We start from the raw sequence: 57671 nt of genomic DNA, 5'->3' as shown, positions 1-57671 counted from the left end.
CGTAAACGGGGTGGTTCCAGCGCAGCAGGGCTTCGGCGCCGACGATGCATCCGCTGCGGGCATCCACCTGCGGCTGGAAGCGTACCTCGAACTGCTGGCGCTGCAGGGCCTGGCGCAGGTCGTTCTCGATGCGCAGTCGTTCGCTCACCTGTTCCTGCATGCGGCTGCGGAACAGGTGCAGGCGGTTGCGTCCCGAGTCCTTGGCGCGGTACAGGGCGATGTCGGCGCGCTTGAGCAGGTCGTCGGGACTGGTGCCGTGATCGGGGATCAGCGCCACGCCGATGCTGCTGGTGACCTGCAGGGGATGGCCTTCGACGTCCATGGGTTCGGCGAGGTGCGTGCGCAGTTGCTCGGCCACCTGGCGCACTTGGCGGATCACCTGGGCACGCTTGCCCTCCAGGCCGGACAGCAGCACCACGAACTCGTCGCCGCCCAGACGTGCCACCGTGTCTTCCAGGCGGACGTTGGCTTCCAGTCGTGCGGTCAGCATCTTGAGCACCGCGTCGCCGACCGGGTGGCCCAGCGAGTCGTTGATGTGCTTGAAATGATCGAGGTCGATGAACAGCACCGCGCCGCGCAGGTTGTGGCGGTTGAGCAGGGCGATCTGCTGGGTCAGGCGATCCAGCAGCAGGGCGCGGTTGGGCAGGTTGGTCAGTGGATCGTGGTAGGCCAGGTGCTGGATTTGCGCCTGGGCGGCCTTGAGCTGGCTGATGTCGCGGGCGGTGACCAACAGGCATTCGCCACCATCCAGGCGCAGGGTCTCGACCGAGACCTCGGCGAACTTCTCGCGGCCGTCGCGATCCAGCAGATGAACCTCGGTGCGGGGCAGGCGGCCGGTACTGGCAATGCTGTCGAGGATTTCCTGACGTTGCTGCGGATCGATCCGCAGCCGCAGATCAGCCACGCTGCGACCGGTGACTTCTTCCGGGGTGTAGCCGGTCAGTCGGCGAAAGCCTTCGTTCACCTCAAGGAAACGCTGCCCGTCCCGCTCCAGCAGGCAAATGGCGTCGGGGCTGGAGTGGAACGCCTTGGCGAACTTCTCCTCGCTGGCCTGCAGGGCGCGAGTAGCCTGCTGCAGACGGGTGATGTCGTGGAACGAGATGGCGACGTAGCAGTCGCCGTGCATCTCCAGGTAGCGGCAGGAGATCAGACAGGTGATGCTGCGACCGTCCTTGCTGCGGAAGCGGGCCAGGGCGCCGTCCAGGACGCGCTTCCTGTTCAGTTCGCCGATCACTTCGCTGCGTCGTTGTGAGTCCTCCCAGAAGCCTATCGTGCGGGAGGACTGGCCGATGATCTCGGCCGGCTGCCAGCCGAAGACCTCGCTGAAGCTGGGGTTGATGTCCACGAACCGACCGCTTTCCAGCTCGGACACCGAGATAGGCACCGGGCTGCTCTGGAACAGGGTCGAGAATTTCTCTTCCGAGGCGCGCAGCCGCTGTTCGTACAGCACCCTGCTGGTCATGTCGTTGAGGATGCCGGTCATGCGCAAGGGCGTACCCTGGGCATCGCGGTACAGCCGCGCGGTGCTTTCCAGGTGGCGTATCTCGCCGCTGGGCGTGCGCGCGCGGTAGCTCAGCCGACATTCGCTTTCGCTGCCCGTCAGCAGCCCGCGGTAGGCGCGGCGCAGGTTCTCCCGGTCTTCCTCGTGCACGGTTCGGAAAAAGGTGCGGAAGTCACAGCCCGCCTCGGGGACTGCGAGGCCGTGCATGGCAAAGGCGCGAGGCGTTCCCTGCAGGTTGTCGGTGGGTATATGCCACTCCCAGGTGCCCAGGTTGGCCGACTCCAGCGCCAGGGCCAGGCGCTCGCGGCTGTCGCGTAGGGCCAGCTCCTGAGCGCGCAGTTGCGAAACGTCGCGCACCGTGGTGACCAGGCAGGGCGCCCCGTGCAATTCGATCGGAGCGCCATAGAAGCAGAAGTTGCCGATGCTGCCGTCGCGCCGGCGCAGGCGCGCCTCGAAGTCATGCAGGCTGCCATGTCGGGCCAGCTGCTCGACCATCCGCTCGCGTTCCCGGGCATCGACCCACAGGTTCAGCTCCTCCGAGGTACGGCCGATCGCCTGCTCCCGGCTCCAACCGAAGGTGCTGATGAACCCCTTGTTGATCTCGACGAGTCGTCCCGAACGCAGTTCGCTGATGGCGATGGGGTCCGGCGATTGGCGAAACGCCTTGGTGAAAATGTCGTCGTGCGGGGTGCGTTCCGCGTGCAGCGTGATGTCGCGGGCCACCCCTGTGAGCTGCAGGCGGCCGTCGGGCAAGGCATGGATCCGTGCGCCGATTTCCAGCCAGTGATGGCCGCCACCGGGCCAGTGTATGTGCTGGGTCATCGGCGGCAGGATCTCGCCGCGTAGGATGCGGCGGAAATAGCGCAAGGCGCGGATCCGTTCGCGGGAAGGAATCAGGCGCAGGTACTGGCGCGCGGAGGAGGGCGGTGCCTGGCGCAGGCCAAAAGGGTGGTGGGTGCCGTGGGCCCAGCTGACCTGGCCGGAGGTCGGATCCCACAGCCAGATCCCAAGTCGCGCGCAGTCCAGTGCCGCTTCCAGCACCCCGTTGTCGTGGGGTGGTGCGTCCGCTCCGGCATTCTGGGTCAGCATGGTGCGCTCACTTATCGTCAACCACATAAACGCCCACCCATATTCTCCGTTTCCTGACCTCCCTGCCCGGAACGGCTGTGCATTTTTTGCCCCGGGTAGATCCGTTCAGACGGACTGCGGTTCGTTCCCTTGTCCGTGCTGGGCATCCAGCAGCGCCATGAAGGCGCGGGCGGCATTCGACAGGGTGCGCTCCGTGTGCAGCACATAACCCAGTCGTCGACTCAGTTGCGGCCCGGGCAGCGTCAGCCGCACGACCTGATCGTCCAGCATGGTGCGTGGCAGCAGGCTCCAGGCCAGGCCGATGGATACCATCATCTTGATGGTTTCCAGGTAGTTGGTGCTCATGGCGACCTGAGGTGTCAGGCCGGCTACCTCGAACAGTCTATGCACGATTCGGTGGGTGAAGGTGTGCGCCCCGGGAAAAACCGCCGGATGGGCGGCCACGTCCGCCAATGTCAGAGCGCCGTTGCGCGCCAGCGGGTGGTCCGGGGCGGCGACGAAGTCCAGCGGGTCTTCCCAGATGGGAACGGCGCGCAGCGGGGCGCGGGTATCCGGCGTCCGGGCTGCCGGCGTGCGGGCTTCAGGCGCCAGGGTAATCACCGCCAGCTCGGCGCGGCCCTGCAAGACGTCCTCGTAGGCCACTTCGGAATCCAGAAAGCGGATGTCCAGGCTGACCGCCGGATAGCGGCGGGTGAATTCGCGCAGCACCGGGGGCAGGCGATGCAGGCCGATGTGGTGGCTGGTGGCCAGGGTCAGGCGCCCGCTCACCTCGCCATTGAGGTTGGCCAGGGCGCGGCGGGTGTCGTCCAGTTCGCCCAGGATGCGGTAGGCGCGCGGCAGCAGCGCGCGCCCGGCCTCGGTGAGCCCGACCTCTCGTCCGAGACGGTCGAACAGGCGCACCTCCAGTTGCTGCTCCAGGGCAAAGATGCGCTTGCTGACCGCGGGCTGCGTCAGGTGCAGGCGCTCGCCGGCGAGGGAGAAGCTGCCGCTCTCCGCGACGGCGATGAAGGCGTTGAGGGTGGCGAGGTCCATCGTGGGTATCCGGTAGGAAAAGGGGGGGCTGGTATTCCGTTGGGGAATTCAGTGAATGAAAAATATGAATTTGAGTAATTCATGACAAGCCCCTAGCATCGCCCCCATACGTGCAAGGGGCATAGCACCCCGCATGAGCAACCGATGAGGAAGAGTCCGATGGCTGGCAAAACCCTTTATGACAAGCTCTGGGAGATGCATGAGGTCAAGCGCCGCGACGATGGTTCGTCGCTGATCTACATCGACCGTCATATCCTCCACGAAGTGACCTCGCCCCAGGCCTTCGAAGGCCTGCGCCTGGCCGGTCGCAAGCCGTGGCGCATCGACGCCAACATCGCCACCCCGGACCACAACGTGCCGACCACCCGAGCCGAGCGCCAGGGCGGACTGGAAGCCATCGCCGACGAGGTGTCGCGCATCCAGGTTCAGACCCTCGACGAGAACTGCGACGATTTCGGCATCCTCGAATTCAAGATGAATGATGTCCGCCAGGGCATCGTCCACGTAATCGGCCCGGAGCAGGGCGCCACCCTGCCGGGCATGACCGTGGTCTGCGGCGACTCGCACACTTCCACCCACGGCGCCTTCGGCGCGCTGGCCCACGGCATCGGCACCTCGGAGGTCGAGCATGTGCTGGCCACCCAGTGCCTGGTCGCCAAGAAGATGAAGAACATGCAAGTGCGCGTCGAAGGCAAGCTGCCGTTCGGTGTCACCGCCAAGGACGTCGTGCTGGCCATCATCGGCAAGATCGGCACCGCCGGCGGCAATGGCCACGCCCTGGAGTTCGCCGGCAGCGCCATCCGCGACCTGTCCATGGAAGGCCGCATGACCCTGTGCAACATGGCCATCGAGGCCGGTGCCCGGGTCGGCATGGTGGCGGTGGACGAGAAGACGATCGCCTATGTCGAAGGCCGTCCCTACGCGCCGAAGGGCGCCGACTGGGAGGCTGCCGTGGCGCTGTGGAAGGGCCTGGTGTCCGACGCCAATGCGCAGTTCGACACCGTGGTCGAGCTGCAGGCCGAAGACATCAAGCCGCAGGTCAGCTGGGGCACCTCGCCGGAAATGGTCCTGGCGGTCGATCAGCGCGTGCCGGACCCGGCGGCCGAGGCCGATCCGGTCAAGCGCGACTCCATCGTGCGCGCCCTCAAGTACATGGGCCTGGCCGCCAACCAGCCGATCACCGAGATCAAGCTGGACCGCGTGTTCATCGGCTCCTGCACCAACTCGCGCATCGAGGACCTGCGTGCCGCCGCCGAAGTGGCCAAGGGTCGCAAGGTTGCCGCCAACGTCAAGCAGGCGCTGGTGGTGCCGGGTTCCGGCCTGGTCAAGCAGCAGGCCGAGAAAGAAGGGCTGGACAAGATCTTCATCGAAGCCGGCTTCGAGTGGCGCGAGCCGGGCTGCTCCATGTGCCTGGCCATGAACCCGGACAAGCTGGGCAGCGGCGAGCATTGCGCCTCCACCTCCAACCGCAACTTCGAAGGGCGCCAGGGCGCCGGCGGCCGTACCCACCTGGTGAGCCCGGCGATGGCCGCCGCCGCCGCGGTGACCGGCCACTTCATCGACGTTCGCGAACTGCTCCAGGCCTGAGGACATAGACATGAAAGCCTTTACCCAACATACCGGCCTGGTCTGCCCGCTGGATCGCGCCAACGTCGACACCGACCAGATCATTCCCAAGCAATTCCTCAAGTCGATCAAGCGTACCGGCTTTGGCCCCAACCTGTTCGACGAGTGGCGCTACCTGGACGTCGGCCAGCCGAACCAGGACTGCTCGAAGCGTCCGGTAAACCCGGACTTCGTGCTCAACTTCCCGCGCTACCAGGGCGCCAGCGTGCTGCTGGCCCGCGAGAACTTCGGCTGCGGTTCGTCCCGCGAGCACGCGCCCTGGGCGCTGGACGAGTACGGCTTCCGCACCATCATCGCGCCGAGCTTCGCCGACATCTTCTTCAACAACAGCTTCAAGAACGGCCTGCTGCCGATCGTGCTGAAGGAAGAAGAGGTCGATGCGCTGTTCCAGCAGGCGGAAGCCACCGAGGGCTACCAGCTCACCGTCGACCTGCAGGCCCAGACCGTGACTCGCCCGGATGGCGTGCAGTACCGCTTCGAGATCGACGCCTTCCGCAAGCACTGCCTGCTCAACGGGCTGGACGACATCGGCCTGACCCTGCAGGACGCCGACGCGATCAAGGCGTTCGAGAGTAAACACCGGCAGGCTCAGCCCTGGCTGTTCGGCGCGATCAAGTAAGCGAGCGTGCAGGTAGGTTGGAAAATCGCGCAGCGTTTTCCACCAGAGGATTCCGGTGGATAAGGCCGATGGCCGTTATCCACCCTACAAAAAATAGAGGAATGCAATGAGCAAGCAGATTCTGGTTCTCCCGGGCGACGGCATCGGCCCGGAAATCATGGCCGAGGCCGTCAAGGTCCTGCAGCTGGCCAACGAGAAGTACAACCTGGCGTTCGAACTGAACTATGACGAGCTGGGCGGTGCGGCCATCGACAAGTACGGCGTGCCGCTGGCCGACGAGACCCTGGAGCGCGCCCGCCAGGCCGACGCCATCCTGCTCGGCGCCGTGGGCGGTCCGAAGTGGGACACCATCGATCCGGCCATCCGTCCCGAGCGTGGCCTGCTGAAGATCCGTTCGCAGCTGGGCCTGTTCGGCAACCTGCGCCCGGCGCTGCTCTATCCGCAACTGGCCGCCGCCTCGACCCTGAAGCCCGAAGTGGTCGCAGGCCTGGACATCCTCATCGTTCGCGAGCTGACCGGCGGTATCTACTTTGGCGCCCCGCGCGGCACCGAGACCCTGGCCAACGGCGAGCGCAAGGCCTACGACACCCTGCCGTACAGCGAAAGCGAGATCCGTCGCATCGCCAAGGTCGGCTTCGACATGGCCATGGTGCGCAACAAGAAGCTCTGCTCGGTGGACAAGGCCAACGTCCTGGCTTCCAGCCAGCTGTGGCGCGCAGTGGTCGAGGAAGTGGCCAAGGATTACCCGCAGGTCGAGCTGTCGCACATGTACGTCGACAATGCCGCCATGCAACTGGTGCGCGCCCCCAAGCAGTTCGACGTGATCGTCACCGACAACATGTTCGGCGACATCCTGTCGGACGAGGCTTCCATGCTCACCGGTTCCATCGGCATGCTGCCGTCGGCGTCGCTGGACGCCAACAACAAGGGCATGTACGAGCCCTGCCACGGCTCCGCGCCGGATATCGCCGGCAAGGGCATTGCCAACCCGCTGGCCACCATCCTCTCGGTGTCCATGATGCTGCGCTACAGCTTCGCCGAAACGGCTGCCGCCGATGCCATCGAGCAAGCGGTCAGCCTGGTGCTGGACCAGGGGCTGCGCACGGGTGACATCTGGTCGGAAGGCTGCACCAAGGTCGGTACCCGCGAAATGGGTGACGCAGTAGTCGCGGCGCTGCGGAACCTGTAATCTCACCGGCCTGCCGCCTGCGGGCGGCGGCCCACTTTCCTATTTCGAGGGTGTAGTTACAAAGATGAAACGTGTAGGTCTGATCGGCTGGCGTGGCATGGTGGGTTCCGTGCTCATGCAGCGCATGCGTGAAGAGCGGGACTTCGACCTGATCGAGCCGGTGTTCTTCACTACCTCCAATGTCGGCGGCCAGGGCCCCGAGATCGGCAAGGACATCGCGCCGCTGAAGGACGCCTACAGCCTCGATGAACTCAAGACCCTCGATGTGATCCTCACCTGCCAGGGTGGCGACTACACCAGCGAGGTGTATCCCAAGCTGCGCGAAGCCGGCTGGCAGGGCTACTGGATCGACGCCGCCTCGACGTTGCGCATGGCCGATGACGCGGTCATCGTCCTGGATCCGGTCAACCGCCGGGTCATCGACCAGCAGCTGGACGCCGGCGTCAAGAACTACATCGGCGGCAACTGCACCGTCAGCCTGATGCTGATGGCCCTCGGTGGCCTTTACGAAGCTGGGCTGGTGGAGTGGATGAGCGCCATGACCTACCAGGCTGCCTCCGGCGCCGGCGCGCAGAACATGCGCGAGCTGATCAAGCAGATGGGCACCATCCACGGCGCAGTCGCCGAGGAGCTGGCCAATCCGGCCAGCGCCATCCTCGATATCGACCGCAAGGTGGCCGAGGCCATGCGCGGCGAAGCCTTCCCGGTGGACAACTTCGGCGTGCCGCTGGCCGGTAGCCTGATCCCCTGGATCGACAAGGAGCTGCCCAATGGCCAGAGCCGCGAAGAGTGGAAGGGCCAGGCCGAGACCAACAAGATCCTCGGTCGCAACAAGAACCCGATCCCGGTGGATGGCCTGTGCGTGCGCATCGGTGCCATGCGCTGCCACAGTCAGGCGCTGACCATCAAGCTCAACAAGGATGTGCCGCTGTCGGACATCGAAGGGCTGATCAGCCAGCACAATCCGTGGGTGCGGCTGGTACCCAACCACCGCGAGCAGTCCATGCGCGAGCTGAGCCCGACCGCGGTCACCGGCACGCTGAACGTTCCGGTGGGTCGTCTGCGCAAGCTGAACATGGGCTCCCAATACCTGGGCGCCTTCACGGTGGGCGACCAGCTGCTGTGGGGCGCGGCCGAACCGCTGCGTCGCATGCTGCGTATCCTGCTGGAGCGCTGATTCGCCAACCATGTTTGCAGAACGCCACGGCTTGCCCGTGGCGTTCTGCTTTAAACCTGTGTGTTTATTCGGGTCATACGGGCGGAGTTCGACTGCGGTAGGAATGGCTGGTGAGGCCGCGCGCGTCGATTTGTGGATTGCGTCCGATAACGTCCGGAAAGGTTCCGCAATGAACGAGGTGTCCTAGGCTGGGTTGTTGATAAAACGATACCCGTCAAAGATACTTACCGAAATTTTCAAGGGCTTAACCCACTTGACGCTAGGTCGAGACAGGAAGCCGGCCTCGCTCGGGTGATAGAGGCGTATGCGCCTCCTTGCCGCCAGAGGGAAAGTACAAGGAAACCAATATGGCTCGGATTCGCAAACTGGTGCTGGCAATTGCAGCTGCTTCGGCCTTTTCTTCCGGAGTCGCGAATGCGCTGGGGTTGGGGGAAATCTCTCTGCAATCGGCCCTGAATCAGCCTTTGGTTGCGGAAATCGAACTGCTGGATGTTCGTGGTCTGTCCCCGGCGGAAGTGATGCCGGCGTTGGCCTCGGCGGATGAGTTCCACAGGGCAGGGGTCGATCGCCCGTTCTTCCTGAACGATCTGCAGTTTTCCCCGGTCATCAATGCCCAGGGCAAGAGCATCATTCGCATCAGTTCCAGCAAGCCGGTGCGCGAGCCTTACCTGAACTTCCTCGTCGAGGTGAACTGGCCGAGCGGTCGCGCGCTTCGCGAGTACACCGTTCTGCTGGATCCGCCGCTCTACAACCCGCAGAACACGGCGGATGTCGCGCCGCAGCTGGCGCTTGCCGCACCGGCTCCCCAGTCGCAGAGCCAGAGCCAACCGGCGCCCAGGGTTCAGCCTGCCCGTACCGCCCCGTCCACTGTGCGGCCGGTGGTCGCCCAGGCTGAGCCGCAGAGCGAATACCGCACGGTCGCCCAGGATACGCTCTGGGAAATTGCCAGTCGCCACCAGCGTGGCAGCGCCACCGTGCAGCAGACCATGCTGGCCATTCAGGATCTGAACCCGGGCGCCTTCATCAATGACAACATCAACCTGCTCAAGACCGGCCAGGTGTTGCGCCTGCCCGACGAGCAGCAGATAGCGGCTCGTACCCGCCGCGAAGCAATTGCCCTGGTGGCCGAGCAGAATGCAGCCTGGCAGGCCTGGCGGCAGGCGCGCAGCCTGGCTGGCGGCGCGCGTCAGCTGGATGCCACCCGTCGCACCGTTGCGGGCCCTGCACCGGAGCGCGTGGAGCTCGGGGACAGCCTGCGACTGGTCGCCGGTACCGAGGGTAAATCTGCCGAAGGTCAGGATGCCGGCAGCGCTCTGGCCGACAAACTCGCAGTGGCTCAGGAAAATCTGGATACCTCCCGGCGCGCCAGCGCGGAGCTTGAAGGGCGCATGGGGGATCTGCAGAGCCAGCTGGACAAGCTGCAGCGCCTTATCGAACTGAAGGACAGCCAGCTGGCGCGTCTCCAGGCTCGTCTGGCGGAAGAGGAGCAGGCCGCTCAGCAGGCGCCCGAGGTGACTGCGACTCCTGCGGCCGAGCAGTCGCCCGAGCTGCAGCAGCAGAATTCGGCGCCGCAGCAGTCGTCCCCGCAGCCATCGGACGGGGCGCAGACCACTGATGCTGCTCCAGGCGCCTTCGAGGCGCCGCTGCAAAGTGCCAATGAACAGCCGGCCCCTGCGCCGGCTGAAGTGCTTCAGAGCGTCGTGCCGGCCGCTAGTGCAGAGCCGTCCACGGCAAGCGACGCCGGCCTGCAAGGCTATGTCGATCGCCTGCTTGCCGATCCGCTGTTGTTGGGCGCCATTGGTGGCGGCAGCCTGCTGGCGCTGCTGCTGGCCCTGATGGCCCTGTCGCGTCGCAACGCCATGAAGGAAGCCGAACTGCAGGAAGGCCTGGGCCTGAGCGACGACGATCAGGCGTTCAGCGAGGAACTGGCGCTGCCCAGCAGCAGCTTCGATGATCTCGGTGGCGTTTCCCGTAACGGTCAGTCTGCCAGCAAGGCTGGTGATGCCACCGATGTGCTGGGGGAGGCCAACATCTACATTGCCTATGGCCGCTTCAACCAGGCTGCCGAGCTGTTGCTCAATGCGCTGGACGAGGAGCCGGAGCGTCGCGACCTGCGCCTCAAGCTGATGGAAGTATTCGCCGAACAGGGTGATCGCGCCGGCTTCCAGCGCCAGGAAGCCGAGTTGCGCGAAGTCGGCGGTGCCGAAAGCGAGATCCGCAAGTTGAAGAGCCGTTACCCGGATATCGCCCAGGCGCCGGTGTCTCCGGCGACAGCGGGTGCGATGGCCGTTGCCGCCACTGCCGGAGCGACGACCCTGGCGGGCTGGCAGGATGCGGAAGAGGCGATCCCCAGCCTCGACGAGTTGAGCTTCGACGATGAGCTGCAGGTTTCCCCGGCGCTGGCTACTCCGAATGTCGCGGAAGACCTCGACAAGCCGTTGCCGGCCTATGACGACCTCGACTTCGACCTTCAGCTGGATAGCGAGCCCGCCCTGAACGTGACCGAACCGGTTGTTCCGACAGCTGTGGCGCCGATCGCCGAGCCGGCCGCTGAGGAAACGCTGGCCGATCTGGAGTTCACCCTGGACGATCCGTTCGAGTCGCTGGTCGGCGAAGACGAAGTCGAGAATGAAGATGATCTTCCCGAGTTCGAGCTGCCGACCCTGGATGCCATTGAGCCGCCGGCGCGCGATAACGAACTGTCGACCCTGCCGGAGGACTTCGACCTGTCCCTGGCGGAGGCCGAGCAGCTGCTGTCCGGTGACGAGCCGGAGCCGTCCGCGGTGGATGATTTCGAAGCCGAGCTGGAGCGTGTGAATGCTCAGCTCGATACGCTTACCGATGAGCTGGAGATGCCTGCCGTCGAGCCGCCGCCTTTCGACATCACGGACCTGGGGCCGCTGGAAGATGACGAGGACTTCGATTTCCTCTCCGGTACCAATGAAACCGCCACCAAGCTCGACCTGGCGCGAGCCTACATCGACATGGGTGACAGCGAGGGCGCTCGCGACATCCTTGATGAGGTGCTGGGTGAGGGTGACGACAGTCAGAAGAACGAAGCGCGGGAGCTGATGGCCCGCCTGAGCTGATCGATGAAACAAGCAGTAGCAGTACCGCCAGCGGCAGCCGAAACGGCTGCCGCTGGCGTTTACAGGATTGCCCTTGGTGTGGAGTACAAAGGTTCGCGTTATCGCGGCTGGCAGCGGCAGGGTGCCGGTGTGCCTTCCGTCCAGGAAGCGCTGGAGCGCGCCCTGGGCAGGGTGGCCGCCGAGTCGGTTAGCCTGCAGTGTGCCGGCCGCACGGATGCGTCTGTGCATGCCAGCGGCCAGGTGGTGCATTTCGATACGGCGGTCGAGCGACCGTTGCAGGCCTGGGTGATGGGGGCCAACGCCAACCTGCCGGGGGATATCAGTGTCTGCTGGGCCAAGGTCATGCCGGCCGACTTTCACGCGCGCTTCAAGGCGTGTGCGCGCCGTTACCGCTACGTGATCTACAACGACCCGGTGCGTCCCGCCCATATGGCCGAGGAGGTCACCTGGAACCACCGGCCACTGGACGTGCAGCGCATGCGCGAAGCGGCCGCGCTGCTGGTCGGCACCCATGACTTCACTTCGTTTCGTGCCGTGCAGTGCCAGGCCAAGTCGCCGATCAAGACAGTTCATCACCTGAACGTCATCGAGCACGGCCGCTTCATCGTGCTGGATGTACGCGCCAATGCCTTCCTGCACCACATGGTGCGCAATTTCGCCGGTGTGCTCATGACCATCGGCGCCGGCGAGCGCCCGGTGGAGTGGGTCAGCGAGATCCTGGCTGCCCGGGACCGGCGTGCCGGGGGCGTTACGGCGCATCCCTACGGGTTGTATCTGGTGCGGGTCGAGTACCCGGAGGAATTCGAGTTGCCGCAGCGTTATCTGGGCCCGCATTTCCTCTCTGCGCTGCCCGAGTGACACCGGTCGCTGCCGCAGGGCCACTCTGCTAACATCCAGCCCCTGTTCAGAGGAGCCAATCGTGGTCGTTCGCAGCAAGATCTGTGGGATTACCCGTATCGAAGACGCTCTGGTCGCCGCCGAGGCGGGCGCCGACGCCATCGGGCTGGTGTTCTACGACAAGAGTCCGCGCGCCGTCGATGTGCGCCAGGCGCGCGCCATCCTCGCCGCCCTGCCGCCGTTCGTGACCAGCGTCGGCCTGTTCGTCAACGCCAGCCGCTGTTTCATTGGCGAAGTGCTGGATGCCGTGCCGCTGGATGTCCTGCAGTTCCATGGTGATGAAACGCCGGAACAATGCGAAGGGCATGGTCGCCCCTGGTTCAAGGCGCTGCGCGTGCGCCCGGGTGACGACCTGCACGCGGAAGCAAGACGCTTTGCTGGCGCCCGGGCGATCCTGCTGGATGCCTATGTGCCCGGTGTGCCGGGAGGCACCGGCGAGCGCTTCGACTGGAGCCTTATCCCCGCCGACCTGCCCATGCCGCTGATCCTGGCCGGTGGGCTGACGCCCGACAATGTGACTGAAGCCATCGCTTCGGTGCGTCCGTATGGGGTGGATGTCAGTGGCGGTGTGGAGGCGGCCAAGGGAATCAAGGACGCTGCGAAAGTGGCGGCGTTCATCCGGCGCGTGCGCGGGGTTGGCGACCGCATGTGACGAGCGTGATGGCGCCGCCGTCATTAGCTCCAGTCGTCGGCAGTGCCGAGGCCCGGGGTGGACCTGGGCTGGCGCCGGCAAATACTGAGAATTCGCCCCAGGCGCCCGGCGCCTCGGGTATCGAAGCTGCGGAGAACAACGATGAGCAACTGGCTGGTAGACAAGCTGATCCCTTCGATCATGCGTTCCGAGGTTACGAAGAGCTCGGTTCCGGAAGGTCTGTGGCACAAGTGCCCCTCCTGCGATGCGGTGCTGTACAAGCCCGAGCTGGAAAAGAACCTGGACGTCTGCCCCAAGTGCGACCACCACATGCGCATCAATGCGCGCACCCGCCTGGACATGTTCCTGGATCCGGAAGGCCGCGAAGAGCTGGGCGTCGACCTGGAGCCGGTGGACCGTCTGAAGTTCCGCGACAGCAAGAAGTACAAGGACCGCCTGACCGCCGCCCAGCGCGACACCGGCGAGAAGGACGCCCTGGTGGCCATGCGTGGCCAGCTGCAAGGCATGCCGATCGTGGCGGCGGCGTTCGAGTTCTCCTTCATGGGTGGCTCCATGGGCTCGATCGTTGGTGAGCGCTTCGTGCGTGCCGCCAACGTGGCCCTGGAGCAGCGCATTCCCTTCGTCTGCTTCTCCGCCTCCGGTGGCGCGCGCATGCAGGAGGCCCTGATTTCCCTGATGCAGATGGCCAAGACTTCGGCGGCGCTGGCGCGCCTGCGCGAGGAAGGCATTCCGTTCATCTCGGTGCTGACCGATCCGGTCTACGGCGGCGTGTCCGCCAGCCTGGCCATGCTCGGCGACGTCATCGTCAGCGAGCCGCGCGCCCTGATCGGCTTCGCCGGCCCGCGCGTGATCGAACAGACCGTGCGCGAGAAGCTGCCGGAAGGCTTCCAGCGCGGCGAGTTCCTGCTGGCCCACGGTGCCATCGACCTGATCATCCCGCGCCATGAACTGCGCGCGCGCCTGGCGCGCCTGCTCGCCCAGTTCACTCACCAGCCGACCCCGGTGGAAGTGCCTCGCTACGCATGAAGACGCTTGCCGACTGGCTGAGCTACCTCGAACAGCTGCACCCCAGTGCCATCGACATGGGGCTGGAGCGTGCCGGCGAGGTAGCTCGGCGTCTGGGTCTGGGACGCCCCGCCTCGACGGTGATCACGGTCACCGGCACCAACGGCAAGGGCTCCACCTGTGCGTTGCTGGCTTCGCTGCTGCACGCGCAGGGGCACCGCGTAGGTGTGTACAGTTCGCCGCACCTGCTGCGTTACAACGAGCGGGTGCGCATCAATGGTCAGGACGCCGGCGATGCCGACCTCTGCGCCGCCTTCGAGGCAGTGGAGCAGGCACGTGGCGAGATTTCCCTGACCTACTTCGAGATGGGCACGCTGGCCGCCTTCTGGCTGTTCGAGCGTGCGGCGCTGGACTTCGCCGTGCTCGAGGTGGGCTTGGGCGGCCGCCTGGATGCCGTCAACCTGGTGGATGCCGACCTGGCGCTGGTGACCAGCATCGCCGTTGATCACAGCGAATGGCTGGGTAACACCCGCGAATCGGTGGCCGTCGAGAAGGCGGGCATCTTTCGCGCCGGCAAACCTGCCCTGTGCGGGGACCCCCAGCCTCCGGCCGTGCTTGAGCAGCGTGCGCACGCCCTGGGTGCACCTTTCTGGCTGCGCGGCCGCGATTTCGACCTGAGCATTCGAGCCAGCGACTGGGAGTGGCGGGGCAGGGACGCACGGGGTGCAGCCCTGACACTGCAGGAGATTCCCCTGTTGAGCCTGCCGATGCAGAACGCCGCGCTGGCGCTGCAGGCCTACGCATTGCTCGATCAGCCGTGGCAGCCGGAGCGCCTGAAGCAGGCGCTGCGCGAAGCGCGTGTCACTGGTCGCATGGATCGCCGTGCGCTTCGCTATCAGGGGCGAAGCGTGTCGCTGCTGCTGGATGTCGGCCATAATCCCCACGCCGCCGCCTATCTGGCCGAGCGGCTGGAGCGTTGCAACGGTCGCCGCCTGGCCGTGTTCGGCTTGCTGGCCGACAAGGACCTGGAGGGTGTGCTGGACCCGCTGCTCGCCAAGGTCGACCACTGGGCCGTGGCCGATCTGCCCACGGTGCGTACCCGCAGCGGCGCTGCGCTGGCGGCTGCGCTGCAGGCCCGTGGTGCGCAGGCCGCCAGTTACCCTTCGATCGCCGCGGCGCTGGATGCCCAGTGCGGCCAGGCGGGTGAGGACGACGAGGTGCTGGTGTTCGGATCGTTCTACTGCGTGGCCGAAGCCCTGGAATGGCTTGGCCAGGCTCGACGCGAAGATGCCTGATCGCGCTTCGCGCTGAACCGAGGAGTGTGAGATGGCTTTGCTGGACCGGGGACTCAAGCAACGAATCGTGGGTGCGCTGGTGCTGGTGGCGCTGGCGGTGATCTTCCTGCCCATGTTGCTGACCCGCGAGGACGAGCTGCGGCATGTGCGCGTCGAGGCCCCGCCCATGCCGTCGATGCCCGCGCTGCCTGACATCCGCACTGCGCCGGTCGCCGTTCCCGACCCGCTGCCGGACGAGCCGGTACCGGCGGCGCCTTCCGCTCCCATCGGTTCTCTGCCGCTGCCTGAGCCGGCTGCCTCCGACCAGCGGCAGGCTGTCCCAAAGCCGGTGACGCCCTCCGCCGATCCGGCGCCAGCCGCACGCAAGGCGCCCGAAGCGCGTCTGGATGCTAACAACCTGCCGGTGACCTGGAGTGTGCAGTTGGCCAGCCTGAGCAACCGCGCCAATGCCCTGGCCCTGCAGAAAACCCTGCGTGAACAGGGCTACAACGCCTATGTGCGCACCTTCGAGGGCAAGAACCGGGTGTTTGTCGGCCCAGTCATCGAGCGCGCCGAGGCTACCCGGTTGCGCGATCAGTTGCGCCGCCAGCACAAGCTGGATGGCATCGTGGTGCGCTTCCAGCCCGAGCGTGGCTGAAGTTCATTGCCCAAGGGCGCGGCTTACCGCTGGCCAACAGCTCTGTTAAAATGCGCGCCCCTTTTCCTCGCTGGCCTGTATCACCGTGTCGTTCTCCTGGGTCGATTGGGCAATCATCGCCATCATCCTTGTCTCCGGACTGATCAGTCTCAAGCGCGGCTTCGTCAGAGAAGCCTTGTCCCTGGTCATCTGGATTGTCGCCGGTGCCGTTGCCTGGCTGTTCGGCGGCGCGTTGGCCGAGCACCTTGGCGATTTCATCGAAACGCCGTCGGCGCGCATCATCGCTGCCTGCGGCATCCTGTTCGTGGCCACGCTGCTGGTCGGTGCGCTGATCAGTTTCCTGCTCGGCGAGCTGGTGCGCGCCACGGGCCTGACGGGGACCGATCGCCTGCTGGGCATGGTTTTCGGTGTGGCCCGCGGCGCCCTGCTGGTGGTGGTTCTGGTCGGCCTGTTGAGCCTGGCGCCGGTGCAGCAGGACAGTTGGTGGCGAGAGTCGTCCCTGGTGCCGCATTTCCTGATGGTGGCGGACTGGTCCAAGAACCTGATCCTCAACAATGTCGGTCAGTGGATGATCGAAGGTTCAGCCGCCGCGCAGCAGTTCGGCGCGGCTGGTCGATAGGGCCCTCTTCCGTTTCGCGCGACTGCGGCGAGGCGGGAATGGACCCCAGAACGGGAGCTCCGGCTCCCTCCATGATTCATGAGTGAGGTTGCGTCACATGTGTGGCATCGTCGGTATCGTCGGCAAGTCGAACGTCAATCAGGCGCTGTATGACGCGCTTACCGTGCTCCAGCACCGCGGTCAGGATGCCGCCGGCATCGTGACCTGCGAGAACGGTCACCTGCACATGCGCAAGGAAAACGGCCTGGTGCGCGACGTGTTCCGTCAGCGCCACATGCAGGAGCTGGTGGGCGACATCGGCATCGGTCATGTCCGCTACCCGACCGCCGGCAGCTCCAGCTCCGCCGAGGCGCAGCCGTTCTATGTGAACTCGCCGTATGGCATCACCCTGGCGCACAACGGCAACCTCACCAACGTGGAACAGTTGGCCGAAGAAATCTACGCCGCTGACCTGCGCCACGTGAACACCAACTCCGACTCCGAAGTGCTGCTCAACGTGTTCGCCCACGAGCTGGCCCGTCGCGGCAAGCTGCGCCCCAGCGAAGAGGACATCTTCGCCGCCGTCGCCAAGGTGCATGAGCGCTGCCGGGGTGGTTATGCCGTGGTGGCCATGGTCACCGGCTACGGCCTGGTGGGCTTCCGCGACCCGAATGGCATTCGCCCGATCGTTTTCGGCCAGCGTCACACCGACGAAGGCGTCGAGTACATGATCGCCTCGGAAAGCGTTGCCCTGGATGTGCTCGGCTTCTCGCTGATCCGCGACCTGGCGCCAGGCGAAGCGGTGTTCATCACCGAGGACGGCAAGCTGTTCACCCGCCAGTGCGCGCAGAATCCGCGCCTTACCCCGTGCATCTTCGAATACGTCTACCTGGCGCGTTCCGACTCCATCATGGACGGCGTGTCGGTGTACAAGGCCCGCCTGCGCATGGGTGAGAAGCTGGCCGAGAAGATCCGCCGCGAGCGCCCGGACCACGACATCGACGTGATCATCCCGATTCCCGATACCAGCCGTACCTCCGCGCTGGAGCTGGCCAACCACCTGGGAGTGAAGTTCCGCGAAGGGTTCGTGAAGAACCGCTATATCGGCCGGACCTTCATCATGCCCGGCCAGGCGGCGCGCAAGAAGTCGGTGCGCCAGAAGCTCAACGCCATCGACCTGGAATTCCGCGGCAAGAACGTGATGCTGGTGGATGACTCCATCGTGCGCGGCACCACCTGCAAGCAGATCATTCAGATGGCCCGCGACGCCGGCGCCAAGAAGGTCTACTTTTGCTCGGCGGCGCCGGAAGTGCGCTACCCGAATGTCTACGGCATCGACATGCCCAGCGCCCACGAGCTGATTGCTCACAATCGCACTGCCGAACAGGTGGCCGAGCTGATCGGCGCCGACTGGCTGGTCTACCAGGATCTGGCAGACCTCAAGGACGCCGTCGGCGGCGGCAAGGTGAAGATCGACGAGTTCGACTGCGCAGTGTTCGATGGCAAGTACGTCACCGGCGACGTGGACGAGGCCTACCTGCAGCGGATTGATCAGGCGCGCAACGACCTGAGCAAGAGCAAGCAGAACGCTGTCAACGCGATCATCGACCTGTACAACAACTGATCTGACGCACCCGGGCGGCGGCGCAGTCGCCGTGCCGAATGCGCCGCAACCCCAAGGTGTAAAGCAATGTTGAATGAATGGGATGCCGGCCGGCTGGACAGTGATCTGAGCGAGGCCGGGGCGGATACCCTGGCCGTGCGCGCCGGCCAGTACCGCAGCCCCGAGGCGGAGCACAGCGAAGCGCTGTTCCTGTCCTCCAGCTATGTGTTCCGCAGTGCGGCCGATGCCGCTGCGCGCTTCGCCGGCGAGCAGCCCGGCAACGTCTACTCCCGCTATACCAACCCCACGGTGCGCACTTTCGAGGAGCGCATTGCCGCAATGGAAGGGGCCGAGCAGGCGGTCGCCACCGCTTCCGGTATGGCCGCCATCCTCGCCATGGTGATGAGCCTGTGCAGCGCCGGCGACCATGTGCTGGTGTCGCGCAGCGTGTTCGGTTCGACCATCAGCCTGTTCGACAAGTACTTCAAGCGCTTCGGTGTGGAGGTGGACTACCCGCCGCTGGCCGACCTGGACGCCTGGGCGGCGGCCTGCAAGCCCAACACCAAGCTGTTCATCGTCGAATCGCCGTCCAACCCGCTGGCCGAGCTGGTGGATATCGCCGCGCTGGCCCAGGTGGCCCACGCCCACGGCGCGCTGCTGGCGGTGGACAACTGCTTCTGCACGCCGGTGCTGCAGAAGCCGCTGGCGCTGGGTGCCGATATCGTCATCCATTCGGCCACCAAGTACATCGACGGCCAGGGCCGTTGCCTGGGCGGCGTGGTGGCCGGTCCGGCCAAGCTGATGCAGGAGGTGGTCGGCTTCCTGCGTACCGCCGGCCCGACGCTAAGTCCGTTCAACGCCTGGTTGTTCATCAAGGGCCTGGAAACCCTCAAGGTGCGTATGCAGGCCCACTGCGCAAGCGCGCAGGCCATCGCCGAATGGCTGGAGCAGCAGCCCCAGGTTGAACGCGTCTACTACGCCGGCCTGCCCAGCCACCCGCAGCATGAGCTGGCCAAGCGACAGCAAAGCGGCTTCGGCGCGGTGGTGAGCTTCGAGGTGAAGGGCGGCAAGGCGAATGCCTGGAAGGTGATCGATGCCACCCGCATGATCTCCATCACCACCAACCTGGGCGACACCAAGACCACCATTGCCCACCCGGCCAGCACGTCCCACGGCCGCCTCAGCCCCGAAGCGCGCGCCGCCGCCGGAATCAGCGACAGCCTGATCCGTGTCGCGGTTGGCCTGGAGGACGTGGACGACATCCGCAACGACCTGGCTCGCGGTCTGGCGTTGATCTGAGGTGGTGCACGAGGCCGGCTTGACGCCGGCCGACTGCGGCTGAGGGCGTGCCGCTCCGGTAGGGTGGACAACGTTTTCCTTGTCCACCACCGCGCCGGCACGGCGCGTCTCGCGGCCTCGCACCGCGTCGGCGGATCAATGAAACCTGCTCCCGGGGGCTGCAGCCGCGAAGCGCGTAGGCGCAGGACTCAGCCTCGGGCGCCCTGCAGCAGCCGAACCCCCATCCCCAGACCGATCACTGCAAACAGCGCGGATACGCCGAACAGGCCTGCCAGGCCGCTCAACGGCACCAGCAGCCCCATCAGCGGGCCGGCCAGTCCCAGGGCCAGATCGAAGAACAGCGCAAAGGCGCCCAGCGCCGAGCTGCGGCTGGAGGCTGGCACCTGCTGGATGACTTCCACTGCCAGCGCTGGATACAGAAGCGACAGGCCCAGGCCGGTCAGGGCCGCGCCGGCAAAGACCAGTACCGGCCCAGGCGCCAGCCAGATCAGCAGCAGTCCGAGCAGCTCCACGCCCAGACAGGCCAGCGCTACCCGGTAACCACCCCAGCGGCCGATGCTGCCTGAGAACACCAGGCGCGCGCCAATGAAGGCGGCGCCGAAGGCGCTCAGCGCATAGCCGGCGCCGTCCCAGCCGCGGCTGGTGAAGTACAACGCCACGAAGGTCGACAGGGTGCCGTAGCCAAGCGTGCCGAGCGCCAGGGTCAGGCCGCCGGGCAGCACCCGGCCGAACACGCGACGAAAGGGCAGGCGGGCTTCGCTGCTGACCGGCAGGGTCGCCTGTCGGCGGATCAGCAGCAGGCCGCCGAGCGCCAGTGCCAGGGTCACCGCGCCGAGGCTCCCGACGCCGAAGCGTTCGGCCAAGGCCATGCCCAGTGGGGCGCCGATGGCGATGGCGCCGTAGACAGCGACGCCGTTCCAGGAAATCACCCGGGCGGTGTGCTCCACCCCGGCGCGGGCGATGGCCCAGCTCAGCGCGCCGGTACCCATCAGTCCCTGGGCGGCGCCCAGCAAAACCCGCCCCAGCAACAGGGCGCCCAGCGTCACGATGGGCAGGTTGTCCAGGCTGATCGCCAGCCACGTCAGCAGACCGCTCAGCGCGCAGGCCAGCAGGCCGTAGGTCACCGCGCGGCGCGAGCCCAGCCGGTCACACAGGCTGCTGGTCAGCGGCCGGGCGAGCAGGGTGGTGAGGTACTGGGCGCTGATCACCAGGCCGGCCACAGCCGAGCTGTAGCCGAGGCTGTCGTGTACATAGCCGGGTAGCACCGCCAGCGGCAGGCCGGTGCAGAAATAGATCAGGGCCGTGAAGACGATCAGGGCGAGAACTTGCGCGGGATCGCGCAATCGGACTGCGCTCATGGGGGCTGCACGCTGTGGCTGGGACGAACTGCCGCATGATGCGGCAGGTGGCGCCGAGAAAGGAAGCAGCCTAATGAAATTCTCGGTGATCGGCTGATCGCGACACCGACCGTAGAGTGGTCAACGCAACGCGTTGGCCACCGTTGGCGGCCGGAGACTCCACTATTACCCCAGCCCCTTCAGGCTCTCGGCGATCATGAACGCCAGCTCCAGCGACTGGTCGGCGTTCAGGCGCGGGTCGCAGTGGGTGTGGTAGCGATCCGACAGGCTGTCCGCGGTGACCGGTCGGCAGCCGCCGATGCACTCGGTGACGTTCTGGCCGGTCATCTCGATATGGATGCCGCCCGGGTAGCTGCCTTCGGCGCGGTGCACGGCGAAGAATTCGCGCACTTCCTGCAACACGCTGGCGAAGTCCCGCGTCTTGTAGGCGCCGGCCTTGATGGTATTGCCGTGCATCGGATCGGAACTCCACAGCACCAGGCGCCCCTCTTCGGTGATGGCGCGGATCAGGCGAGGCAGGTGCTGCTCGACCTTGCCAGCGCCCATGCGCACGATCAGGTTGAGGCGGCCCGGATCGTTCTCCGGGTTGAGGGTGTCGATCAGCCGCAGCAGCTCGTCGGGCTGGGTGCTCGGGCCAATCTTCACGCCGATCGGGTTGCCGACCCCGCGCAGGAATTCCACATGCGCGCCGTCCGGCTGGCGGGTGCGGTCGCCGATCCACAGCATGTGCGCCGAGCAGTCGTACCAGTCGCCGGTCAGGCTGTCGCGGCGCACGAAGGCCTGCTCGTAATTGAGCAGCAGCGCCTCGTGGGCGGTGAAGAAGCTGGCCTCGCGCAGCTGTGGCACACCATCCAGACCGCAGGCGCGCATGAACGCCAGCGCTTCATCGAGGCGACCTGCCAACTGCTGGTACTTCTCGGCCAGTGCCGAGTTGGCGATGAAGTCCAGGTTCCACTGGTGCACCTGATGGACGTCGGCGAATCCACCCTGGGCGAAGGCGCGCAGCAGGTTGAGGGTGGCGGTGGACTGGTTGTAGGCCTGGACCAGCCGCTCCGGGTCGGGCGCGCGGCTACGGCTGTCGAATTCGATGCCGTTGACGATGTCTCCGCGGTAGGCGGGCAGGGTGACCCCGCCCTGGGTTTCCTCCCCCGAGGAACGCGGCTTGGCGAACTGGCCGGCCATGCGGCCGACTTTCACCACCGGGCAGCCGGCGGCGAAGGTCATGACGATGGCCATCTGCAGCAGCACCTTGAAGGTGTCGCGGATCTTCGCGGCGGAGAATTCCGCGAAGCTTTCGGCGCAGTCACCGCCCTGCAACAGGAAGGCGCGGCCCTGGGTGACCTCGGCGAACTGGCGGCGCAGCTCGCGTGCCTCGCCGGCGAACACCAGCGGCGGATAGCCGGCCAGGGTGTTTTCCACACGGGCCAGATGGGCGGCGTCGGGGTAGACGGGTTGCTGCTGGATGGGCTTGCTCCTCCAGCTCTCGGGGGACCAGGGTTGCGACATCGATGCTCTCTTGGCGGATTGAAAAGGACGCCGCCTATGCTACTCCAATGCCGATGGCGCTCCGATGAAGGCTTGTGATTGTGTTTCCCGCGCGCTTTGGCAAGCATAGGCGCCCCTTCGGCCGCCCTGGCCGGTTGCAAGCAGGTTGTATGACGCGATGAGTAGTGAACAGACGCCGCTGTCGGGTGTGCCGGATGTGCAGGAAGAACGGCTGCTGGCCGAGGTGCGCGACGCCTATGGCGTGATCCGCGTGGTGGAAATGGGCGACTACCGCTTCCTGGAGTTCGGCGATCAGGTGGAGCAGAGCTGCGTGTTCACCGCCGATCCGGCCTGGCTGGAATACGACTACACCCGCGCCATGCTGCTCGGCGCCCTGGCCCACTCGGCGCCGGAATCCGCGCTGTTTCTCGGCCTCGGGGCAGGCACGCTGACCCAGGCCTGCCTGAAGTTCCTGTCGCTGGACGATGTCGAAGTCATTGAGCTGCGCCCGGATGTGCCGCGTCTGGCCATGGAGTTCCTCGGCCTGGACGATGATCCGCGCCTGACCATCCGCGTCGGCGACGCACTGGAGCTGCTCGACAGCGCCGAACGGCCGGACCTGCTGTTCGTCGACCTCTATACCGACCTGGGCCCCGGCCCGGGCCATCTGGCCTGGAAATTCCTCGAAGCCTGCCAGGCCAAGCTCAATCCGGGTGGCTGGCTGATCATCAACCAGTGGGCCACCGATGATGGCAAGCCGCTGGGCGCTGCGCTGCTGCGCGGGCTGTTCCATCACCATTACTGGGAATGTCCGGTGAAGGAGGGCAATGTCGCCCTGCTGGTGCCCTCCGATCTGGAGCAGACGCTGGATCTTGATGCGTTGCGTGAGCGCGCCCAGGCCCTGCAGCCGCGCCTGGGTTACAGCCTGGAATCGTTGATCGAGGCGATCCGCCCCGCCAGTTGATGTGCACGGTAATGGCGCATTGATATTGGGTCTCTCGCTCTCTGCGCCCTGAAACGGTGCGGAATTTGCCGTAAACGGGCGATTTTGGGGCTTTGCAGCTGGTCCGGGAATTGCTCTGCACCGAAGGTTACCGCTGTCGGTCGCAAGGAATTCCCCGATGTCCCATTCGAGTGCACACATGAATCTGTCGGCCGCCGAGCGCGGCTGGTTGCCCTGGTTCGGCAAGACCGGCCGCCTGGCCATGGGCTGGGCCTGCTGGCTGAATCGCGGACTGGCGGCGGAACTGGAGCAGACGTTCGAGGGCATCGCCCAGACGCGCATGAAGAAGCTCCAGCAGTGGACGGAAGCGCACTGGACGCGTCTCGGCGAACTGGCGCAGGGCGTGGGGGCGGACTGGCCAACGCCCGACGCGCAGCGCCTGCGGGAGGAGCTGCGGCAGTTGCCGGACTGCTCGGAGCTGTTCGTGGTGGACGCCGCCGGCCGGGTGCTGGCTTCCAGCAGCGAGGCGCGCCAGGGCCAGACGGACATCTCCCCGCGCGCCCTCGCCGAAGGCCTGAAGAAGCCGTTCCTGCTCGGCCCGTACCGCGATCCCTGGACCGAGCGCCTGGGCGCCAGCAGCTCCCGGTTCCACGACGCCGTTACGCTGATGTTCTTCCAGCCGGTCCAGGTCGAGGGCCAGGGTCTCGGCTGCCTGTGCGCGCGGGTGCCCAACGATGTGCTGGGCGATCTGATTCAGCGCGAAGCCGGGCATGTCTACCCGGACTCCGGCGACAACTACCTGTTCATGGTGGAGTCGCGGTTCGATCCGGCGATCACCGCCGGCACCGCGCTGTCGCGCTCGCGGTTCGAGGATGACACCTTCAGCCTCGGCGAGAACCTCAAGGGTGGCGTGCACACCGCCTGGGGCACGGTGCGCGTGCAGCGCCACACTGAGCTGGAGCTGCGCTTCACCGATCCGGCCAGCGGCGAGCTGCATCCCGGTGTGCGCGAAACCATCGCCCGTGGACAGAACCTGTTCGTCAGCTATCCGGGCTACTCGGACTACCGGCACATCCCGGTGATCGGCAAGGGCGTCACCTTCCAGCTACCCGGTTCGCCGGACCGCTGGGGCATGATGTGCGAGGCCGACTTGGAGGAAGTCTACCGGCGTCGCTCGCTGGCCTACGGGCTGATGAAGACCTACCTGGCCACCGTGCTGACGCTGTTCGGCCTGCGCGTCGGCCTGCAGCACCTCGGCGGGCTCTCCGGCTGGGCGCTGGATGCCGTGGATTTCGGCCTGCTGGTGCTGGGCGCCTGCGCCTTCGCCGCGTTCGGACCGAACCGCCTGGCCGCGCGCCTGCGGCGCATGACTGGTGTGGTGCGCACCATCGCCGAGGGCGGCGGCAACCTCAGCCAGCGTCTTGACCGGGCCCAGCTGGGCAGCGACGAAAGCGGCGAGATGGGCCGCTGGATCAACAGCCTGATCGACAGCCTGGACAACCTGGTGGGGCAGGTCATCGAGGTTTCCGCCCAGGTGCGCGACACCAACGCGCGCATGCTGGAGCGCAGCGGTGAGGCGGCTGGCACCAGTCGCGAGGTCAACGAGGAGATCCACCGACTGCTGCTGCTGGTCGAGGAGCAGCTGGGCGAGATCCAGCAGGCGGCCAGCACGGCCGGCGAGATGAAGAGCGCCATGGACCAGGTGGTGGCCAGCGCCCGCGAGCGCTTCGAGCAGGTGCGCAGCGGCACCCGCTCGATCCGCGACGTGATGGAGCGTTCCGCCCTCGGCGTGCAGCGCCTGGACAGCCGCATGGCGGAGATCGACGGCATCGTCGGGCTGATCGCCGACATCACCGCGCAGACCAACCTGCTGGCCCTCAACGCGGCCATCGAGGCGGCGCGCGCCGGCGAGCACGGGCGCGGCTTCGCCGTGGTGGCCGGTGAGGTACGCACCCTGGCGCAGCGCACCGCCCAGGCCGCCGAGAACATCGGTACCCTGGTCGAAAGCCTGCAGGCTGAAACACGGCGCGAAGTGCAGAGCATGGAAGCCGGGGTCAAGGACGTCGATGCGCGCCTGCAGCACAGCGAGACAGAGGGCGCCGAGAATAGCGAGCTGCACGCGCGGGTGCAGCGCATGTTCGAAATCATCCAGCAGTTGAACCAGCGCAGCCTGCACTACGGGCAGACCATCCGCGGCGTGGAACAGGCCGCCGGCGACATGGGGCAGACCCTGGACGGGCTGGCCGGCAGCGCGGAGCGGGTGCGGCATACCGCCAATCGCCTGCAGCGACTGGTCGGCCAGTTCCGGGTCAGTAAACGGGGCGCCTAGGCAGCGGTACCGGCCCCTCTGGGGTTGGACTGCTCGCACCCGGCACTGCGGGGCGGGGGATCGCCGGCCGTACCAGGTTGCGTCCCGGGTGGCGCCCGTCAAAGGGCGTCACGTCCGTCAAAAAAAACGCGCAGAGGCGCCAGGTTTCCGGTATAGTGCGCGCCGGTCGCAATTGCGGCTCCGATCAGGTTCCACGAAGCATCGCTTCGCTGCAGGTCCGCTCCGCGGCCTACCTTCGTCGTTTCATTCATTCACATCGCAACTCCTCGCCGCCAGGCTGCCAGGGTGACCCACAAGGTCGATCACGGCATGCGCAGTCTTGCTCATGGGTGTTTGCGAATGCAAAGAGGCAACCCCATGACTCAGGAAACCGGCGGCTTCGCCGCGCTCGGTATTCATCCCGCCGTTCTCTCCGCCATCGTCGCGGCCGGCTACGAAGAACCGTCCCCCATTCAGGCCCAGGCCATCCCGGTCATCCTGGAAGGCCACGACATGATCGGCCAGGCGCAGACCGGCACCGGCAAGACCGCTGCCTTCTGCCTGCCGATGCTGTCCAGGATTGACCCGGCCCGCCGCGAGCCCCAGGCGCTGATCCTGGCGCCGACCCGCGAACTGGCCCTGCAGGTGGCTACCGCCTGCGAAACCTACTCCAAGCAGATGCCGGGTGTCGGCGTGGTCGCCGTCTACGGTGGCGCGCCCATGGGTCCGCAGCTCAAGGCGCTGCGCCAGGGCGCGCAGATCATCGTCGCCACGCCCGGTCGTCTCGTCGATCACCTGAGCCGCAACGACCAACTGCTGTCGACCATCGGCTTCCTGGTGCTGGACGAAGCCGACGAGATGCTCAAGCTCGGCTTCATGGACGACCTGGAAGTGATCTTCCAGGCCATGCCGGCCAGCCGCCAGAGCGTGCTGTTCTCCGCGACCCTGCCGCATTCGATCCGCGCCATCGCCGAGAAGCACCTGCGCGAGCCGCAGCACATCAAGATCGCCGCCAAGACCCAGACTGTGGCCCGCATCGAGCAGGCCCACGTGATGGTGCACGCTGACCAGAAGGTCGCCGCGGTGTGCCGTCTGCTGGAAGTGGAAGACTTCGATGCGCTGATCGGCTTCGTGCGCACCAAGCAGGCCACCCTGGACCTGGCCGCCGCGCTGGAAGCAAAGGGTTACAAGGCCGCTGCGCTGAACGGCGACATCGCCCAGGCACAGCGCGAAAAGGTCATCGAGTCGCTGAAGAACGGCACCCTGGACATCGTGATCGCCACCGACGTGGCTGCCCGCGGTATCGACGTGCCGCGCATCACCCACGTGCTCAACGTGGACATGCCCTACGATCCGGAATCCTACGTGCACCGCATCGGCCGTACCGGCCGCGCCGGTCGCGAGGGTCGCGCGCTGCTGCTGGTTACCCCGCGCGAGCGCCGCATGCTGCAGGTCATCGAGCGCGTCACCGGCCAGAAGGTTGCCGAGGCGCACCTGCCGGGCCCGCAACAGGTGCTGGATGCGCGCATTCGCAAGCTCACCGAGACCCTGCGTCCGCTGCTGGCCGAGGCCGAAGGCACCCATGGCGCACTGTTCGATCGCCTGCTGACCGATCTGGACTGCACCCCGCATGCCCTGGCCGCCGCACTGCTGCGCAAGGCCACCAACGGCCAGTCGCTGAGCCTGGCCGATCTGGAGCGCGAGCAGCCGCTGGTGCCGGGCCCGACCCGCGAGCGTCGCGAGCGTGATAGCAGCGCCCGCAGCGAATACCGCGAGCGTGGCGAGCGTCGCGCCCCGGCGCCGATCGCCGAAGGCCGTGCCCGTTGCCGCGCTGCCCTGGGTACCCGCGACGGTATCGCCGCGAAGAACCTGCTGGGCGCGATCCTCAACGAAGGCGGCCTGGCCCGCGAAGCTATCGGCCGCATCCAGATCCGCGAAACCTTCAGCCTGATCGAGCTGCCGGAAGAGGGCCTCGACCGTCTGCTCGGCAAGCTCAAGGACACCCGCGTCGCCGGCAAGGCCCTCAAGCTGCGCCGCTACCGCGAGGATTGATCCTCCGTCGCTTCACCCGAAACCCCGCCTAGGCGGGGTTTCTTTTTGGGGCGGAGGAAATGACTAAAGACCATGAATTTATTGTGACTGTTCCGGACGGACGGTAGACTCGCGGCCTGTGATCCTGTTCACGAGTTTTTTCGACAGACGGATGAGTGCCCGCACACGCCGCCTGGACGGGGCTTGTTCCAGGCACGTCTATTTCGAGTGCCATGGCCTGATGGCCGTGGCAGCACCAAGAGCGGTTGATAAATGAGCAGTGCAGAAAGGCAGTCGCACGACACCCCGGCGCAGAAGCGCCCGTCCCGATCCCACAAGGCCGAGCCCACCCTGCGCGCCAGCGCGCTGTTCGCGCTGCGGGTCTACAACAGCCATATCCTGGAAGGTCTGCTCGACGAGCACATTCGCGCCGTCATGCACGCGCGCACCGAAGAACAGATCCGCGAAGTGATCGCCCTGGCGGACGGCCTGCTGCGCCGCTAACCGGGCGCCAGCTCCACGCGGTTGCGTCCCTGCTCCTTGGCGCGGTACAGCGCCTCGTCCGCAGCCTTGAGCACCTTCTCGGGGAAGCTGTTGGTCTGCGGGTAGTGCGCCACCCCGAAGGAGAGCGTCACCGGGCGTCCGGCGGTCGTGACGCTTTCCTCCATCAGGCGGCGCAGCCGCTCGGCGACCCGGGCGGCATCCTCCAGCTCAGTGTCCGGCAGCAGCATCATGAATTCCTCGCCACCGCTGCGGCACAGCACGTCGCTGGCCCGCGCCACCTTGCGCATCTGGCTGGCCAGGAACTGCAGCGTGCGGTCGCCCGCGTCGTGGCCGAACTGGTCGTTGACCTGCTTGAAGTGGTCGATGTCCATCAGTACCACGGCGAAGGGGCGGGCATCGTTCTCCCATTCCTCGAGGGACAGTTGGGCGCCGCGCCGGTTGACCAGCCCGGTCAGCGGGTCGGTGATCGAATCCAGGTTCAGCTTGCCGATCTTGCGGTTGAGCAGCTCCAGGCCGGCAAGGATCGAACGCTTGAGTTGCGCCGCCTCGTAGTACCACGACCTCACCTTGCGAACTTCCTGGGCCGCCAGCAGCCCGTCCGGCTGTTGCACGCTCCTGGCCAGCTGGCGCAGGGGGCGGGAAATGATCCAGGACAGCCACCAGATCACCAGCATGGTGACCAGCAGCACCGGCGTGACGAAGCCCGCCACTTCCCAGGCCAGGCTTTTCAGTTCTGCCAGGGTGACCTGCAAGGGGCGCTGGGTCACCACGCCCCAGCCCGCCCCCTGCACGGTGGCGTAGCCGGCCAGGACCTCCTCGCCCTTCTCGCTGAGCAGTCGCAGGCTGCCGCTGCGACCTTCTCGCACCGCCTGGGTGATTTCGCTTTCGTCCAGCTGCTGGCCGATCCAATGCGGGTCGTCGTGGTAGAGGACATGCCGGTCCGGGGAGAACGCGTAAAGGTAGGAGCCGTCGCGATGGTAATGCTCGCCCAGCAGCTTGTTGAGCACGCTGGGTTCGCGCAGGTAGATGGAGCCGCCCAGGTAGCCGAGGAAGGTCCCCTGGTCGTCGAACAGCGGCTGGGCAAGCGCCACCACCAGGCGTCCCCGGGCGGTAATGAACGGTCGCGAGACCAGCGGCTCACGACGCAACAGGATTTCTTCCGAGCCGGCGCTGATGCGATCCGCGATGCGCTGTGGGTCATGAGGGGAGAAGGCCCGCAGGCGCCCGTCGGCATTCACCAGGTAGACCGAGTTGAAGGTATCGAGCTGCACGCGCAGGCGTTCCAGCTCAGCGTCGATGAACGCCGGGTCGTCCAGTCGGGAGCGCAGCAGGTTGGCGCTGTAGGTCAGGCGTTGCTGCGAGGAGTAGAGGAAGTCTTCGGCCAGCTCCGCCAGTTTCACGGCGTAGATGCGATTGGTTTCCAGGGTTTGCTCGATCAGCAGGCGGCGTTGCAGCTGATAACCGGAATACAGCAGGAAGCCTTGCACCAGCAGCGTGGCGCAGATGCTCAGCAGGAGAATCAGACGGCGCAGATCGAGCGTTGGCATGGCGGCGTTCAAGGGCCAGGGTCTTCCGGCAGTCTGGCACGCCGCGCCTTGTCGGGCCCGGCGCACGGGCAGGAGAAGCGGGTGCCGCCCCGGGTGGACTCGGGGCGGCGGAAGATCAGTTCACGGCGTCGCGCAGGCCCTTGCCCGGCTTGAAGCCCGGCAGGCGCGCGGCGGCGATCTGCAGGGTGGCGCCGGTCTGCGGATTGCGACCTTCGCGGGCCGCGCGCTCCTTCACGGCGAATGTGCCGAAGCCGACCAGCGAAACGCTGTCACCGTCGCGCAGGGCGCTGGTGATGGTTTCGGTCAGCGCATCCAGAGCACGGGCGGCGGTGGATTTCGGCAGATCGGCGGAGGCCGCGATGGCCTCGATCAGTTCGGCTTTGTTCATGAGGGGACTCCAGTGAGAAGGGTGGCCAGTATACGCAAGCTCGGATCGACAAGGATGCGACCTGTTCGACTCGGACCGGTTCGCTTTGTTCTGGCGGGCGGAAGGCGGCCTCGCTGCGGTATCCTGCGCGCCTGATGGTAATGCCGGCCGGGGTCGGCGTGGCACGGGCGGGAGACATATGGCGCGCAGCTGGGACGTTTTTTGTGCGGTAGTCGACAACTTCGGCGATATCGGGGTGACCTGGCGCCTGGCGCGCCAGCTGGTGGCCGAGCACCACCAGCAGGTACGCCTGTGGGTCGATGACCTGGATGCCTTCGCGCGCCTTTGTCCGCAAGCCGATGTACGGGCCTCGCGGCAGACCCAGGCCGGGGTGGAGATCCGCCACTGGGAGGCGCAGTGGGAATCGGTCGAGCCCTCCGATGTGGTGGTCGAGGCCTTTGCCTGCCGGCTGCCGGCGGATTTCGAGGTGGCCATGGCGCGTCGCGCGGTGCCGCCGCTGTGGCTGAACCTGGAATACCTGAGTGCCGAAGGCTGGGTGGCGGGTTGTCACCGGCTGCCATCGCTGCAACCCAACGGCCTGTCCAAGTACTTCTTCTTTCCAGGCTTCGATGCCGACACCGGCGGGCTATTGCGCGAACGCGAGCTGCTGGCGCGGCGGCGCGCCTTCCAGGCCGACCCGTTGGCGCGGCGCGCCTTCCTGCAGGGCCTGGGCATCGACGTCGCGGCGAACCAGCGGCTGGTTTCGCTGTTCAGCTACGAGCAACCGGCGCTGGGCGACTGGTTGCAGCCGTTGGTCGACCAGCAGCCGCCCACGCGTTTGCTGGTGCCGGAGGGCAGGGTGCTGCCCGACCTCAAGGCCTGGCTGGGGGTCGACGCGCTGCGTGCGGGCGACTGCGTCACCCGGGGCCGCTTGACCGTGCAGGTCCTGCCATTCGTCTCCCAGGCGGCCTACGACACACTGCTCTGGTGCTGCGACCTCAACGGGGTGCGCGGCGAGGACTCCTTTGTCCGTGCGCAGTGGGCCGGTGAGCCGCTGATCTGGCACATCTACCCACAGGACGATGAGGCGCACATGCACAAGTTGGAAGCCTTCCTGGACCGCTTTTGCGTCGGCCTGGAGCCAGGACTGGCCGATGACCTTCGGGGCGTCTGGCGGGCCTGGAACCGTGCCGAGGCCCCCGGCCCGGCCTGGTCCGCCCTGCTGGCGCAGTTGCCCGCGCTACGGGCGCACGCCGAACGCTGGTGCGGGGCCCTGGCCGAGCAGGACGATCTCGCCAGTCAGCTGGTGGCCTTCGCCGCGAGGCAGGGCTGAGGAACGGTTGCGCAAAGCGAGCGGCGGCAGGTTACTCGCGGGCGGGAAATTGGCTATCATACGCGGCCTCTTTTTTGTCACTCATCCCAACGGATATCCGTATGAAAACCGCACAAGAATTCCGCGCCGGTCAGGTAGCCAACATCAACGGCCAGCCCTGGGTCATCCAGAAGGCCGAGTTCAACAAGTCCGGCCGTAACTCTGCGGTCGTCAAGATGAAGCTGAAGAACCTGCTCACCGGCGCTGGCACCGAAACCGTGTTCAAGGCCGATGACAAGCTGGAGCCGATCATCCTTGAGCGCAAGGAAGTGACCTACTCCTACTTCGCCGATCCGCTGTACGTGTTCATGGACAGCGACTTCAACCAGTACGAGATCGAGAAGGACGACCTGGAAGGCGTCATGGCCTTCATCGAAGACGGCATGACCGACGTCTGCGAAGCCGTGTTCTACGGTGAGAAGGTCATCTCCGTCGAACTGCCGACCACCATCGTCCGCCAGATCGCCTACACCGAGCCGGCCGTGCGCGGTGACACCTCCGGCAAGGTGATGAAGACCGCTCGCCTGAACAACGGTGCCGAGCTGCAGGTTTCCGCCTTCTGCGAAATCGGCGACTCCATCGAAATCGATACCCGTACCGGCGAATACAAGTCCCGCGTCAAGGCCTGATTCCCCTGGTGTGGCAGAAAGCCCCCGTCACCGGCCGGTGACGGGGGCTTTTCATTTGCGCTGGATCACTTTCTGGCCATGCGCCATCCTGCCTTCCGTCGGGTGGACGTCAACCGACAGGGTGCTTTTGTGATGCCACTCTCTGTTCCCGCACATGCACGCGACGCGCCGTCGCAGGGGCTGTCTACGCTTCTGGCACGTCACACGGAGCAATCAAGGAGGGAGGTATGCGGTGCTTACCCGAAGAAGCCGAGCGGCAGGCCATCAATGCCCTGCTCGATTGGCTGAAGGCCAGGCGGCGAGTCGCCGGCGGCATGGACCTGGCGCTGGCGGAGGCTGTGCTGGATGAGGCGGCGGTACGGATCGTTCTGTCCGGTGCCCGGCGTCTGCCACGCGAACATGTGGAGGCCATGGGGCTCGGCCTGGGCATGCCGGTGCGGCGCTGCCCGCCACGTCTGAGAGTGGTCTAGTGCAGGCCAGGGCAGCGCGGATAACCGGCGGTCATGCCGACGAAATGCGCTTCAGCTGGCCCGGCTCCTGCCTCTTCTGCGAGAACTTGTTCACATTGCGCCCGGGCTTCCGTCGAAACAGCTGGGGAACCCGGTCACACCCTGGTAATCGCCAGGTTTATCAGCGATTGAAGCGTAACTTATTGAAAAATAAGGCTTTTATTTTTGGCTAAAAAATAGCCAATCTGTCTTCGGGCCTTTATCCACGGCCGTTTGCGCGCGTTGTTCGCAAACTTCCCCACAATGTTATCCACAGAAACTGTGGATGGCTTGTCTGCGGCTGTCTGGAACAAGCCCAACGCATTCTGACAAGTCTTTACCCACCGGGAAAAAGGAGTAGAGTGCGCGCCTCGTTCAAGGTACCCCCGATCACGCAATGAAGTTCCTGTCCGTTTCTACGCCCGCACCGCGCGCACTCCTGTCCCTGCGAGTGGCTGGCTGGTTGTTGGATAATCCGCGCCTGCGACGGGCCGCGATGGCGCAACGACTGGCTGGCCAGTTGCTCAAGCAGCCGGCGCGCCGGGGCGTGGTGGAAGCCCAGAGCCGTCTGGGCCTGCTGCTGTGTCAGCATTGCGGCAGCCATCGGGACCGGCGCATCGGCCAGGAGTTCCTCCGCCAGGCCGCGCGAGCGGGCGACCCACGCGCCCAGCAGGCCCTGACCGGCGAAGCGGCTTCCTTCCTGTCCTGATTCCGTCCCTCTCCCGGATGGCCGATATACTGGCCGCCTCGTTGCTCAACCCCGGGAGCTCCCATGCCCTTGCATCCTCTGTCCCTGCTGGTCGGCCTGCTGCTTGCCGGTGTGCCGCTGCTCGGCCTGGCCTGGCACCTTCAGCGTCGCCTCGGTGAAGCGCGCAGCCAGGCGATGCTCCTGGAGGAGCGCGCCACCACCGCGCAGCTGGCCCAGGACCTGCTCAACGGCCAGCTGCGCGAATGCCGCGACGAGCTTGGCGAACTGCAGCAGCACAATGCCGCGCAGCAGGCCGAACTGGCCGCCCAGCGCCGCGAGCGGGAACTGCTGGTGCAGGAGCAGCACGCCTGGAAAGCGGAGCGCGAGCGCCAGGAGGTTACGCTGCGCCAGCTGGTGGGCGAACGGGCGGGACTCGAGGCCGAGCTGCGCGAGCAGCAGCAGGCCCACCAGCAGCGTCTCCTCGACCTGCAGGCCGCCCGCGACACCCTGAAAGCGCAGTTCGCCGAACTGGCCGGCAGCATCTTCGCCGAGCGCGAGCAGCGCTTCGCGGAGAACAGCCAGCAGCGCCTCGGCCAGCTGCTCGAGCCCCTCAAGGAGCGCATCCAGGCGTTCGAGAAGCGGGTCGAGGACAGCTACCAGCAGGAAGCCCGCGAACGGTTCTCGCTGGCCAAGGAACTGCAGCGCCTGCAGCAGCTCAACCAGCGCCTGGGCGAAGAGGCCAACAACCTGACCCGCGCCCTCGAGGGCCAGAAGAACCAGGGCAGCTGGGGCGAACTGGTGCTGGAACGCGTGCTCGAGCACGCCGGCTTGGCCAAGGGCCGCGAGTACCACACCCAGGTCAGCCTGCAGAGCCCGGACGGCCAGCGCTTCCAGCCCGACGTGCTGATCCAGCTGCCGGGCGACAAGCAGGTAGTGGTAGACGCCAAGGTCAGCCTGACGGCCTACCAGGCCATGCTCGCCGCCGAGAACGACAACGTGCGCGAGCTGGCACTCAAGCGCCACGTGCAATCGCTGCGTGGGCATCTGAAGGGTCTCTCGCTCAAGGACTACCAGCGGCTTGAGGGCCTGCACAGCCTGGATTTCGTGCTGCTGTTCGTGCCCATCGAGGCGGCCTTCGCCGCCGCGCTACAGGCCGATCCGGGGCTGTTCCAGGAGGCCTTCGAGCAGCACATCGTGATTGTCAGCCCGACCACGCTGCTCGCCACCCTGCGGGTGATCGACAGCCTCTGGCGCCAGGAGCGGCAGAGCCAGAACGCCCGCGAGATCGCCGAGCGCGCCGGCGCGCTGTACGACAAGTTCGTCGCCTTCGTGCAGGACCTGGATGAAATCGGCACGCGCCTGCAGCAGCTCGACAAGGCCTACGCCAGTGCACGCAACAAGCTGGTGGACGGGCGCGGCAACCTGATCGGCCGGGTGGAAAACCTCAAGCTGCTCGGTGCGCGGGCCAGCAAGAGCCTGCCCAACGAGCTGCTGGAACGCGCCGCCGGTCTGCCGGCGCTGGAAGATCAGGACGACTGACCGGCCTTCTCCACGTCGGCAACGAAGTCGCGCAGGCGGTCGGCCAGCTCCCCAGGCTGGGCCAGCAACTGCCAGTGTCCTGCCGGAGTGTCGCGCCTCATCAGCCGGGGCACCCAGCGTTGCAGGCCTTCGAACAGCTGCGGGCGGACGAAGCGATCGCGCAACGGCACGATCAGTTGCACGGCCACTGGGGTGTGGCGTGCACGGGGCCTGCACAGGCGTGGCATGAAGTTGGCCCGGTACAACGCCACCCCGTGCAGGCCATCGGCACGCTGGCTGGGATTGGGCGGCACGTCGCGCAGCCCTTCCAGACGCTGCAGCAGCCAGGGCCAGGCCCGATCCAGGCCCAGCCGCCAGCACAGCTCTGGCAGCAGCGGCAGATGGAAGAAGCCGATGTACCAGGAGCTGAGCCATTGTCCGCCCACCTGCCGCCAGGCACCGGCGCGCTTCTCGGCCAGGCGTTCGCGCATCCAGTGGCCGACGTGGTCGAGGCATGGGCCGGACACGCTCGTATAGGACGCCAGCAGGGGTTGGAGACGCGGTTCGGTGACCGCTTCCCAGCACTGGATCGAGCCCCAGTCGTGACCCACCAGGTGCACCGGGCGCTCCGGACTGGTGGCGCGAATTACCGCCTCCAGATCCTTGGCCAGCCGCTCCAGGCGGTACGCCCGCAAGCGCCTCGGCTTCTGCGAAGCGCCAAAGCCCCGCACGTCGTAGGCAATGATCTGGAAGTCGTCGGCCAGTGCATCGACCAGCGGCAGCCAGATGGCGTGGTTGTCCGGATAACCGTGCACCAGCAGCAGGACAGGGCCGTCGGCACGCCCCCAGCGGTAGGTCGCCAGATGCACGCCATCACCCGTCACCACCCGGTGGCGGATTGGCTGGCGTAGTGTGGGTGCACACGGAATGTTGCCGTCTGACATGCGGATCTCCTGCCGGTTTCCGCACAGTCTCGACGTCCGGCCGCCAGGTGCCCACCGATCGGAGGGTGGGAAGCAGGCAGTTCCGGCCAGGGGCGCCCTATACCAGCAGCACCACCGCACCGGCCAGCAGGCCGGCGAAGATGAAGGGCAGCGTGCGCACGGCCAAGGCGCGGCCGCCAATGGCGACGATCAGCCCGGCCTTCACCAGGCTGTTGCTCAGCGCGGCGAGGAAAATGCCCTGAACGGCGATCTGATTGCCCAGTTCGCCCTGGGCGTTGCGGGCCAGCGACAGGGTGATGGCGTCCACATCGGCCAGGCCTGACACCAGGGCCACCAGGTAGACGCCCACGTCGCCCATCAGGCGTCGTCCGGCCTCCACCAGGAACAGAATCAGCGCCAGCAGCAGGGCGAAACGCAGCGCCGGGGCCAGCTCGAAGGGGTTGCTCAACGGCGCCTCGCTTTCCGCGGCGGCCGGCTCGTGGGGACGGAAGAACCACCAGAGCGCCCCTAGCAGATAGAAGGCACAGGCGACCAGCAGCGGGGCCATCAGGCTGGGCAGCAGGGTGCGGTTGATCACCCCCACCTCCAGCAGCACGCGGGGGAACATCAGCGCCGAGGTTGCCAGCAGGCCGGTGGCCAGCAGGTTGTGCAGGCTGGTCTTGTCACGCAGTCGCGACAGGCTGATGGTCATCGCCGTGGAGGACACCAGACTGCCGAGCAGCGCGGTGATCAGCAGGCCGTGGCGGGTGCCGACCAACCGCACCGCCACATAGGCGGCGAAGCCGATACCGGCGATCAGCACCACCATCCACCAAATGCTGTAGGGGTTGAACACCTCCCAGGGACCGTAGCCCTGGTTGGGCAGGGTCGGCAGCAGCACCAGGGAAATGAACAGCAGTTTCAGCGCGCCGCTCAGCTCCAGCGCGGAGAGCTTCTGCAACGCGGCATGCAGCTGGTCCTTGAGGCTCAGCAGCAACGCCACGATCACCGCGCAGCCGGCCGCCAGCATGCGCTGGTCGCTGAGCGCCAGGCTGCCGAGCAGGAAGGTCAGCAGCAGGGCGATCTCACTGGTCATGCCCAGGTCGCCCCGTCGCAGGTCGCCGAAGTAACTGACCAGCACCAGGGCGCCGAACACCGCCAGCACGGCGATCCAGGCGCCGACGCCGAATGGCTGGCTGAGCAGCGCGGCGAGCCCGCCCAGCAGGCCGACCAGCCCGTAGGTGCGGATGCCGGCCGCCAGTTGGCCGTCGGACACGCCGCGGCTGCGCCAGCCGCGCTCGATGCCGATCAGCAAGCCGATGGCCAGGGCGGTGACGAGATCCAGCAGTAACGGGGGCATGTTCATGGCAGAAAGCGTATCCGGTGATCGGCGGTGCGTCGGCAGCCGCTCTGGAATGCGGGTTTAGCGGCATTCTGACCGGCGTGGTGCCGGCTGCCAAGCGGCTGGGTGAATACGCTCGCGGCTCATCGACTCGCCCTGCGCGCCGTGCCGGCGCGGTGGTGGGCAAGGAAACGTTGTCCACCCTACGGAACTGCCGCAGGCGTAGGGTGGATCGCGCTGCATCGATCCACCAACGCGCCGCAGACGCGCCGTGCCGGCGCGGTGGTGGGCAAGGAAAACGTTGTCCATCCTACGGAACTGCCGCAGACGTAGGGTGGATCGCGCTCCATCGATCCACCAAAGCACCGCAGACTCGCCGTGCCGGCGTGGTCAGCGCAGGCGCAGGTGCCGGCTGATCAGCGCGCGCAGCGCGGCGGGCTTGACCGGCTTGGTCAGGTAGTCGAGGCCGGAACCATGCACCTGGGCCACCAGTTCCGGGCGACTGTCGGCGCTGATCACCACGCCGGGGATCGGCTCGCCGAGGCGGCTGCGCAGCCAGCTCATCAACTGGATGCCGGTGACACCGCCGTCCAGGTGGTAGTCGACCAGCACCAGCAGGGGCTTGCTGCCGTCCTTGAGCAACTGCTCGCACTCCTGGCGGTTGCGGGCCGTCCACACCTGGCAGCCCCAGCGCGACAACAGGCTGCGCATGCCGAGCAGGATGCTTTCCTCGTTGTCCACGCACAGCACCTGCGCACCGCTCAGATTGCCGGTGTCCGGCTGGAAGGCGCCGACGCGGGGTGCGGGCTCGGTCTTGCGCGCCAGCGGCACGGTGACGCTGAACACGCTGCCGCGGCCGATCCACGAGCGCACCTCGATACGGTGATCGAGCACCTTGCACAGGCCGTCGGCAATGGCCAGGCCAAGGCCCAGACCCTTCTCGGCGCGGGTCTGGTGGCTGTCCAGGCGCTTGAACTCCTCGAAGATCTCCTGGCGCTTGTCCTCGGGGATGCCCGGGCCGCGGTCCCACACCTCCAGGCGCACCTGATCGCCCTGGCGACGCACGCCGAGCAGCACCTCGCCCTTGGCGTAGCGAAAGGCGTTGGTGAGGAAGTTCTGCAGCACGCGGCGCAGCAGCTTGGGATCGCTGTCGATGCGCAGGCGGCTGCTGCGCATGCGCAGGTCCACGCCCTGTTCCTGGGCCAGCGCGCGGAACTCCACGCCCAGGGTGTCGAACAGGCTGCTGATCGGAAAGGTCTGGCGATCCGGGGTGATGCGCCCGCTTTCCAGGCGCGAAATGTCCAGCAGGTCGCTGATCAGGTCCTCCACCGAGCGCAGCGAGCTGTCCAGGTGCTGCACCAGTTCGCGGGCTTCGGCCGGCAGGCTCTGTCCAGAGTGGGCCAGCGACGCGGAGAACAGTCGCGCGGCGTTGAGCGGCTGCATCAGGTCATGGCTGACCGCGGCCAGGAAGCGCGACTTGGACTGGTTGGCGGTCTCCGCGTTGCGCTTGGCGGCAATCAGCGCCTCATTCAGCTCGGACAGCTCGCGGGTGCGCTCGGCCACGCGCTGTTCCAGGCCCTCGTTGGCTTCCTTGAGCGCCGCCTCGGCCTTACGGAATTCGGTGATGTCGGTGAAGCTCATGACGAAGCCACCGCCGGGCATCGGGTTGCCGATCAGCTCGATCACCCGGCCGTTGGGGAACAGCCGCTCGGAGGTGTGCGGCGTGCCCTGGCGCATCCAGTAGAGGCGCTTGATCACGTGGGTTTCCGGGTCGCCCAGGCCGCACAGGCCACGCTCGGCGTTGTAGCGGATCACATCGGCGATCGGCCGGCCGACATGGATCAGGTGCTCGGGATAACCGAACAGCTCGATGTAACGGCGGTTCCAGGCCACCAGGCGCAGCGACTGATCGACCACGCTGATGCCCTGGGTGATGTTCTCGATGGCGCCCTGCAGCAGCGCGCGGTTGAACTGCAGCACCTCCGAGGCTTCGTCGACAATGCGCACCACATCCTCGACCTGCATGTCGCGGCCCTCGATGGCCGCCTTGACCACCGCGCGGGTGGAGGAGGCGCCCAGCACGCCGGCCAGCAGGCGCTCGGTGTGCGCCGTCCAGGCCTCGTCGGCGGCATCGGACGGATTGAACGCCTTGCCCTGGCGCATGGCGAAGCGCATGAAGCTCTGCTCGGCGCGCTCCACACCGACGAAGCGGGCGGCCAGGGCCAGCAGGTCGCTGACCTGCACCGCCAGCAGCGCGCGGCTGCTCGGCCGGTGCAGTTCCTGGCCGATGAATCGGCTGGCCTGCCAGTACTCCAGCACCCGGGTACGGGAGAACAGCGACACCAGGGCGAACAGCAGGAAGTTGCCGATCAGCGAGAGCACCAGGCCACGGGTCAGTGGGTCCACGTCGATCCACAGCGGGAAGTGCAGCAGTGTCTCCAGGCCGGGGAACAGCTCCAGCGACCAGCCGAGGCCGCCGGCCACCAGCGGCAGCACCAGGGTGTAGAACCAGATGATCGAGCCGGCAATCAGCCCGGCGAACACGCCGCGGCGGTTCGCCTGCTTCCACAGCAGGGCGCCGAGCATGGCGGGGGCCAGTTGCCCGATGGCGGCGAAGGACACCATGCCGATGGTGGCCAGGCTGGTATTGGCGCCCAGCAGGCGATAGCTGACATAGGCCAGCAGCAGGATGACCACGATGCTCACCCGGCGGGCGGTGAGCATCCAGCTGCGGAAGGCCTCGAACGGGCGCTCCTCTTCCTTGCGGCGCAGCAGCCAGGGCAACAGCATGTCGTTGGAGATCATGGTGGACAGCGCCACGCTGGCGACGATCACCATGCCGGTGGCGGCCGAGGCGCCACCGATGAACGCCAGCACCGCCAGGGTCGGGTTGTTCTGCGCCAGCGGCAGGCTGATCACGAAGGAGTCCGGCTGCATGTCGGACGGCAATAGCAGTTGCCCGGCCAGGCCGATGGGCAGCACGAACAGGGCGGCGAGAATCAGGTACAGCGGGAACACCCGGCGGGCCAGGGTCAGGTCCTGGGGCGCGTTGTTCTCCACCACCGTGACGTGGAACTGGCGGGGCAGGCAGACCACCGCCACCATCGCCAGGTAGGTCTGCACCAGCATCGCCGGCCAATTCACTTCTTCCTGCCAGAACGCTTCGAGCTCCGGCGACGCCTTGGCCTGCTCGAACAGGTCGGTGAAGCCGTCGAACAGGCCGAAGGTGACGAACACCCCCACCGCCAGGAAGGCCAGCAGCTTGACCAGCGATTCGAAGGCGATGGCCAGCATCATGCCCCGGTGGTGCTCGGTGACGTCCAGGCTGCGGGTGCCGAACAGGATGGCGAACAGCGCCAGCACCAGCGAGACGAGCAGTGCGGTGTCCTGGGTGCGCAGGTCGTACTCCGCCGGGTCGGCGCCGATCAGCAGGTCGAAGCCCAGCACGATGGCCTTCAGCTGCAGGGCCAGATAGGGCAGCACGCCGACCAGGCAGATCAGCGCGATGGCGATGGCCAGGGTCTGCGACTTGCCATAGCGGGCGGCGATGAAATCGGCGATGGAGGTGATGTTCTCCTGCTTGGAGATCATCACCATCTTCTGCACCACCCAGGGCGCGAACAGCAGCAGCAGGATCGGCCCCAGGTAGATGGGCAGGAAGGCCCACAGCTGCTCGGTGGACTGGCCCACCGCGCCGAAGAACGTCCAGCTGGTGCAGTAGACGGCCAGCGACAGGCTGTACACCCAGCCGCGCATGCGCGGCGACAGCGGCGTCTTGCGGCGATCACCGTAGAAGGCGATGGCGAACAGCAGGGCCAGGTACGCGAAGGCGATGAAGGCAATCAGCCCGGGGGACAACGACATGCAGACTCCGAAAAGCGAGGCGGGACTTCGATCGTCTGGCGGCGGCGCCCACCAGGCGACCACACCTTACAAGCCTGCCTGCGCCGAAAGAAGAAAGGATACGGAGGGGAATTCTCGCAGAAAGACCGCGAAGGGCACCGATCGTTGCGACCAAGGTCGCAGGGGGACGGACGGCACGGCGGAAATGTGACGGGCTTTGCATAATCGCTGTGTTTCTTGTGGTCGTACGCCTCGGTGGGCACGGCGGATTTACCGCTTGGCTATCGTCAAGGCCTCACATCGGAGAGTCGTGCAGATGTTCAAACCCCAGCCGGTCACCCTGCGACGCGGAGCCCTGTGCCTGGAACCCCTCGCTGAAGCGGACCTTGTGGAATTGCTGAGCCTGGCCGAAGCCAATCGGCAGTCGCTGATCTACATGAACGGCCCGCTACGCCCCGACTGGTATCGCCAGGGGCTGGCCGAGCAGCGTGAAGGGCAGGCGGTGATCTATGCCGTGCGGCAGGATCACGCCCTGGTTGGCACTACCCGTTTCTTCGATTTCATGCCCGGACTGCCGGCGGTGGAAATCGGCGGCACCTGGCTGGCCGAGGACCGGCACGGCAGTGGCCTGAACGCGGCCATCAAGTTCCTGATGCTGCGCCAGGCCTTCGAGCAGTGGGAAATGGTCCGCGTGCAGCTCAAGACCGCCGCCAGCAACCTGCGCGCCCAGCGCGCCATCGAGAAGCTCGGCGCCCGGCGCGAGGGCCAGCTGCGCAACCATCGCCGGCTGGCGGATGGCCGGCTCGACGACAGCATCCTCTACAGCATCACCGACCGCGACTGGCCGGAGATTCGCCGCACCCTGGAAACGGAGCTCAGCGCCGCCGCCCGCCCTTGAGGATCGCCAGGGTCAGCAGCCCGGCGACGATGCCCCAGAATGCCGAACCCACGGAGAACAGCGTCATGCCCGAGGCGGTGACCAGGAAGGTCACCAGCGCCGCCTCGCGCTCGCTGGGCTCGCTCATTGCCTGGGTCAGCCCGCCGATGATCGAGGCGAACAGCGCCAGGGCGGCGATGGACAGGATCAGCGCCGCCGGCAGCGCGGCGAACAGCGCCGCCAGCGTGGCGCCGAAGACCCCGGCGATGCCGTAGAAGATCCCGCACCACACGGCGGCGGTGTAGCGGCGGGCGGGGTTCTCGTGGGCTTCCGGCCCGGCGCAGATCGCCGCACTGATGGCCGCCAGATGAATGCCGTGGGAGCCGAACGGGGCGAGCAGCACCGAGGCCAGCCCGCTGACCGTCAGCAGCGGCGAGGCGGGCACGTCATAGCCGTTGGCACGCAGCACCGCCATGCCCGGCAGGTTCTGCGAGGCCATGGCGACGATGAACAGCGGAATGCCGATGCTGATGGCCGCGCCCAGGGAAAACTGCGGCGGGGTCCATTCCGGCACCGCCAGGCGCAGCTCGAAACCGGAAAAATCCAGCAACCCCAGCGCGCCGGCCAGGCCGCTGCCCACCAGCAGCGCCGCCAGGACGGCGTAGCGGGGCAGCCAGCGCTTGCCGAACAGGTAGGCCAGCAGCATGGCCAGCACCAACGCGGGCTGCTGCTCGGCCGCCACGCAGATTTCCAGTCCGATCCTGAACAGCACGCCGGCCAGCAGGGCGGCGGCGAGGGAGGCGGGGATACGGCGCATCAGGCGGTCGAAGCTGCCGGTCAGGCCGATCAGCACGATCAGCGCGGACGCCAGGATGTAGGCGCCAATCGCCTCGCCGTACGGCACGCCCGGCAGGCTGCTGATCAGCAGCGCGGCCCCGGGCGTCGACCAGGCGATCATCACCGGCGCCCGGTAGCGCAGTGACAGGCCGATGCAGCACAGCGCCATGCCGATCGACAGCGCCCAGATCCACGAGGAGATCTGCCCGGCGCTCAGCCCGGCGTTCTGTCCGGCCTGGAACATCAATACCAGCGAGCTGGTGTAGCCGGTGAGCATGGCGATGAAGCCGGCCACCACGGCGGAAGGGGAGCTGTCGCGCAGGAAGTGCGCGGAGCGCAGGGAAGGCGCGTCCATGGCGAACCTCGTCGTGGAAAGGGATTAGCCCGGCAGTTTCTCGGCCAGAGCCTGATTGACGCGCAGCCAGCCGGCAACCGCCTCTTCGCCGACCTCGCCGAAGACCGCCTGCAGGGTGCGGATCTGTTCCTGGCGCAGCTTCTGCTCCAGCTTGGCGCCTTCCGGGGTCAGCGCCAGCAAGCGCTTGCGCTTGTCGTCGGCGGCCGGGGCGCTCTCCACCAGCTGCATCTCGACCAGCTGGCGCAGCGGGATGTTCAGCGCCTGCTTGGTCACGCCCAGGCGGATCAGCAGCTCGCTGACGCTCAACCCCGGCTGGTGGGAAATGAAGAACAGGATGCGGTGATGCACCCGCGACAGGCCCCGCCGCGCCAGCATTTCGTCCGGCTTGGCGGTGAAGGCCCGGTAGGCGCCGAAGAAGGCTTCCATGATCTGTCGCTGGCCGGTGCTTTTTTTTAGGTCAGTCATATTGACGTTTTCGCGAGCCGAGGCGTAATTTTCAGGTCAACAGGTTTGACCCAATTCTCTGCCTATCGCCCCGGTGACATCAATGGCTTTTTCCGAACGCATTTCTCGTCTCAAGAGCTCCCTCATCCGCGAAATCCTCGCCGCTGCACAGCGTCCGGAAGTGATGTCCTTCGCCGGTGGCCTGCCTGCCGAGCCCATGCTGCCGACTGTGGACTGGAGCGCCATGCCGGCCTCGGTGTCCCAGTACGGCATGAGCGAGGGCGAACCGGAGCTGCGCGAGCTGATCGCCGCCGAGGCCCGCTCGCTGGGCCTGGACTGCGAGGCGTCGCAGGTGCTGGTCACCTGTGGCTCGCAGCAGGCGCTGGACCTGGTCACCAAGCTGTATGTCGACCCGGGCACCGAGATCCTCGTTGAATCGCCCACCTACCTGGCCGCGCTGCAGTCCTTCCAGCTGTTCGGCGCCCAGTGCCTGGAAGTGCCCCAGGAAGCCGACGGCCCGAACATCGCGGCCCTGCGCCAGCGCCTGGAAAACCACAAGCCGGCGTTCGCCTACCTGATCCCCACCTTCCAGAACCCCTCGGCGGTACGCTACAGCGAAGCCAAGCGCGACGCGGTGGCGGCTCTGCTGGACGAGTTCGGCGTCACCCTGGTGGAGGACGAGCCCTACCGCGAACTGGTGTTCGATGACTACAAGGCTGCACCGATCACCAGCCGCCTGAAGACAACCGGCTGGATCTACACTGGAACCGTATCCAAGACGCTGCTGCCGGGGCTGCGCGTGGGCTATCTGATCTGCAGCAAGGAGCTGTTCCCGCACTTGCTGCGTCTCAAGCAGGCTGCCGACCTCCACACCAACCGCATCGGCCAGTGGCAGGCCGCGCAGTGGCTGGGCACCGAGAAATTCCAGCGCCATCTGGCCGAGCTGCGCAGCTTCTACCGGGTGCGCCGCGATGCCATGCAGAAGGCGCTGGAAGAGCACTTCGGCGAACTGGCCGACTGGAACATGCCGCAGGGCGGTCTGTTCTTCTGGCTGAAGCTGAAGAACCCGATCGACACCCGTGCGCTGATGCACAAGGCGCTGGCCGTGGATGTGGCCTTCATGCCGGGCGAGGCCTTCTTCATCGACCCGGACAGCAATCCCGGTTACATGCGACTGAACTTCAGCCATGTGGCGCCGGAGCGCCTGGGTGAGGGCCTGCGCCGGCTGGCCGGCGTGGTTCGGGAAGCCCAGGCCGCCAACTCATAGCCGTGTGAGGAGTATTGCGAGATGTTCAGGGTTTACGGGGATCACCGCTCGGGCAACTGCTACAAGGTCAAGCTGATGCTGCACCTGCTCGACCGGCCCTACGAATGGGTGCCGGTCGATCTGACCAGCGGCGAGACCCGCTCCGAGGCCTTCCGGGCCATCAACCCCAACGGCAAGATTCCCGTGCTGCAGCTGGAGGATGGCACCAACCTGTGGGAATCCAACGCCATCCTCAACTACCTGGCCGATGGCAGCACCTTCCTGCCCAGTGATCCGCGCCTGCGCACCCAGGTGCTGCAGTGGCAGTTCTTCGAGCAGTACAGCCACGAGCCGTACCTGTCGCGGGCCCGCTATATCAAGGTGTTCGAGGGCAACCCCGACGCTTGCCGCGAGGAGTACGAGGCCAAGTGCTACGACGGCTACCACGCCCTCGACGTGATGGAGCAGCAGCTCAAGCGCACCCCGTTCCTGGTCGGTGACGCCTGCTCCATCGCCGACGTGGCGTTGTATCCCTTCACCTCGCTGGCCGAGGAATCGGGTTTCGACCTGAGCAACTACCCGGCCATCCGGGCCTGGCTGCAGCGGGTGGCAGCCCTGCCGGGCTACATCCCCATCACGGCGGAGTAGGCGTGCCCTTCGTGGGAGCGAATTCATTCGCGAGCTTTTGAGGCCGACCCAGAAGCTCGCGAATGAATTCGCTCCCACGGTTCGGGGTCCGAGACCTCTTCACGGAATCGGCAGATCCCGCGCCATCGGCGCCAGGTCGCGCAGGCATTCGCCCTGTTCGAAGATGCGGTCCTGCTCGGAGATCGCGTTGATGCATTCTCGGGCCGCCTGCACATCCTCCAGCCGCTGCTGGCCCAGGCTCAGTTCGCAATCGGTGGCGTAGGTGCTGGGCCAGCTGCCACCGGCGCCGGTCAGCGCACCGATCAACTGACACTCCCCCGCGCGATAACGCAGCCACGCCTTCTGCTGGTCGCGCAGGGCACGGGTCAGCATGCCGTCGGGCTGCGGCGTCTCGTCCGTTACCGGCGCTGCGCCCACCTGCTCGATCAACGCCTTGTGAGCCACGGCCAGTTCCTCGTCCAGTGTCCGCAATTCCTCGGCCAGCAGCACACCCGTATGCATGGCGCTGCCTTCCGGCCAGCATTCGGCGCGGTCGGTGCAGTCCTGGGCGAACCCCAGGGTGGGCAGGGCGGTGAGAAGGAGCAGAGCAGTGGCGCGGTACGGCATACGAGGCAGCATCCGGAAGGGTGGCAAAAAGCGCAGCAGAGTGTGTCGATTTGCCGAAGCCAGGGCAACAGGCGTCGAGGCGGGGCATTGCTCTGCGGCAAGGTTTGCCGACCGGTCGGTCACTAAAATGGCGCAACAACAAGCCGGGACACCCCCGGCGCCATGCCGGAACCGGTTACCGCCGGTATCCGCAGGTCGACCTGCATGCTCTCCTACAAGGACCCTCCATGACCCTCACCGAACTTCGCGCCCGGCTGCCCTGGGGCCTGCTGCTGGCCATCGCGGCCGGCGGCCTGATCGCGTTGCTGCCGCCGCTCCCCGGCCTGCCCCAGGCCGGTCAGTACATGCTGGCCATCCTCGCCTTCGCCGTCATCGTCTGGATCACCGAAACCGTGTCCTACGAAGTCAGCGCCATCATGATCATCGGCCTGATGGCCTTCCTGCTCGGCAGTGCGCCGACGGTGGCCAACCCCGAGGTGCTGATCGGCACCAAGGGCGGCCTGGCCATGGCCCTGGCCGGCTTCGCCAACTCGGCGCTTGCGCTGGTGGCCGCGGCGCTGTTCATCGCCGCGGCCATGACCCACACCGGGCTGGACAAGCGCATCGCGCTCTACACCCTGTCCAAGGTCGGCGCCAGCCCGCGCCGGGTGCTGATCGGCGCCATCCTGGTCACCATCATCCTCAGCTTCATCGTGCCCAGCGCCACCGCCCGCGTGGCCTGCGTGGTGCCGATCATGATGGGGGTGATCGCCGCCTTCGGTGTGGACAAGCGCTCCACCTTCGCCGGCGCGCTGATGATCCTGGTGGCGCAGGGCACCAGCATCTGGAACGTCGGCATCCAGACCTCGGCTGCGCAGAACCTGCTCACCACCGGCTTCATGCACAAGTTGCTCGGCGAGTCCGTCACCTGGATGGACTGGCTGATCGCCGGCATGCCGTGGAGCATCCTGATGTCGGTGGTGCTTTATGTGGTCATCGTCAAGCTGATGCCGCCGGGCGTGGGCAAGATCGAAGGCGGCAGGGACGCGGTGCGCAACTCCCTGCGCGAACTGGGCGCCATGAGCGGCGGCGAACGCAAGCTGCTGGCCATCACCCTCGGCCTGCTGGCCTTCTGGGCCACCGAAGGCAAGCTGCACAGCTTTGATACCGCTTCCGTCACCATGGTCGGCCTGGCGCTGCTGCTGATGCCCGGCCTTGGCGTGATGAGCTGGAAGGAGGCGCAGAACCGCGTGCCATGGGGCACCGTGATCGTCTTCGGCGTCGGCATCAGCCTCGGCACCGCGCTGCTCGGCACTCAGGCCGGTTCCTGGCTGGCGCGCGGCCTGGTGGACAACCTGGGCATGGAAGGCATGTCGCCGTTCTGGGTGTTCGCCGTGCTCGGCCTGTTCCTCATCCTCATCCATATCGGCTTCGCCAGCGCCACCGCGCTGACTTCGGCGATGCTGCCGATCATGATCGCCCTGCTGCAGCAGCTGGGCGGCGACATCAACGCGCTGGGCATGAGCATGTTGCTCGGCTTCGTGATGAGCTTCGGCTTCCTGCTGCCGATCAATGCCCCGCAGAACATGGTCTGCATCGGCACCGAGACCTTCACCTCGCGGCAGTTCCTGCGTACCGGCGTGTGGCTCACCCTGGTCGGCTACCTGCTGATGCTGGTGATGGCGCTGACCTGGTGGAAGTGGCTGGGCTGGATGTAGAGCCACGCGGCACCCTGAACCATGACGGAGCCTTTATGCTCCGTTCATTTTCCGCAGTCGAGGCGCTATGAAACGTCATGGTTCTCTCCTGGCCCTGGCTGCCGGCCTGTTGTTCAGCCTGCTGGGCATCCTCCTGGCGTACCTGAGTCACGCTCGCGCCGTACTGCCCTATAACGAGCAAGGCATCTATTTCGACGGTGCGGCAACGTTCAAGGAGTAGGCCGTCGAGGTGTATGCCCTGCTGGCAGTCCTGGCGTTTGCACTGGCCGCCCTGTGCCTTGCCCTGTACCGACGTTTCAGGTGACGTTCAGGCGCTACGCTTCTCTCGCCCACCGGGCGCTATCAGGCAAGGAGGCCCCATGTACGTTGTCATCTTTCGCGCGAAGGTCAGGGCGCTCGACGACGAGTATTTCCGTGTCGCTTCCCGCATGCGCGAGCTGGCGCTTGCGGAGTTCGGTTGCCTTGAATTCCATGCCGTGAGCGAAGGGGATAACGAGGTGGCGTTGTCCTACTGGCCAGACGAAGCCGCCATCAAGGCCTGGAAGGCGCATCCCGAACATCTTCTGGCGCAGAAAGCCGGGCGCGAGCGCTGGTACGCGTCCTATTCGGTCCAGGTAGCCTGCATCACGCGGGATTACCAGGTGTCGGCGAGCTGAATGCCTCAGCGCGGCGGGGGGAGCCGCAGCCCGTTGTCATGCAGCGGCCGGTAGATACCCGGCGGATGCGGGTTGTGGCGCGACGGGAAGTCGTTCCTGTCCGGAACAACCTGCCGGGGCGGCGGGTATCCACGCGGGGTATCTAAGGACGGTGAGTGCGGATAGAAGCGCACCCCCCAATCCAGGCGCTCCCGTGGATAGGACCAGTCTCCCTGGGGGGAGTGATCGTAGCGGTATTGTCCGGACCCATACACGCGATCCTCGTAGCGGTAATAGCGGTAACGCTGCGGATAGCGAGAGTCCCGTTGCATGCGCGGGTCATGCCAGCCTCGCGGGTGCGGCCCATACCGGCCGCGCTCGTCGTGTTGCATCAGTTTGGAGCGGGTGTCCCGGGCGCGGTCCGAATCGGCCAGCGAGAACAACGACCCACCCATCAGCAGCAGGCCGCCGAGCACGACGGCAGTCAAGCGCAAGACATGCATGACGGCACCCTCCAAGTGGTTCTGGCCAGTATGGACCGCACGATGCGTGGGATCTCGCTTGAGCACCGGCCTCTCGCTGTCCGGCATCCAATGCTTGCAGGTCGTCGTGACAGGGAAGGCCAGTCGGCGGCCTTTTTCAGCCTATCGTGGAGGCCGCCATGCACAGGTCAATCGCACGGGCAGGGACGCTGGCGCTCTCGCCCGCCCTCAGCGGCGCGGCAGGGGCGCAAACTCCGCACGAAGGGGAACCGCCCGAACAACTGGGCGAGGTGAATTTCCAGGTGTCCTGCACCCCGGCCGCGCAGCGCACCTTCAACCGGGCCATGGCCCTGTTCCATTCCTTCTGGTTCGATCCTGCCAAGCAGGCCTTCGCGACGGTGCTGGAGCAGGACCCGACCTGCGCCATGGCCCACTGGGGCATCGCCATCATGTCCATGGGCAATCCGCTCGCGTGGCCGCCCAGCCCGCCGGCGTTGCAGGCCGGCGCCAACGCCTGGTCCCAGGCCCAACAGCTCGGTGCCGGCAGCGAGCGGGAAAACGCCTACATCGACGCCCTCGGCGCGTTCTTCAAGGACTGGCAGAGCGCCGAACACCGGCCCCGCGCGCTGGCGCTGGAGAAGGCCATGGGCGCACCGATTGAACGGGTGTGGAGTGCATGGACCACTCCAGAAGACATCACCCAATGGAATGCCGCATCCGATGATTGGCATACCACCCGGGCGAGCGTTGATCTTCGCGTCGGCGGAACCTTCTCATCACGCATGGAAGCCAAGGACGGCAGTGCCGGGTTCGATTTTGCAGGGACCTATACGAAGATCGAACACCATCAATTGATTGAGTGTGAGTTTGGCGGGCGCACCTTGCGGGTGGAATTTCTCACCGGGCCGAATGGCGTCACCGTGCGGGAAACCTTCGAAGCGGAGCAGACGCACTCGGAAGAGCAACAGCGTGCGGGTTGGAAATCCATTCTGGATAACTTCTCCCGCCACGTGGAAGGCAAGACCACCGCTTAATTCAGGTGCCTACGTGCGCTGGCCTGATGGGCCGGCGCGATTCAATTTCCCCGTTCCTCCCGACTCAGCCCACGGGCCGCAGCCCTAGGGCGGCCGGCCGGCGGCCATCCTGCGCCTGGCTTTCCGTTCAGCCTAAGAGCTGTGTCGGCATGACTCTGCGCTTACTGGGAGTAGACAGTGAGATGGCGAATTAGTAGCTTCCGGTTGCCGGTTGCGTGCTAGACAGCGCTCAAGCGAATACGTTAAGCCGGATTTTGGTGTTGTTAACTTGTTGTTTTGAAAGGTTTTTCTGTTGGTGGGTGCTGTCTGGTCTGCGGAATTATACGGAACGCTCCCGTTATCCATTAGCACCGAATTCCATCTAATCACTGTTAACTGTACAAATGAAGCTAGACCGCACTAAAGAGCTGATACACGGAACTATCGATAAAGCTGCCCCTGCCGGCGGCGTTAAGCATCACAAGGAGATATCGAAGTATGCTCAAGAAAATTATTCTATTGGTAGCTGTATTTGCCTTTTCTGGCCAAGCTATCTCAGCAATAGACGATAAAGAATACGCTAAATGCGCTGTTATTGACGGGGACTTGGCTCGCTTAGAGTGCTTTGACAATTTGGCAAAAAAGAAAAATCTTGATGGTCGGCAAGTTCAGCCAACGTCTATAGAAGGCAAAGGAAAATGGAAAGTCTCTGTAGATGTAAACCCAATTGATGACTCAAAGACTGTTACATTAGTCCTGGATGCGGATTCGGGCAAAAATAGATGGGGTAATCCTGTCTTTCTAGTCGCAAGATGCCAAAGTAATTCTACAGACCTTTACATAGGGTGGAATGATTATCTTGGTAGTGAAGCGGACGTACTTACGCGAGTCGGCGATAACAAAGCAGTCACGCAAAGGTGGAGTATGTCCACTGATAAAAAGGCATCTTTTCATCGTAAACCGATACCCTTCTTAAAAGAAATGCTAACTTCACCAAAATTGGTAGCTCAGGTAACTCCCTATAATGAGAGTCCTGTTACAGCTATTTTTAATACCGCTGGTTTAGAGAATGCAATTAAACCACTTCGGGAAACTTGCAGTTGGTAATGCTTAACAAGGCCAGCCAGAGGGACAGCCAAACAGCTGCGCGTTTTGTCTGCCCCTGCTGGCGGCGTTAACCACACTGGCAATCTGGAGAGCCGTGCATTGTGGAAGTTTGATCCAGTCATCAGGGATGCTAGCTATTATCGTCGGCGCTGGTCATTCATTAATGGTTTGTTCAGTTTCGTGTTCCTGGTTGCCGGTACGGTGGCATTCTATTTCGACAATGTGACGCTACTTGGGCGCACGGGACTCGCTGAGTTTTCGGGTAAGTGGGCCCACGGGGTAGGGGTGGCTTCCTTTTTTGTTGCTGCCTATTGGACTTATCAGTCACTAAAGGAGTATCGAGTCTCTTTGCTCATACTCATGGCCCCGTTTTTAGCTGCGGCAGCAGTGTCGGCAATTTTGCTAGCCATCAAGTATGGTTAACAAGTCGTTGTAGTACGTTCCGGGCCTGCCGGCCCTACACCGGACGCCCATTTCGCTGCGCTACATGGGCGCCGCTAAACGTTGGCGTTATGTGCCAAAGGAAGGCTTATGTCGTTGCCTAAAGATAGAGTTGTAGTCGCAAGCGATGTGAATCCTCGAGACGGGATCGGCGTTGAAATCTACCGAGATGACGAATTAATCGTTGAGATTTTCAGAGATGATACGGACAGAACTCGAACCGTAACTGTGTTCAAAGATTCAATTTCGCTTGAGCTAATGGAAGAGTCTATTCAAATTTTCAAAAAAGAGATTCCTTGGGATTTCATTGAATACGATGAGTAGGCACATAACAATGCGCTCAAATCGCTCACTCCGTTCGCTGGGACGGGCTAAAGCCCGCCCCTTAGCTTAATCGTTAACCGTCGAGGAGACTTAAGTGGCATCTCCACTATCTGATCTGGACGAACTTGTTTTAAAGTGCCGAGATCAAAAGGCTAAGAATTACATTAGAGAAGCTGTTGCCTGTTATAAAGCTGGCGCTTTCCGTTCTGCAATCGTATCAACATGGATTGCAGTATCCTTCGATATTTTGGATAAATTGAAAGAGCTATCTCTCGCTGGAGATAAAGAAGCGGAAAAGCAAATTGAGGCCTTTGATAAGGCACGAAGAATCGGCGATATTGCAAATTCTTTAAAATTTGAAAGAGATATATTGTCTGTTTGTAGAGATAAGCTTGAGCTGATATCGCCTGTGGAGTTCATTGACTTAGATCGATTACAAGAAGATCGCAATAGATGTGCCCATCCATCAATGACAGCTGACGGAGAGGTCTTTAACCCGTCAGCTGAGCTGGCAAGAATGCACATAAGATCAGCAGTTGAGCATTTACTTCAGCATCCGCCTGCGCAAGGAAAATATGCGCTAGATTCTTTAACTTCAGAAGTCGAATCTGAATATTTTCCAACTGATATTAAAAAGGCTATTGTGGCATTTGAAAGCAGTCCCTTAAAGAAAGCAAGGGATAGTCTAATAAGAAATTTTACTATTGTACTGCTGAAAAAGCTGATCAATGACGCCAAGGATTACAAAGAAATATATAGGCTATCAACAGCCCTTAATGCTATAGGTGTTATTCATCGAGATGCTTACAGAATCACTCTATCAGATAAGCTGTCAAGTATTGTGCGGTCATTGGAGGCTGAAAACCTTGATAGAGTTATCCTGTTAATACATCATGTTGAAGATAGCTGGTCTCACTTTGCAGCAGATGTCAGACAAAAGTTCCAGTCTTACGTTGAAAATCTACCTAAGGAAAAACTTGATGACATTGATGTTTTTCTTTCAATAAATGACCTGAAAAATTTCGCGGAGAAAAGGTTGCGAAAAGCTACTCGGGCAGAGTTAGATGAACCGTTGTATTTCACTGTGCCGTCGCAAGTAAGTGATCGAATTATTGAGTTGTATTCTGAATCGCGAAGTTTTGATCAAGCGAATAGTTTTGCGTCGACTGTCATAAGGTATGCGGGCGATTACAGCAAAGAGCAGATACAAAAAATAATAAATGCATGCGGTAAAAATGATCAAATTGAGCATAGCTTCGAAGTCGGTTCAGTAGTAAACGCACTAAGAAAGAACAAGAATGTGACTGACGAAGAGGTAGATGAGTGGCTAATAGAGGCAGGTTTAAACAAGTTTGCCAAGGTAAAGGATGAAGAAGTCGATGGTTAACAAAGCGCTGCTGCCGGACAAATTTTCCGCTGCGCTCCAAATTTGCCGCAGAGCGCGGCGTTATGCATTAAGGGGGAGTCAGTGCTCGAGCCAGTAGTTCAGGAAGAAACCACGGGATGCGGAATCGCGTCGGTTGCCAACATTCTGGGCAAGACGTACTCAGAGATGAAGGCCGTAGCCAATGCTATGGGTATCCATGCTTCGGATAAGTCGTTGTGGTCGGATACGGGGTATGTCCGGCGTATGTTGTCGAGCGCAGGTGTCAAAACTTCCGCGGATGAAACCCCATTTGAATCTTGGGAGGCATTGCCCAATCTGGCATTGTTGTCTATCAAGCACCATCAGGAAGAAGGCAAGGATTTCTGGCACTGGGTTGTATTCAAGCGCGTGGGAGGTCAACAATTTGTGTTGGACTCGGCTAGTTACCTAGCATCCAATATCCGTCAGGATTTCGACGCCATGGAGCCCAAGTGGTTTATTGAGGTCGAAAATGCATAACCAGGCGCTGTTGTCACCGCTATCGCGGCGGGGACGGCTTACGCTTCGCTCCAGCCGCCCCAAAGCTTGTCGTTAGCCGCCTACGGAGACCCGCGTGGCCAATCGCACATACCTAATGAATCACGAGTCCGGTGCCCCGCGTACCGCAGCAGAAATTGAGAATACCTGTCTGCTCGGGGCGAACTATCAGCTTCCTATTCTTTGGCTTGCTCTGTTTGACCAAGATGATATAACCACCGTGCCAGTCGCATGCACTAATGGCGCTGGCGACCAAATCGTTGAGAACATCCCAACGCTCTTCACCTCCACCGTAAAAGCCAAAGCTACCTATGCATCGCGACGGACCGCACTGGCCCAAGCTTTGGGTGTTGAATGCGCGCCTTACATCGCCGAATGGGAGTCCTTTATCAGCTCCAATATCTCAGCCCCCTCTGTGCAGGTTGATCTCGTCGAGTTGTGGATGATGTATGACAACCCACCAGATTTTGCAGTCGATATCCGTGAGTGGCTCTCAGGAGTTAGTGCGCCTGTTGGCGCACAATGGAATAGCCTTTGTTCCCAAGCATCCTTCGGCGATGCCGCAGTTCGGCGCTACGGCATTCGCGGGTTTCCGTGGCAGGCCAAGCTGGCGTGGTCGTAACATACGGCTAACCCATCATTCCACCGGACCTGCGCGAAAAGCCGCGCAGTCCGGTGAATTCAAACGTTATGCGGAATTCTTTCTGGTCGGTCTGGGCAATATGGAAGTTGGTTTATTGGCCGCTAATTCTTTTTGTTCATGCGAAGCCTCGGTGCTCGCAGCAGGTCCGCCGTATCGCCTGTGCGGGCTTGCGCCCTGGCATCGCTGGGTTGTCGCGCACGCGCCGTGCAGAGGTGCGTGAAACTTCCGTTCATTGCGGGCTTGCCAGTTTGCTTTTACTCGGCTGCGCTGGCGTTCAGCTTGGCAGTGCTTGTCTTGGGTCTTTAGGATAACAAGCAGTTCAAATCGTTCGCTTCGCTCACTGGGACGCCCGCGCTCAACGAGGTCTATTCTGTCGCCACAGGCTGCGATCACGGGGTGGTCCTTGGCTCCGTACGTTGGGCGTTACGATATGGATCAGTCAATCTTGTTGAGATTATATTATTGGACAATAATCCTGGTGTGTTGAGAAGAAGATTCTGGCGTGCGTTGTTTTTCGGTCTGAAGGTTGTGTGGCCGAGACTTTCGATTCTTTTCGGTTTAATGGTGACGCTCGGAATCGTTATTGGCTGGCGTGAGGGCTGGTCCATACATGAGTCGCTGTATTTTTCATTTGTGACAGGATTGACGATCGGCTATGGAGATTTTGCGCCGAAAACAATTTTTACGCGCACTTTGGCTGTACTGATTGGTCTGTGCGGTATGCTTTTTACTGCGCTGGTTGCGGCAATTGCCGTAAAGGCGCTTACGATAACGATGGAGAAAAATAAAACTAATAAATGAGAGTGGTTGCAAGACGATATGCGCGGCAGTCAGCGTTATCTGAATCCTTCGGTAAGGATGTCTGCTTGCATCTTGATGTCTAATAAATGGGCATTGCCATGAAGAGGACAATTTTAGCTTTATCGCTCGTTGTATTTGCCTCTGCGGCTGTCGCTCATGGCGGCGGCTGCCGGAAAGACAGCCCCCGGGACAATGCTGTCATGCGGGTTCCAAGCCATACCACTGTCATTAATCATCGGTAAACATGCACGCGCCCGGCGGCCAGGCCGTGGCTTGACCGCCTACGCAGCCGCACCTTCCTCGAATATCCCCCGCACCACCTGCTGAAAATCCTCACTCGGATCCGCCTGCAGGTGCATGGCTTCGCCCGTGACCGGGTGGGTGAAGTGCAGCTCCGTGGCGGCGAGCATCAAGCGGCTGTAGCCGAAGCGTTGGGCGAAGTAGTGGTTGTGCCGGGTGCGGCCGTAGTTGGTGTCGCCAATGATCGGGTGGCTGAGGTGCTGCATATGGCGGCGCAGCTGGTGTTTGCGGCCGGTCAGTGGGTGCAGCTGCAGCAGGCTGTAGCGGCTGGTGGGAAAGCCTTCGATCTCGACCTCCAACTGCGTGGTGGCCAGGCGGCTGTAGCGGGTCTGCGCGTCGCGCACGGGCTGGGGTTCGTCCTTGAGCCGCTTGTCCACGGCGTGTTCCTTGAGGGCGTGGTCGATCAGGCCGGACTCCGGCGGCCAGCCGCGTACCAGTGCCCGGTAGGTCTTGCGCACGGTGTTGGCCATCATGGCCTGGCCGAGCAGGCTGGCGGTGTGCGGGTCGCGGGCAAACAGCAGCAGGCCCGAAGTGGGGCGGTCCAGCCGGTGCACCGCGTAGACGTGCTCGCCGCCGTTCAGTTCGCGGGCGTATTGCAGGGCGAATTCGGTTTCGTGCTTGTCGATGGGGCTGCGGTGTACCAGCAGCCCGGCGGGCTTGTGCACCGCCAGCAGCCAGTCGTCCCGGTAAAGCTCGGTGAGCGGGTTGTCGGTCATGCGCGGGAAGTCGGCGGCGAAAGGGGCGGCGATGATACCGCCCCCTGTGCGTCAGTCCAGCGCCGCTTCTGCCGCCCGGCGCGCATGCAGGGCGGTGGTGTCGAACAGCGGCACGCGGGCATCCTCGCTGCCCACCAGCAGGGAGATTTCCGTGCAGCCGAGGATGATCGCTTCGGCGCCCTGTTCCACCAGCGCTGCCATGATGCGCCGGTACTCTTCCCGGGAGCTGCCGCGAATGTGTCCCAGGCAGAGCTCCTCGTAGATGACGCGGTGGATCACGGCGCGATCCGCCTCGTCGGGCGTCAGCACCTCGAGTCCGTGCTGCTGCAGGCGCTGGCGGTAGAAGTCCTGCTCCATGGTGAAGCGGGTGCCCAGCAGGCCGACCCTGGACAGCCCGGCGCGTTTGATGGCATCGGCGGTCGGGTCGGCGATGTGCAGCAGCGGAATGGAGACAGCCGCTTCGATATCCCCGGCGACCTTGTGCATGGTGTTGGTGCACAGCACCAGGAAATCCGCGCCGGCCCGTTCCAGCGCCCGGCCCGCATCGGCCAGCAGGGCGCCGGCCGTCGTCCAGTCGCCGGCCTGCTGCAGGCGCTCGATGTCGTGGAAATCCACGCTGTACAGCGCCAGCTTCGCCGAATGCAGCCCGCCCAGGCGCGCCTTGATGGTTTCGTTGATCTGCCGGTAGTAGGGAATCGTCGATTCCCAGCTCATGCCGCCGATAAGGCCGATGGTTTTCATGGGGGCATCCTGAACGTTGACTCAGGCTCGACTCTACCCGCTGGAGTCGGTGGCGGAGGATCAGTCGACCTGCGGCGCAATGTCGCGGGGCAGGCGCAGATGGACAAGCGCCACCGGCGCGCCGGCCTTGTCGCGGCGTTCCTCGATGGCGCTGGGCGTGAAGCCCAGCCGCGGGTAGAGCAACAGGCCGGCGGTATTGGCGTTGAAGCAGGACACCTTCACCTCGGTGGCGCGGTGCTTGTCGAAGGCCAAGGCGCACATGACCTTCATCAGGTACGAGGCCACACCGCGCCGGCGCGCATCGGCGGCCACCATCACGTTGCCGATGGCGCAGATGCCGCCTTCTGCCCACTGGTAGAAGTTGGCGAAGGCCACCACCCGGCCGTCCAGTTCGACCACGGTCGAATCGCTGCGCTGCTCGATGGCGGCGCGCAGTTGCTCCGGCGTGAGGGGGAATTCGGCCCTGGGGAAGCAGTAGAACAGCTCCTCCGGCGTGCGGGGCAGGGCGCAGAGGGCGGACAGGTCGGCGTCGGTGACGGGGCGATGGGTCGGCATGCGGGTCAGACCTGAGACAGAGGAAGGGCAGACTAGCGGCCGGCCTGGACCGAGCTCAAGTGCGGTAGGGTGGTCAACGCATGCGTTGACCACCACGGCGGCCATGCCGTTGGCATGACCGCCCTACGGACTGCTGCTTTGCGGACCCGGGCTCGGCCTTTACAGCTTGAACTGCTGCACCAGGCCGTGCAGGTGCTTGGCCAGGGCGCTCAGTTCGCGGCTGGTTTCCACGTTCTGGCGCGAGGCGTCGCTGGTGTCCTCGGCGATCTCGCTGACGTTGGTGATGTTGCGGTTGATCTCCTCGGCCACCGAGCTCTGTTCCTCGGCCGCCGAGGCGATCATGGCGTTCATGTCGTTGATGGTCGCCACGGCGGCGGTGATCTGCTCCAGCACGCGACCGGCGTCGGCTACCTGCTCGCGCCCGGCCTCGGCCTTCTCGCAGCTCTTCTCCATGACCTCGACCGCACGGCGCGCGCCGCTCTGCACCTTCTCGATCATCGACTGGATCTCTTCGGTGGAGTGCTGGGTGCGCGAGGCCAGCGAGCGGACCTCGTCGGCCACCACGGCGAAGCCGCGACCCTGTTCGCCGGCGCGCGCCGCCTCGATGGCCGCGTTGAGGGCCAGCAGGTTGGTCTGGTCGGCGATG

General features: G+C 64.7%; 51 protein-coding genes and 1 pseudogene (1 of these 52 running past the window's edge). 35 read left to right on the top strand and 17 right to left on the bottom strand.

Annotated features, from left to right (window positions below):
- Both AS93_RS18955 and AS93_RS0108085 read right to left on the bottom strand, forming a co-directional pair.
- Positions 1-2590: the 5' portion of an EAL domain-containing protein gene (locus AS93_RS18955; protein WP_051587391.1), read on the bottom strand. The gene continues 650 nt to the left of window position 1, outside the view; 2590 of the gene's 3240 nt are visible here — the first part of the coding sequence; the start codon lies at positions 2588-2590; the stop codon falls past the left edge of the window.
- Between the two features lie 105 nt (positions 2591-2695).
- Positions 2696-3622 carry a LysR substrate-binding domain-containing protein gene (locus AS93_RS0108085; protein WP_027590148.1) on the bottom strand — a complete coding sequence of 309 codons (927 nt, stop codon included), beginning with the start codon at positions 3620-3622 and terminating at the stop codon, positions 2696-2698.
- A 159-nt stretch (positions 3623-3781) separates the two neighbouring features.
- On the opposite strand from AS93_RS0108085, the gene leuC reads away from it, so the two are divergent.
- The 13 genes from leuC (at position 3782) to AS93_RS0108020 (ending at position 19308) form a co-directional block, all read left to right on the top strand.
- Entirely contained in the window at positions 3782-5209 is a 1428-nt protein-coding gene (gene leuC, locus AS93_RS0108080; RefSeq protein WP_027590147.1) for a 3-isopropylmalate dehydratase large subunit, read from the top strand.
- A gap of 10 nt (positions 5210-5219) precedes the next feature.
- A complete protein-coding gene (gene leuD / locus AS93_RS0108075; protein ID WP_027590146.1) occupies positions 5220-5867 on the top strand; it encodes a 3-isopropylmalate dehydratase small subunit in 648 nt (215 codons plus the stop codon).
- Positions 5868-5973: 106 nt separating this feature from the next.
- A complete protein-coding gene (gene leuB / locus AS93_RS0108070) occupies positions 5974-7056 on the top strand; it encodes a 3-isopropylmalate dehydrogenase (protein WP_027590145.1) in 1083 nt (360 codons plus the stop codon).
- A gap of 64 nt (positions 7057-7120) precedes the next feature.
- On the top strand, positions 7121-8233 hold the full coding sequence (gene asd, locus AS93_RS0108065; RefSeq protein ID WP_027590144.1) for an aspartate-semialdehyde dehydrogenase: 1113 nt from the start codon (positions 7121-7123) through the stop codon (positions 8231-8233).
- Between the two features lie 347 nt (positions 8234-8580).
- Entirely contained in the window at positions 8581-11322 is a 2742-nt protein-coding gene (locus tag AS93_RS0108060; protein WP_027590143.1) for a FimV/HubP family polar landmark protein, read from the top strand.
- A gap of 3 nt (positions 11323-11325) precedes the next feature.
- The gene (gene truA, locus AS93_RS0108055) at positions 11326-12180 is read left to right on the top strand and encodes a tRNA pseudouridine(38-40) synthase TruA (protein ID WP_027590142.1); all 855 of its coding nucleotides are present in this window, start codon (positions 11326-11328) and stop codon (positions 12178-12180) included.
- A gap of 58 nt (positions 12181-12238) precedes the next feature.
- Positions 12239-12871 (top strand): phosphoribosylanthranilate isomerase, encoded by a 633-nt coding sequence (locus tag AS93_RS0108050; RefSeq protein WP_027590141.1) that lies wholly within the window; start codon positions 12239-12241, stop codon positions 12869-12871.
- Positions 12872-13012: 141 nt separating this feature from the next.
- A complete protein-coding gene (accD, locus tag AS93_RS0108045; protein WP_027590140.1) occupies positions 13013-13897 on the top strand; it encodes an acetyl-CoA carboxylase, carboxyltransferase subunit beta in 885 nt (294 codons plus the stop codon).
- Positions 13894-15171 carry a bifunctional tetrahydrofolate synthase/dihydrofolate synthase gene (gene folC / locus AS93_RS0108040; RefSeq protein ID WP_027590139.1) on the top strand — a complete coding sequence of 426 codons (1278 nt, stop codon included), beginning with the start codon at positions 13894-13896 and terminating at the stop codon, positions 15169-15171. Before accD ends, folC begins: the two co-directional genes overlap by 4 nt.
- Before the next feature lie 31 nt (positions 15172-15202).
- Positions 15203-15808 (top strand): SPOR domain-containing protein, encoded by a 606-nt coding sequence (locus AS93_RS0108035; protein WP_027590138.1) that lies wholly within the window; start codon positions 15203-15205, stop codon positions 15806-15808.
- 85 nt (positions 15809-15893) lie between these two features.
- On the top strand, positions 15894-16427 hold the full coding sequence (locus AS93_RS0108030) for a CvpA family protein (protein ID WP_027590137.1): 534 nt from the start codon (positions 15894-15896) through the stop codon (positions 16425-16427).
- Positions 16428-16524: 97 nt separating this feature from the next.
- On the top strand, positions 16525-18030 hold the full coding sequence (gene purF, locus AS93_RS0108025; protein ID WP_027590136.1) for an amidophosphoribosyltransferase: 1506 nt from the start codon (positions 16525-16527) through the stop codon (positions 18028-18030).
- A gap of 66 nt (positions 18031-18096) precedes the next feature.
- Positions 18097-19308, top strand: a complete 1212-nt coding sequence (locus AS93_RS0108020) for an O-succinylhomoserine sulfhydrylase (protein ID WP_027590135.1) — start codon at positions 18097-18099, stop codon at positions 19306-19308.
- A gap of 188 nt (positions 19309-19496) precedes the next feature.
- On the opposite strand, the gene AS93_RS0108015 is transcribed toward AS93_RS0108020, so the two are convergent.
- On the bottom strand, positions 19497-20666 hold the full coding sequence (locus tag AS93_RS0108015) for an MFS transporter (protein ID WP_027590134.1): 1170 nt from the start codon (positions 20664-20666) through the stop codon (positions 19497-19499).
- Between the two features lie 165 nt (positions 20667-20831).
- On the bottom strand, positions 20832-22172 hold the full coding sequence (locus AS93_RS0108010; protein WP_027590133.1) for a 3-deoxy-7-phosphoheptulonate synthase class II: 1341 nt from the start codon (positions 22170-22172) through the stop codon (positions 20832-20834).
- 187 nt (positions 22173-22359) lie between these two features.
- On the opposite strand from AS93_RS0108010, the gene AS93_RS0108005 reads away from it, so the two are divergent.
- The 4 genes and pseudogenes from AS93_RS0108005 to AS93_RS0107990 all read left to right on the top strand — a co-directional run bounded on the left by AS93_RS0108005 (position 22360) and on the right by AS93_RS0107990 (position 27937).
- Positions 22360-23115, top strand: a complete 756-nt coding sequence (locus tag AS93_RS0108005) for a spermidine synthase (protein WP_027590132.1) — start codon at positions 22360-22362, stop codon at positions 23113-23115.
- Between the two features lie 157 nt (positions 23116-23272).
- The gene (locus tag AS93_RS0108000; RefSeq protein WP_027590131.1) at positions 23273-25423 is read left to right on the top strand and encodes a methyl-accepting chemotaxis protein; all 2151 of its coding nucleotides are present in this window, start codon (positions 23273-23275) and stop codon (positions 25421-25423) included.
- A gap of 325 nt (positions 25424-25748) precedes the next feature.
- Positions 25749-27454, top strand: a pseudogene (locus AS93_RS0107995) (DEAD/DEAH box helicase).
- 252 nt (positions 27455-27706) lie between these two features.
- Positions 27707-27937 (top strand): hypothetical protein, encoded by a 231-nt coding sequence (locus AS93_RS0107990; protein ID WP_027590129.1) that lies wholly within the window; start codon positions 27707-27709, stop codon positions 27935-27937.
- Here AS93_RS0107990 and AS93_RS0107985 read toward each other — a convergent pair.
- Positions 27934-29484 (bottom strand): sensor domain-containing diguanylate cyclase, encoded by a 1551-nt coding sequence (locus AS93_RS0107985; RefSeq protein ID WP_027590128.1) that lies wholly within the window; start codon positions 29482-29484, stop codon positions 27934-27936. The two genes, AS93_RS0107990 and AS93_RS0107985, sit on opposite strands and share 4 nt — an antisense overlap.
- A gap of 115 nt (positions 29485-29599) precedes the next feature.
- Positions 29600-29872: an HU family DNA-binding protein gene (locus tag AS93_RS0107980; RefSeq protein WP_027590127.1), complete on the bottom strand. Its 273-nt coding sequence runs from the start codon at positions 29870-29872 to the stop codon at positions 29600-29602.
- Positions 29873-30050: 178 nt separating this feature from the next.
- Between AS93_RS0107980 and earP the strand changes: the two genes are divergently transcribed.
- From earP to rmuC, 5 genes are all read left to right on the top strand, one after another.
- On the top strand, positions 30051-31184 hold the full coding sequence (gene earP / locus AS93_RS0107975) for an elongation factor P maturation arginine rhamnosyltransferase EarP (RefSeq protein WP_027590126.1): 1134 nt from the start codon (positions 30051-30053) through the stop codon (positions 31182-31184).
- 101 nt (positions 31185-31285) lie between these two features.
- The gene (gene efp / locus AS93_RS0107970) at positions 31286-31852 is read left to right on the top strand and encodes an elongation factor P (protein WP_027590125.1); all 567 of its coding nucleotides are present in this window, start codon (positions 31286-31288) and stop codon (positions 31850-31852) included.
- Positions 31853-32079: 227 nt separating this feature from the next.
- On the top strand, positions 32080-32322 hold the full coding sequence (locus tag AS93_RS0107965) for a hypothetical protein (RefSeq protein ID WP_027590124.1): 243 nt from the start codon (positions 32080-32082) through the stop codon (positions 32320-32322).
- 415 nt (positions 32323-32737) lie between these two features.
- Positions 32738-33049: a hypothetical protein gene (locus AS93_RS0107960; protein WP_081798249.1), complete on the top strand. Its 312-nt coding sequence runs from the start codon at positions 32738-32740 to the stop codon at positions 33047-33049.
- A gap of 63 nt (positions 33050-33112) precedes the next feature.
- A complete protein-coding gene (gene rmuC, locus AS93_RS0107955; protein ID WP_027590122.1) occupies positions 33113-34567 on the top strand; it encodes a DNA recombination protein RmuC in 1455 nt (484 codons plus the stop codon).
- On the opposite strand, the gene AS93_RS0107950 is transcribed toward rmuC, so the two are convergent.
- From AS93_RS0107950 to AS93_RS0107940, 3 genes are all read right to left on the bottom strand, one after another.
- Positions 34555-35490 carry an alpha/beta fold hydrolase gene (locus AS93_RS0107950; protein ID WP_051587390.1) on the bottom strand — a complete coding sequence of 312 codons (936 nt, stop codon included), beginning with the start codon at positions 35488-35490 and terminating at the stop codon, positions 34555-34557. The two genes, rmuC and AS93_RS0107950, sit on opposite strands and share 13 nt — an antisense overlap.
- A gap of 97 nt (positions 35491-35587) precedes the next feature.
- A complete protein-coding gene (locus AS93_RS0107945) occupies positions 35588-36835 on the bottom strand; it encodes an MgtC/SapB family protein (protein WP_027590120.1) in 1248 nt (415 codons plus the stop codon).
- A 366-nt stretch (positions 36836-37201) separates the two neighbouring features.
- Positions 37202-40675, bottom strand: coding sequence for a PAS domain-containing hybrid sensor histidine kinase/response regulator (locus AS93_RS0107940; protein ID WP_027590119.1), 3474 nt, complete (start codon positions 40673-40675; stop codon positions 37202-37204).
- Between the two features lie 295 nt (positions 40676-40970).
- Between AS93_RS0107940 and AS93_RS0107935 the strand changes: the two genes are divergently transcribed.
- A complete protein-coding gene (locus AS93_RS0107935) occupies positions 40971-41552 on the top strand; it encodes a GNAT family protein (RefSeq protein ID WP_027590118.1) in 582 nt (193 codons plus the stop codon).
- Here the strand turns inward: AS93_RS0107935 and AS93_RS0107930 are convergent.
- Positions 41530-42723 carry a benzoate/H(+) symporter BenE family transporter gene (locus AS93_RS0107930; protein WP_027590117.1) on the bottom strand — a complete coding sequence of 398 codons (1194 nt, stop codon included), beginning with the start codon at positions 42721-42723 and terminating at the stop codon, positions 41530-41532. The genes AS93_RS0107935 and AS93_RS0107930 overlap by 23 nt on opposite strands.
- A 24-nt stretch (positions 42724-42747) precedes the next feature.
- A complete protein-coding gene (locus AS93_RS0107925) occupies positions 42748-43188 on the bottom strand; it encodes a MarR family transcriptional regulator (protein WP_027590116.1) in 441 nt (146 codons plus the stop codon).
- Positions 43189-43270: 82 nt separating this feature from the next.
- Between AS93_RS0107925 and AS93_RS0107920 the strand changes: the two genes are divergently transcribed.
- Together AS93_RS0107920 and AS93_RS0107915 are read left to right on the top strand one after the other, a co-directional pair.
- Complete coding sequence (locus AS93_RS0107920) at positions 43271-44434, top strand: PLP-dependent aminotransferase family protein (protein ID WP_027590115.1); 1164 nt, start codon at positions 43271-43273, stop codon at positions 44432-44434.
- A gap of 21 nt (positions 44435-44455) precedes the next feature.
- Positions 44456-45061 (top strand): glutathione S-transferase family protein, encoded by a 606-nt coding sequence (locus tag AS93_RS0107915; protein WP_027590114.1) that lies wholly within the window; start codon positions 44456-44458, stop codon positions 45059-45061.
- Positions 45062-45160: 99 nt separating this feature from the next.
- On the opposite strand, the gene AS93_RS19920 is transcribed toward AS93_RS0107915, so the two are convergent.
- The gene (locus AS93_RS19920) at positions 45161-45667 is read right to left on the bottom strand and encodes a lysozyme inhibitor LprI family protein (RefSeq protein WP_051587389.1); all 507 of its coding nucleotides are present in this window, start codon (positions 45665-45667) and stop codon (positions 45161-45163) included.
- A 227-nt stretch (positions 45668-45894) separates the two neighbouring features.
- Here AS93_RS19920 and AS93_RS0107905 point away from each other — a divergent pair, with 227 nt between their 5' ends.
- The 3 genes from AS93_RS0107905 to AS93_RS0107895 all read left to right on the top strand — a co-directional run bounded on the left by AS93_RS0107905 (position 45895) and on the right by AS93_RS0107895 (position 48020).
- Positions 45895-47364 carry a DASS family sodium-coupled anion symporter gene (locus AS93_RS0107905; protein ID WP_027590113.1) on the top strand — a complete coding sequence of 490 codons (1470 nt, stop codon included), beginning with the start codon at positions 45895-45897 and terminating at the stop codon, positions 47362-47364.
- Between the two features lie 67 nt (positions 47365-47431).
- The gene (locus AS93_RS20575) at positions 47432-47584 is read left to right on the top strand and encodes a hypothetical protein (RefSeq protein WP_155956122.1); all 153 of its coding nucleotides are present in this window, start codon (positions 47432-47434) and stop codon (positions 47582-47584) included.
- A gap of 139 nt (positions 47585-47723) precedes the next feature.
- Complete coding sequence (locus tag AS93_RS0107895; RefSeq protein WP_027590112.1) at positions 47724-48020, top strand: antibiotic biosynthesis monooxygenase; 297 nt, start codon at positions 47724-47726, stop codon at positions 48018-48020.
- Positions 48021-48025: 5 nt separating this feature from the next.
- Here the strand turns inward: AS93_RS0107895 and AS93_RS0107890 are convergent, their stop codons facing one another.
- Complete coding sequence (locus AS93_RS0107890; RefSeq protein ID WP_155956121.1) at positions 48026-48502, bottom strand: hypothetical protein; 477 nt, start codon at positions 48500-48502, stop codon at positions 48026-48028.
- Positions 48503-48660: 158 nt separating this feature from the next.
- Between AS93_RS0107890 and AS93_RS21080 the strand changes: the two genes are divergently transcribed.
- The 7 genes from AS93_RS21080 (at position 48661) to AS93_RS20195 (ending at position 54713) form a co-directional block, all read left to right on the top strand.
- Positions 48661-49515, top strand: a complete 855-nt coding sequence (locus AS93_RS21080; protein ID WP_256214721.1) for an SRPBCC family protein — start codon at positions 48661-48663, stop codon at positions 49513-49515.
- A 477-nt stretch (positions 49516-49992) separates the two neighbouring features.
- Positions 49993-50601 (top strand): type VI secretion system-associated protein TagO, encoded by a 609-nt coding sequence (locus AS93_RS20210; RefSeq protein WP_081798247.1) that lies wholly within the window; start codon positions 49993-49995, stop codon positions 50599-50601.
- 531 nt (positions 50602-51132) lie between these two features.
- Positions 51133-51366: a hypothetical protein gene (locus AS93_RS0107880; RefSeq protein ID WP_027590109.1), complete on the top strand. Its 234-nt coding sequence runs from the start codon at positions 51133-51135 to the stop codon at positions 51364-51366.
- A gap of 94 nt (positions 51367-51460) precedes the next feature.
- Complete coding sequence (locus AS93_RS20205) at positions 51461-52753, top strand: hypothetical protein (RefSeq protein WP_081798246.1); 1293 nt, start codon at positions 51461-51463, stop codon at positions 52751-52753.
- Between the two features lie 81 nt (positions 52754-52834).
- Positions 52835-53251, top strand: a complete 417-nt coding sequence (locus tag AS93_RS0107870; protein WP_027590108.1) for a hypothetical protein — start codon at positions 52835-52837, stop codon at positions 53249-53251.
- Between the two features lie 94 nt (positions 53252-53345).
- Entirely contained in the window at positions 53346-53891 is a 546-nt protein-coding gene (locus AS93_RS20200) for a hypothetical protein (RefSeq protein ID WP_074467555.1), read from the top strand.
- Between the two features lie 483 nt (positions 53892-54374).
- Positions 54375-54713 carry a potassium channel family protein gene (locus AS93_RS20195; protein ID WP_234703321.1) on the top strand — a complete coding sequence of 113 codons (339 nt, stop codon included), beginning with the start codon at positions 54375-54377 and terminating at the stop codon, positions 54711-54713.
- 281 nt (positions 54714-54994) lie between these two features.
- Here the strand turns inward: AS93_RS20195 and AS93_RS18940 are convergent, their stop codons facing one another.
- The 4 genes from AS93_RS18940 to AS93_RS18935 all read right to left on the bottom strand — a co-directional run.
- A complete protein-coding gene (locus tag AS93_RS18940) occupies positions 54995-55729 on the bottom strand; it encodes a pseudouridine synthase (protein WP_037008727.1) in 735 nt (244 codons plus the stop codon).
- A gap of 51 nt (positions 55730-55780) precedes the next feature.
- Entirely contained in the window at positions 55781-56470 is a 690-nt protein-coding gene (locus tag AS93_RS0107860; RefSeq protein WP_027590107.1) for an aspartate/glutamate racemase family protein, read from the bottom strand.
- A 60-nt stretch (positions 56471-56530) separates the two neighbouring features.
- Positions 56531-57025, bottom strand: coding sequence for a GNAT family N-acetyltransferase (locus tag AS93_RS0107855; protein ID WP_027590106.1), 495 nt, complete (start codon positions 57023-57025; stop codon positions 56531-56533).
- A 159-nt stretch (positions 57026-57184) separates the two neighbouring features.
- Positions 57185-57671, bottom strand: a 487-nt coding sequence (locus AS93_RS18935; RefSeq protein WP_037008725.1) for a methyl-accepting chemotaxis protein, incomplete at its 5' end; no start/stop codon positions are given.

The sequence above is a fragment of the Pseudomonas sp. RL genome (assembly GCF_000647775.1).
GTDB lineage: Bacteria > Pseudomonadota > Gammaproteobacteria > Pseudomonadales > Pseudomonadaceae > Serpens > Serpens flexibilis.
This window is presented reverse-complemented; position numbering and strand designations above follow the sequence as displayed.

Bases quoted from the DNA above. Each gene is read 5' to 3' on its own strand.
- AS93_RS0107880 (WP_027590109.1), top strand. From the start codon at position 51,133: ATGTCGTTGCCTAAAGATAGAGTTGTAGTCGCAAGCGATGTGAATCCT.
- AS93_RS0107915 (WP_027590114.1), top strand. From the start codon at position 44,456: ATGTTCAGGGTTTACGGGGATCACCGCTCGGGCAACTGCTACAAGGTC.
- accD (WP_027590140.1), top strand. From the start codon at position 13,013: ATGAGCAACTGGCTGGTAGACAAGCTGATCCCTTCGATCATGCGTTCC.
- AS93_RS0107930 (WP_027590117.1), bottom strand. From the start codon at position 42,723: ATGGACGCGCCTTCCCTGCGCTCCGCGCACTTCCTGCGCGACAGCTCC.
- AS93_RS20210 (WP_081798247.1), top strand. From the start codon at position 49,993: ATGCTCAAGAAAATTATTCTATTGGTAGCTGTATTTGCCTTTTCTGGC.
- AS93_RS18940 (WP_037008727.1), bottom strand. From the start codon at position 55,729: ATGACCGACAACCCGCTCACCGAGCTTTACCGGGACGACTGGCTGCTG.
- leuC (WP_027590147.1), top strand. From the start codon at position 3,782: ATGGCTGGCAAAACCCTTTATGACAAGCTCTGGGAGATGCATGAGGTC.
- leuD (WP_027590146.1), top strand. From the start codon at position 5,220: ATGAAAGCCTTTACCCAACATACCGGCCTGGTCTGCCCGCTGGATCGC.
- AS93_RS0107990 (WP_027590129.1), top strand. From the start codon at position 27,707: ATGAGCAGTGCAGAAAGGCAGTCGCACGACACCCCGGCGCAGAAGCGC.
- AS93_RS0107980 (WP_027590127.1), bottom strand. From the start codon at position 29,872: ATGAACAAAGCCGAACTGATCGAGGCCATCGCGGCCTCCGCCGATCTG.
- AS93_RS19920 (WP_051587389.1), bottom strand. From the start codon at position 45,667: ATGCCGTACCGCGCCACTGCTCTGCTCCTTCTCACCGCCCTGCCCACC.
- AS93_RS0107960 (WP_081798249.1), top strand. From the start codon at position 32,738: ATGAAGTTCCTGTCCGTTTCTACGCCCGCACCGCGCGCACTCCTGTCC.
- AS93_RS0107985 (WP_027590128.1), bottom strand. From the start codon at position 29,484: ATGCCAACGCTCGATCTGCGCCGTCTGATTCTCCTGCTGAGCATCTGC.
- AS93_RS0108015 (WP_027590134.1), bottom strand. From the start codon at position 20,666: ATGAGCGCAGTCCGATTGCGCGATCCCGCGCAAGTTCTCGCCCTGATC.
- AS93_RS0108085 (WP_027590148.1), bottom strand. From the start codon at position 3,622: ATGGACCTCGCCACCCTCAACGCCTTCATCGCCGTCGCGGAGAGCGGC.
- rmuC (WP_027590122.1), top strand. From the start codon at position 33,113: ATGCCCTTGCATCCTCTGTCCCTGCTGGTCGGCCTGCTGCTTGCCGGT.
- folC (WP_027590139.1), top strand. From the start codon at position 13,894: ATGAAGACGCTTGCCGACTGGCTGAGCTACCTCGAACAGCTGCACCCC.
- efp (WP_027590125.1), top strand. From the start codon at position 31,286: ATGAAAACCGCACAAGAATTCCGCGCCGGTCAGGTAGCCAACATCAAC.
- AS93_RS0107890 (WP_155956121.1), bottom strand. From the start codon at position 48,502: ATGCATGTCTTGCGCTTGACTGCCGTCGTGCTCGGCGGCCTGCTGCTG.
- AS93_RS0108000 (WP_027590131.1), top strand. From the start codon at position 23,273: ATGTCCCATTCGAGTGCACACATGAATCTGTCGGCCGCCGAGCGCGGC.
- AS93_RS0107925 (WP_027590116.1), bottom strand. From the start codon at position 43,188: ATGACTGACCTAAAAAAAAGCACCGGCCAGCGACAGATCATGGAAGCC.
- AS93_RS0107895 (WP_027590112.1), top strand. From the start codon at position 47,724: ATGTACGTTGTCATCTTTCGCGCGAAGGTCAGGGCGCTCGACGACGAG.
- AS93_RS0107940 (WP_027590119.1), bottom strand. From the start codon at position 40,675: ATGTCGTTGTCCCCCGGGCTGATTGCCTTCATCGCCTTCGCGTACCTG.
- AS93_RS0108060 (WP_027590143.1), top strand. From the start codon at position 8,581: ATGGCTCGGATTCGCAAACTGGTGCTGGCAATTGCAGCTGCTTCGGCC.
- AS93_RS0108010 (WP_027590133.1), bottom strand. From the start codon at position 22,172: ATGTCGCAACCCTGGTCCCCCGAGAGCTGGAGGAGCAAGCCCATCCAG.
- AS93_RS0107860 (WP_027590107.1), bottom strand. From the start codon at position 56,470: ATGAAAACCATCGGCCTTATCGGCGGCATGAGCTGGGAATCGACGATT.
- earP (WP_027590126.1), top strand. From the start codon at position 30,051: ATGGCGCGCAGCTGGGACGTTTTTTGTGCGGTAGTCGACAACTTCGGC.
- AS93_RS0108020 (WP_027590135.1), top strand. From the start codon at position 18,097: ATGTTGAATGAATGGGATGCCGGCCGGCTGGACAGTGATCTGAGCGAG.
- purF (WP_027590136.1), top strand. From the start codon at position 16,525: ATGTGTGGCATCGTCGGTATCGTCGGCAAGTCGAACGTCAATCAGGCG.
- AS93_RS0107920 (WP_027590115.1), top strand. From the start codon at position 43,271: ATGGCTTTTTCCGAACGCATTTCTCGTCTCAAGAGCTCCCTCATCCGC.
- AS93_RS0107965 (WP_027590124.1), top strand. From the start codon at position 32,080: ATGCGGTGCTTACCCGAAGAAGCCGAGCGGCAGGCCATCAATGCCCTG.
- AS93_RS0107950 (WP_051587390.1), bottom strand. From the start codon at position 35,490: ATGTCAGACGGCAACATTCCGTGTGCACCCACACTACGCCAGCCAATC.
- truA (WP_027590142.1), top strand. From the start codon at position 11,326: ATGAAACAAGCAGTAGCAGTACCGCCAGCGGCAGCCGAAACGGCTGCC.
- AS93_RS0108035 (WP_027590138.1), top strand. From the start codon at position 15,203: ATGGCTTTGCTGGACCGGGGACTCAAGCAACGAATCGTGGGTGCGCTG.
- AS93_RS0107855 (WP_027590106.1), bottom strand. From the start codon at position 57,025: ATGCCGACCCATCGCCCCGTCACCGACGCCGACCTGTCCGCCCTCTGC.
- AS93_RS0107935 (WP_027590118.1), top strand. From the start codon at position 40,971: ATGTTCAAACCCCAGCCGGTCACCCTGCGACGCGGAGCCCTGTGCCTG.
- AS93_RS21080 (WP_256214721.1), top strand. From the start codon at position 48,661: ATGCACAGGTCAATCGCACGGGCAGGGACGCTGGCGCTCTCGCCCGCC.
- AS93_RS0107905 (WP_027590113.1), top strand. From the start codon at position 45,895: ATGACCCTCACCGAACTTCGCGCCCGGCTGCCCTGGGGCCTGCTGCTG.
- asd (WP_027590144.1), top strand. From the start codon at position 7,121: ATGAAACGTGTAGGTCTGATCGGCTGGCGTGGCATGGTGGGTTCCGTG.
- AS93_RS0107945 (WP_027590120.1), bottom strand. From the start codon at position 36,835: ATGAACATGCCCCCGTTACTGCTGGATCTCGTCACCGCCCTGGCCATC.
- leuB (WP_027590145.1), top strand. From the start codon at position 5,974: ATGAGCAAGCAGATTCTGGTTCTCCCGGGCGACGGCATCGGCCCGGAA.
- AS93_RS20575 (WP_155956122.1), top strand. From the start codon at position 47,432: ATGAAACGTCATGGTTCTCTCCTGGCCCTGGCTGCCGGCCTGTTGTTC.